Origin of the sequence: Methylosarcina fibrata AML-C10 (assembly GCF_000372865.1) — a bacterium.
Classification (GTDB): Bacteria; Pseudomonadota; Gammaproteobacteria; order Methylococcales; family Methylomonadaceae; genus Methylosarcina; species Methylosarcina fibrata.
Map to the genome: position 1 here is coordinate 379061 of NZ_KB889965.1, position 55322 is coordinate 434382.

The 55322-nt window shown below is 55.1% G+C and carries 61 protein-coding genes, 1 tRNA gene and 1 other RNA gene (2 of these 63 running past the window's edge); 23 read left to right on the forward strand and 40 right to left on the reverse strand.

The genetic code is table 11. The features are described from left to right. A protein-coding gene (gene nhaD, locus A3OW_RS0101875) for a sodium:proton antiporter NhaD (protein WP_083918116.1) crosses the window boundary here: on the forward strand, positions 1-972 show its 3' portion. 702 nt of this gene lie to the left of the window's left edge; 972 of the gene's 1674 nt are visible here — the last part of the coding sequence; its start codon lies off the left edge, out of view; its stop codon occupies positions 970-972. Between the two features lie 132 nt (positions 973-1104). On the opposite strand, the gene A3OW_RS0101880 is transcribed toward nhaD, so the two are convergent. From A3OW_RS0101880 to A3OW_RS0101890, 3 genes are all read right to left on the reverse strand, one after another. Continuing rightward, positions 1105-1317, reverse strand: a complete 213-nt coding sequence (locus tag A3OW_RS0101880; RefSeq protein ID WP_020561737.1) for a Sec-independent protein translocase subunit TatA — start codon at positions 1315-1317, stop codon at positions 1105-1107. 101 nt (positions 1318-1418) lie between these two features. Then, the gene (locus A3OW_RS0101885; protein ID WP_020561738.1) at positions 1419-2477 is read right to left on the reverse strand and encodes an AI-2E family transporter; all 1059 of its coding nucleotides are present in this window, start codon (positions 2475-2477) and stop codon (positions 1419-1421) included. A 104-nt stretch (positions 2478-2581) separates the two neighbouring features. Then, a complete protein-coding gene (locus A3OW_RS0101890; RefSeq protein WP_033411518.1) occupies positions 2582-3928 on the reverse strand; it encodes a hemolysin family protein in 1347 nt (448 codons plus the stop codon). 910 nt (positions 3929-4838) lie between these two features. Between A3OW_RS0101890 and A3OW_RS0101900 the strand changes: the two genes are divergently transcribed. Together A3OW_RS0101900 and A3OW_RS0101905 are read left to right on the forward strand one after the other, a co-directional pair. After that, entirely contained in the window at positions 4839-5780 is a 942-nt protein-coding gene (locus A3OW_RS0101900) for an FAD:protein FMN transferase (RefSeq protein WP_232422311.1), read from the forward strand. Positions 5781-5805: 25 nt separating this feature from the next. Beyond that, the gene (locus tag A3OW_RS0101905; protein ID WP_020561742.1) at positions 5806-8466 is read left to right on the forward strand and encodes an MMPL family transporter; all 2661 of its coding nucleotides are present in this window, start codon (positions 5806-5808) and stop codon (positions 8464-8466) included. A 16-nt stretch (positions 8467-8482) separates the two neighbouring features. On the opposite strand, the gene A3OW_RS0101910 is transcribed toward A3OW_RS0101905, so the two are convergent. Continuing rightward, on the reverse strand, positions 8483-8932 hold the full coding sequence (locus A3OW_RS0101910; protein ID WP_020561743.1) for an ATP-dependent zinc protease family protein: 450 nt from the start codon (positions 8930-8932) through the stop codon (positions 8483-8485). Positions 8933-9007: 75 nt separating this feature from the next. Between A3OW_RS0101910 and A3OW_RS0101915 the strand changes: the two genes are divergently transcribed. Together A3OW_RS0101915 and corA are read left to right on the forward strand one after the other, a co-directional pair. Continuing rightward, complete coding sequence (locus A3OW_RS0101915; protein ID WP_020561744.1) at positions 9008-9646, forward strand: NAAT family transporter; 639 nt, start codon at positions 9008-9010, stop codon at positions 9644-9646. Between the two features lie 16 nt (positions 9647-9662). Then, positions 9663-10727 (forward strand): magnesium/cobalt transporter CorA, encoded by a 1065-nt coding sequence (corA, locus tag A3OW_RS0101920; protein WP_020561745.1) that lies wholly within the window; start codon positions 9663-9665, stop codon positions 10725-10727. 24 nt (positions 10728-10751) lie between these two features. Here corA and A3OW_RS0101925 read toward each other — a convergent pair whose 3' ends face one another. Genes A3OW_RS0101925 through A3OW_RS0101935 form a run of 3 tightly spaced genes read right to left on the reverse strand, consistent with a single transcriptional unit; the run spans position 10752 to position 12860 of the window. Then, a complete protein-coding gene (locus A3OW_RS0101925; RefSeq protein ID WP_020561746.1) occupies positions 10752-11072 on the reverse strand; it encodes an RnfH family protein in 321 nt (106 codons plus the stop codon). Then, positions 11065-11496, reverse strand: a complete 432-nt coding sequence (locus A3OW_RS0101930; RefSeq protein WP_020561747.1) for a type II toxin-antitoxin system RatA family toxin — start codon at positions 11494-11496, stop codon at positions 11065-11067. Before A3OW_RS0101930 ends, A3OW_RS0101925 begins: the two co-directional genes overlap by 8 nt. Positions 11497-11498: 2 nt before the next feature. Beyond that, the gene (locus A3OW_RS0101935; protein ID WP_020561748.1) at positions 11499-12860 is read right to left on the reverse strand and encodes a sodium-dependent transporter; all 1362 of its coding nucleotides are present in this window, start codon (positions 12858-12860) and stop codon (positions 11499-11501) included. A 103-nt stretch (positions 12861-12963) separates the two neighbouring features. On the opposite strand from A3OW_RS0101935, the gene smpB reads away from it, so the two are divergent. From smpB to A3OW_RS0101975, 8 genes are all read left to right on the forward strand, one after another. Beyond that, complete coding sequence (gene smpB, locus A3OW_RS0101940) at positions 12964-13449, forward strand: SsrA-binding protein SmpB (RefSeq protein WP_020561749.1); 486 nt, start codon at positions 12964-12966, stop codon at positions 13447-13449. A gap of 125 nt (positions 13450-13574) precedes the next feature. Further along, positions 13575-13931: a HopJ type III effector protein gene (locus A3OW_RS0101945; protein ID WP_020561750.1), complete on the forward strand. Its 357-nt coding sequence runs from the start codon at positions 13575-13577 to the stop codon at positions 13929-13931. Positions 13932-14024: 93 nt separating this feature from the next. Beyond that, entirely contained in the window at positions 14025-15095 is a 1071-nt protein-coding gene (locus A3OW_RS0101950; protein ID WP_033411519.1) for a hypothetical protein, read from the forward strand. 97 nt (positions 15096-15192) lie between these two features. After that, positions 15193-16788, forward strand: coding sequence for a thrombospondin type 3 repeat-containing protein (locus A3OW_RS26175; protein ID WP_157385765.1), 1596 nt, complete (start codon positions 15193-15195; stop codon positions 16786-16788). A 53-nt stretch (positions 16789-16841) separates the two neighbouring features. After that, positions 16842-17051, forward strand: a complete 210-nt coding sequence (locus tag A3OW_RS0101960) for a hypothetical protein (protein WP_157385766.1) — start codon at positions 16842-16844, stop codon at positions 17049-17051. Positions 17052-17238: 187 nt separating this feature from the next. Continuing rightward, a complete protein-coding gene (gene pabB / locus A3OW_RS0101965) occupies positions 17239-18615 on the forward strand; it encodes an aminodeoxychorismate synthase component I (RefSeq protein ID WP_020561754.1) in 1377 nt (458 codons plus the stop codon). 14 nt (positions 18616-18629) lie between these two features. Further along, complete coding sequence (locus A3OW_RS0101970) at positions 18630-19184, forward strand: amino acid kinase family protein (protein ID WP_020561755.1); 555 nt, start codon at positions 18630-18632, stop codon at positions 19182-19184. Next, positions 19185-19877 (forward strand): DUF2959 domain-containing protein, encoded by a 693-nt coding sequence (locus A3OW_RS0101975; RefSeq protein ID WP_020561756.1) that lies wholly within the window; start codon positions 19185-19187, stop codon positions 19875-19877. Between the two features lie 16 nt (positions 19878-19893). On the opposite strand, the gene A3OW_RS0101980 is transcribed toward A3OW_RS0101975, so the two are convergent. Further along, a complete protein-coding gene (locus A3OW_RS0101980) occupies positions 19894-20337 on the reverse strand; it encodes a hypothetical protein (RefSeq protein ID WP_026223264.1) in 444 nt (147 codons plus the stop codon). Positions 20338-20464: 127 nt separating this feature from the next. Between A3OW_RS0101980 and A3OW_RS0101985 the strand changes: the two genes are divergently transcribed. The 4 genes from A3OW_RS0101985 (at position 20465) to A3OW_RS23800 (ending at position 26057) form a co-directional block, all read left to right on the forward strand. Then, positions 20465-22204, forward strand: a complete 1740-nt coding sequence (locus tag A3OW_RS0101985) for a GTPase domain-containing protein (protein ID WP_026223265.1) — start codon at positions 20465-20467, stop codon at positions 22202-22204. Then, complete coding sequence (locus A3OW_RS0101990) at positions 22185-23810, forward strand: GTPase (RefSeq protein WP_020561759.1); 1626 nt, start codon at positions 22185-22187, stop codon at positions 23808-23810. The genes A3OW_RS0101985 and A3OW_RS0101990 overlap by 20 nt, the downstream gene beginning before the upstream one ends. 66 nt (positions 23811-23876) lie before the next feature. Continuing rightward, on the forward strand, positions 23877-24248 hold the full coding sequence (locus A3OW_RS0101995; protein ID WP_020561760.1) for a cupin domain-containing protein: 372 nt from the start codon (positions 23877-23879) through the stop codon (positions 24246-24248). A gap of 288 nt (positions 24249-24536) precedes the next feature. Then, a complete protein-coding gene (locus A3OW_RS23800; RefSeq protein ID WP_020561761.1) occupies positions 24537-26057 on the forward strand; it encodes a tetratricopeptide repeat protein in 1521 nt (506 codons plus the stop codon). A gap of 153 nt (positions 26058-26210) precedes the next feature. Here A3OW_RS23800 and A3OW_RS0102005 read toward each other — a convergent pair whose 3' ends face one another. From A3OW_RS0102005 to A3OW_RS28150, 4 genes are all read right to left on the reverse strand, one after another. Beyond that, a complete protein-coding gene (locus tag A3OW_RS0102005) occupies positions 26211-26510 on the reverse strand; it encodes an NGG1p interacting factor NIF3 (RefSeq protein WP_232422312.1) in 300 nt (99 codons plus the stop codon). 107 nt (positions 26511-26617) lie between these two features. Further along, positions 26618-27037 (reverse strand): hypothetical protein, encoded by a 420-nt coding sequence (locus A3OW_RS0102010; RefSeq protein WP_020561763.1) that lies wholly within the window; start codon positions 27035-27037, stop codon positions 26618-26620. A 167-nt stretch (positions 27038-27204) separates the two neighbouring features. Then, complete coding sequence (locus A3OW_RS0102015) at positions 27205-27888, reverse strand: hypothetical protein (RefSeq protein ID WP_020561764.1); 684 nt, start codon at positions 27886-27888, stop codon at positions 27205-27207. A gap of 337 nt (positions 27889-28225) precedes the next feature. Continuing rightward, positions 28226-28561 (reverse strand): hypothetical protein, encoded by a 336-nt coding sequence (locus A3OW_RS28150; protein WP_020561765.1) that lies wholly within the window; start codon positions 28559-28561, stop codon positions 28226-28228. A gap of 75 nt (positions 28562-28636) precedes the next feature. Between A3OW_RS28150 and A3OW_RS28155 the strand changes: the two genes are divergently transcribed. Continuing rightward, positions 28637-28774, forward strand: coding sequence for a hypothetical protein (locus tag A3OW_RS28155; RefSeq protein WP_020561766.1), 138 nt, complete (start codon positions 28637-28639; stop codon positions 28772-28774). A 6-nt stretch (positions 28775-28780) separates the two neighbouring features. Here the strand turns inward: A3OW_RS28155 and A3OW_RS0102030 are convergent, their stop codons facing one another. The 10 genes from A3OW_RS0102030 to A3OW_RS0102080 all read right to left on the reverse strand — a co-directional run bounded on the left by A3OW_RS0102030 (position 28781) and on the right by A3OW_RS0102080 (position 39194). Continuing rightward, positions 28781-29104 carry a hypothetical protein gene (locus A3OW_RS0102030; protein ID WP_198291276.1) on the reverse strand — a complete coding sequence of 108 codons (324 nt, stop codon included), beginning with the start codon at positions 29102-29104 and terminating at the stop codon, positions 28781-28783. A gap of 253 nt (positions 29105-29357) precedes the next feature. Then, positions 29358-30761 (reverse strand): AAA family ATPase, encoded by a 1404-nt coding sequence (locus A3OW_RS0102040; protein WP_020561769.1) that lies wholly within the window; start codon positions 30759-30761, stop codon positions 29358-29360. 94 nt (positions 30762-30855) lie between these two features. Further along, on the reverse strand, positions 30856-31623 hold the full coding sequence (locus A3OW_RS0102045; protein WP_020561770.1) for a M48 family metallopeptidase: 768 nt from the start codon (positions 31621-31623) through the stop codon (positions 30856-30858). Then, positions 31624-34677: a type I restriction endonuclease subunit R gene (locus A3OW_RS0102050; protein ID WP_020561771.1), complete on the reverse strand. Its 3054-nt coding sequence runs from the start codon at positions 34675-34677 to the stop codon at positions 31624-31626. It abuts the gene before it with no gap. Between the two features lie 15 nt (positions 34678-34692). Beyond that, positions 34693-35115: a putative toxin-antitoxin system toxin component, PIN family gene (locus A3OW_RS0102055; protein ID WP_020561772.1), complete on the reverse strand. Its 423-nt coding sequence runs from the start codon at positions 35113-35115 to the stop codon at positions 34693-34695. Continuing rightward, entirely contained in the window at positions 35115-35354 is a 240-nt protein-coding gene (locus A3OW_RS0102060; protein WP_020561773.1) for a hypothetical protein, read from the reverse strand. Before A3OW_RS0102060 ends, A3OW_RS0102055 begins: the two co-directional genes overlap by 1 nt. A 9-nt stretch (positions 35355-35363) precedes the next feature. Next, positions 35364-35576 carry a hypothetical protein gene (locus A3OW_RS0102065; RefSeq protein ID WP_020561774.1) on the reverse strand — a complete coding sequence of 71 codons (213 nt, stop codon included), beginning with the start codon at positions 35574-35576 and terminating at the stop codon, positions 35364-35366. A 2-nt stretch (positions 35577-35578) separates the two neighbouring features. After that, positions 35579-36799, reverse strand: coding sequence for a restriction endonuclease subunit S (locus tag A3OW_RS26180; protein WP_157385767.1), 1221 nt, complete (start codon positions 36797-36799; stop codon positions 35579-35581). Positions 36800-36831: 32 nt separating this feature from the next. Further along, complete coding sequence (locus A3OW_RS0102075; protein ID WP_020561776.1) at positions 36832-38964, reverse strand: type I restriction-modification system subunit M; 2133 nt, start codon at positions 38962-38964, stop codon at positions 36832-36834. 14 nt (positions 38965-38978) lie between these two features. Next, on the reverse strand, positions 38979-39194 hold the full coding sequence (locus A3OW_RS0102080) for a helix-turn-helix domain-containing protein (protein WP_020561777.1): 216 nt from the start codon (positions 39192-39194) through the stop codon (positions 38979-38981). A 481-nt stretch (positions 39195-39675) separates the two neighbouring features. Here A3OW_RS0102080 and A3OW_RS0102085 point away from each other — a divergent pair, with 481 nt between their 5' ends. Beyond that, positions 39676-40041 (forward strand): hypothetical protein, encoded by a 366-nt coding sequence (locus A3OW_RS0102085; protein ID WP_020561778.1) that lies wholly within the window; start codon positions 39676-39678, stop codon positions 40039-40041. A 695-nt stretch (positions 40042-40736) separates the two neighbouring features. Here A3OW_RS0102085 and A3OW_RS0102095 read toward each other — a convergent pair. Continuing rightward, positions 40737-41087 (reverse strand): hypothetical protein, encoded by a 351-nt coding sequence (locus tag A3OW_RS0102095; protein WP_020561780.1) that lies wholly within the window; start codon positions 41085-41087, stop codon positions 40737-40739. Further along, positions 41084-41362, reverse strand: coding sequence for a hypothetical protein (locus A3OW_RS0102100; RefSeq protein ID WP_157385768.1), 279 nt, complete (start codon positions 41360-41362; stop codon positions 41084-41086). The genes A3OW_RS0102095 and A3OW_RS0102100 overlap by 4 nt, the downstream gene beginning before the upstream one ends. 785 nt (positions 41363-42147) lie before the next feature. Here A3OW_RS0102100 and A3OW_RS26790 point away from each other — a divergent pair. Next, positions 42148-43261, forward strand: a protein-coding gene (locus tag A3OW_RS26790; RefSeq protein ID WP_085984322.1) for an IS630 family transposase whose coding sequence is annotated in 2 segments (ribosomal slippage) — positions 42148-42575 and positions 42574-43261 — 1116 coding nt in all. Because the reading frame shifts where the segments join, the coding sequence is not laid out codon by codon here. Between the two features lie 122 nt (positions 43262-43383). Here A3OW_RS26790 and A3OW_RS0102115 read toward each other — a convergent pair. The 12 genes from A3OW_RS0102115 to ssrA form a co-directional block, all read right to left on the reverse strand. Then, positions 43384-43563 carry a hypothetical protein gene (locus tag A3OW_RS0102115; RefSeq protein WP_020561782.1) on the reverse strand — a complete coding sequence of 60 codons (180 nt, stop codon included), beginning with the start codon at positions 43561-43563 and terminating at the stop codon, positions 43384-43386. Next, on the reverse strand, positions 43560-43859 hold the full coding sequence (locus A3OW_RS0102120) for a vWA domain-containing protein (protein WP_020561783.1): 300 nt from the start codon (positions 43857-43859) through the stop codon (positions 43560-43562). Before A3OW_RS0102120 ends, A3OW_RS0102115 begins: the two co-directional genes overlap by 4 nt. A 25-nt stretch (positions 43860-43884) precedes the next feature. Next, on the reverse strand, positions 43885-44118 hold the full coding sequence (locus A3OW_RS27565; protein ID WP_157385769.1) for a hypothetical protein: 234 nt from the start codon (positions 44116-44118) through the stop codon (positions 43885-43887). Beyond that, positions 44115-44513 (reverse strand): DUF5681 domain-containing protein, encoded by a 399-nt coding sequence (locus tag A3OW_RS0102125; RefSeq protein WP_020561784.1) that lies wholly within the window; start codon positions 44511-44513, stop codon positions 44115-44117. Before A3OW_RS0102125 ends, A3OW_RS27565 begins: the two co-directional genes overlap by 4 nt. 60 nt (positions 44514-44573) lie before the next feature. Continuing rightward, entirely contained in the window at positions 44574-44966 is a 393-nt protein-coding gene (locus tag A3OW_RS0102130; RefSeq protein ID WP_020561785.1) for a single-stranded DNA-binding protein, read from the reverse strand. Then, complete coding sequence (locus A3OW_RS23815) at positions 44959-45378, reverse strand: hypothetical protein (protein ID WP_020561786.1); 420 nt, start codon at positions 45376-45378, stop codon at positions 44959-44961. Before A3OW_RS23815 ends, A3OW_RS0102130 begins: the two co-directional genes overlap by 8 nt. Continuing rightward, complete coding sequence (locus A3OW_RS0102140) at positions 45371-46837, reverse strand: DUF3987 domain-containing protein (RefSeq protein WP_020561787.1); 1467 nt, start codon at positions 46835-46837, stop codon at positions 45371-45373. The genes A3OW_RS23815 and A3OW_RS0102140 overlap by 8 nt, the downstream gene beginning before the upstream one ends. After that, the gene (locus tag A3OW_RS0102145) at positions 46834-47253 is read right to left on the reverse strand and encodes a CHC2 zinc finger domain-containing protein (protein ID WP_020561788.1); all 420 of its coding nucleotides are present in this window, start codon (positions 47251-47253) and stop codon (positions 46834-46836) included. Before A3OW_RS0102145 ends, A3OW_RS0102140 begins: the two co-directional genes overlap by 4 nt. A 115-nt stretch (positions 47254-47368) precedes the next feature. Beyond that, a complete protein-coding gene (locus A3OW_RS26795) occupies positions 47369-47590 on the reverse strand; it encodes a helix-turn-helix transcriptional regulator (RefSeq protein ID WP_083918117.1) in 222 nt (73 codons plus the stop codon). Positions 47591-47683: 93 nt separating this feature from the next. Further along, positions 47684-48265, reverse strand: a complete 582-nt coding sequence (locus A3OW_RS0102155) for a hypothetical protein (protein ID WP_157385770.1) — start codon at positions 48263-48265, stop codon at positions 47684-47686. A gap of 109 nt (positions 48266-48374) precedes the next feature. Next, entirely contained in the window at positions 48375-49592 is a 1218-nt protein-coding gene (locus A3OW_RS0102160) for a tyrosine-type recombinase/integrase (protein ID WP_033411520.1), read from the reverse strand. A 163-nt stretch (positions 49593-49755) separates the two neighbouring features. Next, positions 49756-50147: a transfer-messenger RNA gene (ssrA, locus tag A3OW_RS26800) on the reverse strand. A 225-nt stretch (positions 50148-50372) separates the two neighbouring features. Between ssrA and A3OW_RS0102165 the strand changes: the two genes are divergently transcribed. After that, positions 50373-50449: transfer RNA gene (locus A3OW_RS0102165), tRNA-Asp, on the forward strand. A gap of 232 nt (positions 50450-50681) precedes the next feature. Here A3OW_RS0102165 and A3OW_RS0102170 read toward each other — a convergent pair. Then, on the reverse strand, positions 50682-51188 hold the full coding sequence (locus tag A3OW_RS0102170; protein ID WP_033411918.1) for an NUDIX hydrolase: 507 nt from the start codon (positions 51186-51188) through the stop codon (positions 50682-50684). A gap of 143 nt (positions 51189-51331) precedes the next feature. Further along, positions 51332-51916 (reverse strand): beta-class carbonic anhydrase, encoded by a 585-nt coding sequence (locus tag A3OW_RS0102175; RefSeq protein WP_020561793.1) that lies wholly within the window; start codon positions 51914-51916, stop codon positions 51332-51334. A gap of 194 nt (positions 51917-52110) precedes the next feature. On the opposite strand from A3OW_RS0102175, the gene A3OW_RS23820 reads away from it, so the two are divergent. Both A3OW_RS23820 and A3OW_RS0102185 read left to right on the forward strand, forming a co-directional pair. Beyond that, the gene (locus tag A3OW_RS23820) at positions 52111-53061 is read left to right on the forward strand and encodes a LysR family transcriptional regulator (RefSeq protein ID WP_051091782.1); all 951 of its coding nucleotides are present in this window, start codon (positions 52111-52113) and stop codon (positions 53059-53061) included. Further along, entirely contained in the window at positions 53048-53659 is a 612-nt protein-coding gene (locus A3OW_RS0102185) for a TetR/AcrR family transcriptional regulator (protein WP_020561796.1), read from the forward strand. Before A3OW_RS23820 ends, A3OW_RS0102185 begins: the two co-directional genes overlap by 14 nt. Positions 53660-53709: 50 nt before the next feature. On the opposite strand, the gene A3OW_RS23825 is transcribed toward A3OW_RS0102185, so the two are convergent. Beyond that, positions 53710-55026 (reverse strand): S8 family peptidase, encoded by a 1317-nt coding sequence (locus tag A3OW_RS23825; protein WP_020561797.1) that lies wholly within the window; start codon positions 55024-55026, stop codon positions 53710-53712. Further along, a protein-coding gene (locus A3OW_RS0102195) for a S8 family serine peptidase (protein WP_020561798.1) crosses the window boundary here: on the reverse strand, positions 55023-55322 show its end. Its footprint extends 438 nt past the window's final position; 300 of the gene's 738 nt are visible here — the last part of the coding sequence; the start codon falls outside the window, past its right edge; it ends in the stop codon at positions 55023-55025. The genes A3OW_RS23825 and A3OW_RS0102195 overlap by 4 nt, the downstream gene beginning before the upstream one ends.

Consider the following 55322-nt stretch of genomic DNA (forward strand, 5'->3'; position numbering starts at 1 on the left):
AACGCGGGCGGCTCGTTCAGCCCGTTCGGAGACATCACGACGCTGCTGGTCTGGCAAAAGGGCGTGGTTCCGTTCGGGGATTTCTTTTCGCTGCTGATTCCGGCGCTGGTGAATTTTGCCGTGCCGGCCGCGGTCATGTATTTCTGGATACCCAGGGCCTGTCCGCTGCCGGTCGAGGAATCCCAGCCGATGAAGCGGGGAGGGATCGTCATCATTTTTCTGTTCATCCTGACGATCGTCACGTCGGCCTGTTTCGAGAATTTTCTGCACTTGCCGCCGACGGCCGGCATGATGATGGGCCTGGCTTATCTCAAGTTTTTCAGCTATTACCTGCAGAAGACTCCGACTCCGATCCGCCACGAGGGCGAACCGGAAACCGAGGAAGAAAGAATTCAGCGGGAAAAGGATCTGAACTATGCGATCAGCACGCTGACGGTGGTCAAGGAAGGTTATATCGATTATTTCGGTCCGATGAAAATCATGAATAAATTGGATGCACTGGAGAAGGAACGGGAAGAGTCCCTGGATCAGCCGTTCGATGTATTCCACAAGATTGCCAATCTGGAATGGGACACTTTGCTGTTTTTTTACGGGGTCATGCTGGGCGTCGGCGGATTGAGCTTTATCGGCTATCTGGGGCTGGCTTCGGAATTTCTTTACACCGATATGAACCCGACGATCGCCAATACCCTGGTCGGCATTATTTCGGCCTTCATCGACAACGGAACCATCATGCTGGCCGTATTGACGATGGCTCCGGACATCTCCCAGGGGCAATGGCTGCTGGTGACTTTAACCGCCGGCGTCGGCGGCAGCATGCTGGCGGTGGGATCGGCCGCCGGCGTCGGTTTGATGGGGCAAACCAAGGGCATGTACAGCTTTACCAGCCATTTGAAATGGACGCCGGCCATCGTACTGGGCTATTTTGCCAGTATTGCGGTGCACTTTCTGATCAACGGCCGCTATTTTTAGCGGTTTCGGAATCAAGAGAAGACCCACTGTCGACAGAAAATTCGAGTTTGCCGCGGCATCCCCGGCAGCCGTTCCGGAAAAACATCCGGGAATTAGGAGATCCCGAATCACGGCATGAGGGTGGGCGCGGCGTTATTTTTTCCGGATCTGCTCGGAAGGCTGCTCTTCCGTTGCCGAATCGTCCTCTTTTTGATCGGACGATTCGTTTTCGCCTTCCTTGAGGGCCAGGCGGAAATTTTTGATCGCATCGCCCAGATCCGAGCCGACGTTGCGCAATCGTTTGGTTCCGAACAAGACCAGGATGATGGCTAACACAATTAGCAGTTTAGTGACGCTGATACCCATTTTTTTTCCAGATAGTGATCCAAGAAGAACGTATTTTACTGCTTTACGACCGGCGGCGCGCTAATTTTGCATCCCGGACTGCCGGAGCTTGAAAGACGCTTTCACTCGTACCGCTGCTGTTTTAGCCAGCATTGCCATACCGAGAGCAAGACCGCAAGAATAACCGGTCCGATGAACAAGCCGATGGCGCCGAAAGCGATCAGCCCGCCCAGCACGCCGAACATCACGACCAGAAAGGGCACATTGCTGGTGCCGCTGATGACGATCGGGCGAATCAGGTTGTCTATGGTGCTGACCACCAGAAAACCCCAGAGCATCAGCCCTACGCCGGGCCAATAGTGTCCTTTGAAAATCAGGCCGAAAGACAAGGGGATCCAGACCACGGTCGCCCCCATCGGCACCAGGGCCAGCAAGGCGGTAACGGAAGCAAACAGCATCGGTGCCTTGACGCCGGCCACGGCATAGCCCAGACCGGCCAGGATGCCTTGGGCCAATGCGGCCAGCACCAGCCCGTAAACCACCGCGCGAATGGTGTCCACTGCAGCGCTCAAATAAACATGCTGGTATTTGCCGAGAAACCGGACCAGTCCCTCGTGCATTTGAGAGACGGCCGTTTCGCCGTCCCTGAAGCAAAAAAACAACGTGACCAGAACCAGGGTCAATTTCAGCGCGTAATGGCCGACGCCGCCTAGAAACTTGGCAAATTCGCCCAGCCCCTGCCGTGACCATTCGATCAGATGCCGGGCAATGTTCTCCTTATCGTTGCTGAAACGGTCCAGGTTTTGTTGCAGATAGTCGCCCAGCCAGGGCAGGCTGCGGATGACCTCGGGAAGTTGAAGGTGATTGCCGGCCAGGCTGTCGGCCAGACTCTGATAAGTGACTCTCAGCTCTTCCTGCAGCAAATCGGCAAGGCCGTACAGAATGGACAATATGATGACCGCGATTATTCCGGTCATCAGGGCGGCGCTGAGGGTTTCCCTGTTTTTGAGCTTGTTTTTCAGCCAGCGGTAAACCGGCCACATCACGTAGGCTATGATCAGCGACCAAGTGATCGTGACTAAAAACTCTTGCAGCACCAGATAGGCCAGAATCGAAAAGCCGACCAGCAGAATTCCGGGTATCAGGTAGCGAGTGGGTTTTTCATTCAACAAATCGTTCATGACCGGCTCCTGGCGATCGGTAATTCCTGAAGACACTGTCTAATTCGTATTCTACTCCCGCCGACAGAAAACGCGACAAATTAACGGGTTCATGCCGAAGGCCGTCACGGATGTTCCTGATCGGTAATTTCATTCGGATGAATCTGGACCGTCACGATGCGCGATTGATTCATTTTTTTGACGACCACGTTGAAATGCTTGAACTCGACGGTCTGGCCTTCCGCCGGAATGTCGCGAAGCTTGGCCAGAATGAGCCCGCCTACGGATACTTCGTCTTCCAGTTCCAGTTCTTCGTTTTCGATGTCGATTCCCAGAATCCGTTCCAGGGAAAAGATCGGCAGACTGGCCTTCCCCAACAGGGATCCATCGTCGAGGCGGGTCCATTCGTTGCTGTTTTTACGGAATTCGTCGCGGATTTCTCCCACCATCGCGCTGAGCAGATTATCCATCGTGAGAAAGCCCAAAGGTTTCGACCCTTTTCTGCCGATGATGGCGAAATGCGAGGATCCGGCGCGGAATTTCCGGAACAATTCCAGCGCGGGCGTCCTTGGCGATACGAAATGGATGGGGCGGAGAAACGGCTGCAAATCGTCGATCACTTTGCCTTCCTGCTGCGCGAAGAACAGGTCTTTCAAATGAATGACGCCGAGCACGTCGATGCCGTTGGCGTCGAAATAGGGATAGCGGCTGAAGCGCTTCGAGTAGACGGTGCTGAGATTCTCCTGCAGGGACTTGTTCCGGTAAAGGGCGGAAATTTCGTGAATCGGACGCATCAAATCGGCTACCTGCAACTCGCTGAAATCGAGGGTATTGGCCAGAATGTTCCATTCTTCCCGAGTAAACTGCCCGCCCTGGCGATGGCTCCGCAAGATCAACTTGAGTTCGTCGGCCGTGTAATGAGTGTCGTGGCTTTGCCGGGTTTCCAGGCCGAATACGCGCAATGTCAGGTTGGCGCTGGCGTTCAGCAGCCAGATCGCCGGATACATCAGCCAATAAAAGCCGTACAGCGGTACGGCGCTGAACAAGCCGACTTTTTCCGGGCTGCGTATGGCCATCGATTTGGGTGCCAGTTCGCCGACCACGATGTGCAGAAACGAAATAAAGGAAAATGCGAAAACAAAGGAAATCCCGTGAATCAGGTTCGGCGAAATCAATCCGGGCTTTACCAGATTGATGCGTTCGAACAAAGGCGCCAGCAGATCTGCGAACGCGGGTTCGCCGATCCAGCCCAGGCCTAACGAAGCCAGTGTAATGCCCAGTTGGCAGGCCGACAGGTAGGCGTCGAGCCTGTCGTGCACTTTGGCCAATATGCGGCCTCGCCAGCCCTGGGTTTTTGCGATGGCGCGGATACGCGTCTGCCGCAATTTGACCAGTCCGAATTCCGCAGCGACGAAAAATCCGTTGAGCGCCACCAGCAGCAGGGCCATAACGGCAAAGAAAATAGTAGTCATAGAATATGAGAGTCGTGCCGAAAAAACGAACTCAAAAGCGCCGTGTTTTCAAACGACAAGGCTTTTGACTGCGATCATTCTTCCGGAGGCAAATTTATTTATACGGGATTTGAAGAATGAAAAGAATTATCGGGAAATTACCGGAGAACAGCGGTTTAAAGAGACGTATTCTCATATTTTTTTAAATATCCTCGGATTAATTAGGATTATAATAGCGCCTGCGGTGAATTGGAACCTCCTCAAGAAAAGTCGTACCGCAGCAATCGCCTCGTTAACTATCGAATCGGCCGAACAGGACCTGATATAACCCATGCCCTTATACACAATTCTGTCATTCCGGCAGGGATTGCCGGAATCCACGACTGCACGGGCAGAGATTTGCTCCTCGACAACCGCTCCTTGCGTTGTCCTGCATCCATGCAGTCGTGCAATCTCTGCATTCACCACAGCCCTGTGGTTTATGCAGGAGGTAGGCAGAAAACCGCTCCGTGCGTTTTCTGCATTCGCCACATCCCTACGGCTTGGCAACGCAGGAGCAGTTGCCGAGGCTCCAGGGAGGTATTGAGCTTGCCATCCATGGCTCTGGATGCGGCAACTGCTCCATGCGTTGCTCTACCTCCTGCATCCATGCAGTCGACCCGCTTCCCGGCGAGTATGACGACATTTGTGTATAAGGGGATGGATATACCGTCTCCTTTCGGCCCGATGCCATATTAACGTTCACAAGTCGGTTTTTTTAAACCTGAAACGAAATTAATCCAGGGAATCAACTCCAACCGTTCACATGGAATCGCTAAATTTATTTAATCGTCCCGCCGCCGGGCACCATGGTTTAAAAATTGGAAAAATTCCGGGCCTTTTGTTGTGGCTCGCACTATCGACGGGCTGCACGGAGCACCCGATACACAAATTGCAAGGTTTCGCCCAGGGCACCAGCTACCATATCAGTTTCTGGTCCGAGGCGCCGATCAACAAGGAAGAAATCAAAGCCGCCGTCGACAGCGAATTCGGCAGGCTCGACCTGCTTTTGTCGAATTACCGTCCGGACTCGACGATCGAGCAGTTCAACCAGGTCAAAAATACCGAAAGCCGGGAAGTCGGCAGCGAAATCGTATCGCTGGTCAGAACCGCGGCGGCCGTTCACAAGGCCAGCGGCGGCTGCTATGACTTGACGATCAAGCCGTTGTTCGATTTATGGAAATTCAATACCGACAAACCGCAGATTCCGGATCAGGCCGCCGTTCGGCAAACGTTGAATCTGATCGGCATGGATGAATTGGAGGTGGTCGACGACACGCATCTGCGGAAAAAACAACCGGGCCTGCAAGTGGATCTGTCTTCGATCGCCCAGGGCTATAGCGTAGAAAGCATTGCTCGAATCCTGGAACAGAAGGGCATCCGGCATTATCTGGTCGAAATCGGCGGCGAATTGAAAACGCGCGGCCACAAGCCCGACAGCCGGCCCTGGCGCATCGCCGTGGAAAAACCCCTGCCCGGAGAGCAGATGCTGCAGAAAGTCATGACCATGCCCACGGAAACGCCGCTCGCGATCATGACTTCGGGAACCTACCGGCATTATTTCGATGACTCGGGCAAACGTTACAGCCATATCCTGGATGCCCGCACCGGGTATCCGGTGACCCACGATCTGGTTTCGGTGACCGTGGCTCATGCGGACCCCATCCAGGCCGACGCCTGGTCGACCGCGCTGTTGTGCCTCGGCCGGGAGGAAGGCCTTCGTACTGCGAATGCGCAGGCTATTCCGGCGTTGTTCATCGAGCACAAGAACAATCAACTGGTTGAATCGCGCAGCGATCCTCTGAATGCCCTGACCGTTCTCACCATCGAATAATTGCCTGTCACCACGGAATACCCTCATGTCGTTAAAATTCAATTTGCGTAGTTTTCTGGTTCGTAGTGGAAAATGGGCTCTTTATCATCCGATGACCGTGTTGCTGACGGTCTGTTTGCTGGCGGCGCTGACGATCGAATACACGGCCAACAATCTGAGCATCAATACCGATACGGCCGAATTGATAGCGCCCGATGCGCCTTTTCAACAGAATCGAAGAAAATTTGAAAAAGCTTTTTCGAAAGACATGCATACGTTGTTGCTGGTCGTGGAATCGTCGGCTCCGGAGCTGACCCGGTCGGCAACGAAAAGATTGGGGCGGTTGTTGAACGCCGATCAAACCCATTTCGACTCCGTTTACATTCCCAATGAAAACCAGTTTTTCCACAAGAACGGGCTGCTTTATCTCGACGTCGAAGACCTGCAGAAATTATCCGCCAATCTGTCGCAGGCGCAGCCGTTCATCGGCAGGATTTCGCAGGAACCGAATCTGACGGGCTTCTTCTCGATTCTTCAGGATGCGCTGGATTCCGCCAACAAGGACCAGACCGTACCGATCGATTTAACCTCGCTGATCAATAAAGTCACCCATGCGCTGCATAAGCGCATCAATGGAGAGAACAGCCTGCTCTCGTGGGAGGCTCTGATCAACGAGCAAAAACCGACTTCTGCGTCGGCGACCAAAGGTTTCATTTACGTCCTGCCGAAGTTCGACTATTCGTCGATCCGTCCGGCCGAAGAGGCCATCAACGCCATCCGCAAAGCGGCCGCCGAAATTCAGGAGCCCGATCTGCCGGCCGTCAAAGTCTGGATTACCGGCGAAGTCGGCCTGGAAGACGACGAGTTGTCCGGAATGAGCACCGGCACCTTCAACGCCAGCATTTTTTCGGTGGTCCTGGTGTGCGCGATCCTGCTGACCGCCTACCGGTCGGTCATGTTCACCGTGGCGACCTTGATTACCCTGGCTCTGGGCATGATCTTCTGCGCCGCCTTCGCCGCGGTTTCGGTCAAGGAACTGAATCTGATCTCGGTCGCCTTCGCGGTCTCGAACATCGGCCTCGGCGTCGAATATGCGATCCATTTCTGCCTGAGGTACCGGGACAACCTGACCCACCACATTGTCCGGGAGCGGGCCATCCGCAGCACGCTGATCAGTACCAGTCCCTCGTTGCTGCTGTGCGCCGGCACCACGGCGATCGGCCTGTACGCCTTTATTCCGACCGATTACAGGGGCGTTTCCGAACTCGGTTTACTGGCCGGAACCAGCTTGTTTATCTGTCTTTTCATCACGCTGACGGTGCTGCCGGTCCTGCTGAAGCTCGTTCCGGTCTCGGGAAAGAGAGAACCGGTTGCCGTCCATTCGGTGTTGACGACCCTTTCCGAAAAACTGGCCGGGTTGACCCTGCATTACGCCCGGCCGATCACGATTGCGACTTTTATTCTGGCGGTCGTTTCGCTGCTCATGGTATTTAAAGTCAAAACGGACTTCAACCCGATCAATCTGCGCGATCCCAATACCGAATCGGTGATCGCCTTCAAGAATTTGATGAAGGACAAAGACACTTCGCCGATGACGCTGACGGTCATGGCCGATAACGAACAAAAGGCGAGGGAAATTCAGCAGAAGCTGGAAAAAGTCGATACGGTCGACAAGACCGTCAGTCTTTTCGATTTTCTACCCGGCGAGCAGGAGACCAAGCTGGCCATGATTGAAGAAATGGCTCTGATGCTGGGCACTCAGGTCGACCGCTTTCCCAATCTGAAGCCGGATCCGGATCCGGTGCCGGCCATCAAAAGTTTGATCCAGACGATCGACGGCGTTCTTCCCAACAAAACCGACAACAAGGAAATAGCGGCGCTGAATGCGTTCAAAAAGGAGCTGAAAGACATTCTGATCGAGCTGGACGCGAGGCAGGAGCCCAGCCGCCGGGAATTCATCGAGGACATCCAGACGACCCTGCTGGGCACGCTGCCGAAGGTGATGAACGAACTGTATGCGAGTTTCGACGCCCATGAAGTGAGCCTGGACGATCTGCCCGAGGATATCAAGGTGCGATGGCTGAGCAAGGAAGGCCTGTATCGCATTCAGGTCATTCCCAAATACGATTTGAACGATTTGGGAAACCTGCAACGGTTTATTACCGACGTTCAGGCGGTCGCGCCGGAAACCACCGATTTGCCGGTAATGTACTGGGAGTCGATGAAGGAAGTCATCACGGCGTTCCAGGAAGCGATCGCCATTGCGCTGGTCATCATCGCGCTGCTGCTGTTCGCCATCAGAAGAAATATCACGGACACGCTGTTGGTGATGACGCCGCTGATTCTGGCGGGCCTGTTCACGATGGCCAGCACCGTCCTCACCGGGACGGCGATCAATTTCGCCAACATTATCGCCTTGCCCCTGTTGCTCGGACTGGGCGTCGACAACGGCATCCACATGGTCGAAAAGCTGCGCCATTCGGTATCGGAAGAACAGAACATCTACCGCTCCAGCACGGCAAGAGCGATGTTCTACGGCGCCCTGACCACGGCGTCCAGCTTTTCCGGTCTGGCCTTTTCGCCGCATCAGGGCATAGCCAGCATGGGACTGGTCATAACGATCGGCATCTTCTGGATCATGACCTGCACGTTCATCATACTGCCGGCTTTGAGCAAGATCGTGATCAAACACGAGAGAGCGGCCTAGGCAGGCTCGGACCGGTTCACATCCCGGGCTTGCCCTGCAGGTACGAAGCGCCGGGATCGATAATGTAACGGTTGTCGATCGTCGTCCGGCCCAGCAGCATGCGAAACAGCATGGTGTCGCGGTTGGTCAGGGTGACCTCGGTCCGGATTAGGCTCTGTCCGAGGAGGATGTCGGTTTCGATGACGTAGCGGCGTTGTTTGTGTCCGCCCGAATCGGTGACGATGCGCCGGTCCTTGACCGGCGCATGGCATTCGATGGAAATGTTGCGGTGCTTTTGCTTCGGGTGGATCGCAAACATGATCCAGCGCTGGCCGCCGATGAAATAAGGATCGATGGTATAGGCATGAAGCGCCGAGGAGCGGGCGCCGGTATCGATTTTGGCCTTGACCAGCCGGATGCCGAGTTCGGGCAGCGATACCCATTCGCGCCAGCCCAGCACCGCTTTTTGTGTAGATAATTCTGCCATCCGGGTAAAATTGAGCGAAAAAATTTCCGATGTTGATTCTGCTTCCAGCTTGAGGCACGCGCAGCCAGATGCATTATGCTTGAATACACCGATTATATAAAAATCTTTATTGCGCTGCTGGCCGTGGTCGACCCTCTGGGCGTGGCTCCGATTATTGCGGCCCTGACCACCCGCGTCGGCGACGCCGAGCTCAAAAAAATCGCGTTGACGGTTGCCTTTACGGTCTCGACGATTCTGCTGCTGGCGCTTTTCATCGGAGAAAACATGCTGATATTTTTCGGTATCAGCATTCATTCGTTCATGGTCAGCGGCGGAATCTTGCTGATGCTGATGTCCATTTCGATGCTGCAGGCCAGGACCAGCGAAACCGTGCACAATAAAGTCGAGGCAAAGGAAGGCGAAGCCAAGGAATCGATCGCGGTGGTGCCGTTGTCGATGCCGCTGCTGGCGGGCCCCGGCGCCATCAGCACGGTCATCCTTTACGGCCAGAGCGGTTCCGGTTACAGGCACTTTGTGTTCATGACCGTGGACATCGTTCTGGTGGTCGCCATCTTGTGGGTAGTGATCAGTTGCATTCCCTGGCTGGCCCGGCACCTCAGCCGGACCGGCATCAATATTTTCACCCGCTTGATGGGGCTGATTTTGTCGGCTTTGGCGGTCGAATTCATTGCCACCGGTATCAAAGGCTTGTTTCCGGCTCTGGCGGTCCATTAATTTGCCCGGCAATCGTATGGTCGATTCTCTCAGTTTTTCTTCCGAAAAAATCGGTTTGCCTCCCGGTTCCCTGGTTCACGTCGGTGAGGTGCACGATCATGAGCACCGCATTTTGATGATGAATTTCAACAAATCCCGGCTGGAAAAAAAGACCGTCAAAGCGATCGACGAGATTTTGCCGCATCTGACGCCCGACACGGTGACCTGGGTGATCGTCGACGGTTTAAAGGACGTCTCCGTGGTCGACGCCATCGGCCGGCATTTCGGCATTCACGGGCTGGTGCTCGAAGACATTCTGAATACCCATCAACGTCCGAAATTCGAAGAATTCGACGATTATTTGTACATCGTGCTCAAAGGCATCGCTCTCGGCAACCACGGTTTGAACGTCATCTACGAGCAAATCAGCTTGCTGGTATTGGAAAATATCGTCTTTACTTTCAAGGAAAAGCCCGATCAGGTGCTGGATCCCATCATTTCCCGCCTCGGCAACGGCAAAAGTCACCTTAGAGGTATGGGCACGGATTATCTGGCTTATATCATTATGGACGCCGTGGTCGACGAGTATTTCGTTCTGCAGGACAGTTTCGATGAAACCATCGAAGCGATCGAGGACGAACTGCTGGTCAATCCGACCGCGCAAACGCTGGCGACCATTCAGAAAATCAAGCGGGAGCTGATCATTTTACGGCGCTCGGTGTCGCCGCTGAGGGAGTTGCTGGCTTCGATTCAGAGGAGCGATTCGCCTCTGCTCGACGAGCGTACCAAGCGCTATTTTACCGACGTCTACGATCATGCCATACGGATCATCGAAGCCATCGAATCCTACCGGGATCTGATCGCCGGCATGCTCGACATTTATCTGTCGAGCATCAGCAATAAAATGAACGAAACGATGAAAGTGTTGACGGTGTTTGCCTCGATCTTCATTCCGCTGACTTTCATTGCGGGCGTCTACGGCATGAATTTCGACTACATGCCCGAACTGAAGTGGAAATGGAGTTATCCCGTCTTGTGGAGCGTTTTTATTCTGATCTCGGTCCTGCTGCTCCAGTTTTTCAAGAAAAAGAAATGGCTGTAGCAAGCTGGGAGACTTGCTTTTGCATCATTTTTTCATTGCCCGGAGCCGTCTTGCGTCTTTCGGATCGTGCGGCAGCGGCCGGTAAATTTCCACCCGGTCGTGCGGCTTCAGAGGGTGGTCGAGTTCGCAGACGGAACCGAAAATGCCCACCTTGTTCACCGCCAAATCGATTTCGGAAAACAGCGCCAGAATGCCCGACGCCTCGATGGCTTGCCCGACGGTCGAACCTTCGGGCAATTTGAGTCCGAGCAGCACTTGTGCTTCCGGCCGGGCATAGACGATTTCGACGGCGATGTCTTCGGTCTGGCCGGTGTCGGAACCGCTTTTACCATGGCCGTCAGGCATAGACGTCCTTGGCCCGCTGGGTGAACGAGGCCACCATCGTATTGCATATCTGGTTGAAGACGGTTCCGAACGCCAGGTTGGCCAGCCGGCCCGACATTTCGAATTCCAGATCCAGAGTGATCTTGCTGGCGTCCTCGCGCAATGGAATGAAATTCCACGTGCCGGAGAGAGAGGAGAACGGGCCGTTCAACAGGGACAGGGTGATCCGGCTGCCCTGGACCAGGGTATTCCGGGTGGCGAAGGACTTGTTGAAGCCGCCTTTCGAGATCATCAATTCGGCTTCGACCGTATCGTCTTCGCGCCTGAGAATGCGGCTGGCCGAGCACCAGGGCAAAAATTCGGGGTAGGACTCGACGTCGTTCACCAGATCGAACATTTGCTGCGCGGAGAACTTGACCAGGGCGCTCTTTCGGACCGCGGTCATGGTCAGATTACTCCGACGGCGTTCAGGAACACCAGAAAGACTGCGATGGGAGCGACATAGCTGACCAGGAATTTCCAGACGGCATAGGCCCGGGCGGTGGGCAGATTCAGTTCCTGCTCGCTGTCTTGCCGGTGCATGATCCATCCGGAGAAAACGGCGATGCAGAAGCCGCCGATCGGCAGCATCAGATTGGCCGTCAAATAATCCAGCAATTCGAAGAAGGTCCGGCCGAAAATCCTGAAGTCGGCCCAGACGTTGAACGAAAACACCGTGCCCAAACCCAGCGCCCAGGCCGCGAGGCCCGCCAGCGTACACGCTTTTTCCCGGCTGAATCCCTTGTTTTCGACGAGCCAGGCCACGGCCGGTTCGATCAGGGCAATGGAGGAAGTCAACGCAGCGATCGCCAGCACCAAAAAGAACAGGATCCCGAACAGCCAGCCGCCGGTCATGCTGCCGAAAGCGATGGGCAAGGTCTTGAAGATCAATCCCGGCCCCGAGTCGGGGTGCAGGCCATGGGTAAAAACGATGGGAAAAATGATCAGTCCGGCCAGCAGGGCGACCAGGGTATCGGCCGCGGCAATGATGTAGGAGGCTTTGACAATCGACACGTCGCTCGACAAATAGGAACCGTACACCATGACCGAACCCATGCCCAGGCTCAGGGTAAAAAACGCCTGTCCCATCGCGGTCAGGATCGAATCGGCGGTCAATTTGCTGAAGTCGGGATGAATCAAAAACCTGAGGCCCTGGAAATAGCCGCTGGTGGACATCGCGTAAGCCAGCAATAAAATCATCAGAATGAACAAACCGGGCATCAGCAAACGGACCGAATGCTCCAGTCCGTCGTGGACGCCCCGGACCACGATCAACATGGTCGCCGCCATGAACAGCGAATGCCAGAAAATCAATTGCAGCGGGCTTTCGATGAAGCCGTCGAAGATGGCTTTGACCGCAGTGGCGTCGGCGTCGAAAAAACTGCCGGTGAACGCCTTGAGAATGTATGCCGAAGACCAGCCGGCAATGACGCTGTAATAGGACAGGATGAGCAGGCCCGCAGTAACGCCCATCCAGCCCAGATACTGCCACCGACTGTCCGCGCCGGCCTCTTCGGCCAGGATCCGCATGGTGTCGACGGGATCCTGGCGGGTGCGGCGGCCCAGCATGGTTTCGGACATCATGATCGGGACGCCGATCAGGGCCACGCACAGCAAATAAACGAAAACGAAGGCGCCGCCGCCGTTTTCTCCGGTGATGTACGGAAATTTCCAGATATTGCCCAGGCCGACCGCAGAGCCGGTGGCAGCCAGGATAAAAGCGAAACGCGACGACCATTCCCCGTGAATTGTCTTTTTTGTAACCGTCATGGGTGTTCCTATCGTTATTATTAAAAGACCACTTGATTGATAATATCGGGTAAAATATCAAATTTATCGTTTTACGTCAGTTGAAAAATCACGTTCCCTCATCATGGTCGACAAAAAATCCAAGAAAAACAAGAATCAGCAATCCGCGACCATTGCCGTCAACCGCCAGGCCACTCATGAATATTATATCGAGGAGCGCTATGAGGCCGGGATGGTGCTGGAGGGATGGGAAGTCAAAAGCCTGAGGGAAGGGCGGGTTCAGCTCAAGGAAAGCTACGTCACCTTCAAACGCGGCGAAGCCTGGCTGTCGGGCGCGCATATTTCGGCGCTGCTGTCGGCCTCCACCCACGTCAATCCGATCGCCGTCCGGCCCCGGAAACTGCTGCTGAACCGGCACGAGCTGAACAAGCTGATCGGTTCCGTGGAAAGAAAAGGCTACACCCTGATTCCTTTGTCGATGTACTGGAAAAAAGGCCGGGCCAAGCTCGAAATCGGCCTGGCCAAAGGAAAACAGTTGCACGACAAGCGGGCTTCTTCAAAAGAACGCGACTGGCAGCGCGAAAAGGCCCGGATCATGAAAAAAGGCTAGAATGGCCCGCGCGCATTCATCCGTGCCGTCGGGACGCTTGGCGCGGCTGGTTTGTCGGTACAACCCGAGCCGAACGCCGTGCCGGCCGGACGTCGCCGTTTTTTTCATCCAATCCTTGCAACGTTATGAGTTCTCTGCACGCTTTTCTGAACAAGATCAAACACAACGAGACCGTCAGTTTCGACGAAACGATCGCCGTCATTGCCGAACATTATCACTATACCCCCACTGAATTCAGCAACGGCCTCGGGGAGCAGCGGCTGGTGAATCCGGCCGGAGTCAACGAAGGCTCCTGCAAGCTGTTTGCCTTCGCCCGGTTGCATCGTCTCGATCCGCTGCACACGTTAAACCTGTTCGGCGATTATTACCGCATCGACGTCCTGAACGATCCGGAAGGAACCGGTCACCAGAACATACGCCATTTCATGAAGTTCGGATGGGAAGGCATTCGGTTCAGCGGCGAGCCGCTGGCGGAAAAATAAACCGGCTTGCAATTGCCCTGAGACTGAATTCTAATATGCCCGTGCCGATGGGCTGCCATTGGCCAATAGTCTTGGCTGAATGAGTGAGCGCTTATGCAAACTGCCCGGTACGGCTCCATGGAAATCACCGAAGAAGACCGCCGCTATGCCGGCTCCCGTTATTCCGAAGTCCGGCGGGCGATTTTCGCCAATCCTTACCAGAAGCTCTGGGGAGCGGAAGGCATGCCGCCGATGCCGCGGTATAAAGTCGATTTGGCCGGCGTCCTCGCCGGACTCTTGCCGTTCGGCAAATCCTGGCAATTGCTTCGGGCCTCCGAAAGAACGATCGATTCTTCTGCCGATCTGCGCTGGGGCAGCGGCGGCCAGGGCTTTCGCCGGCTGTTGCATCCCAACGGCATTTGTCTGACGGGCCTGTGGGAAATTACCGAAGACACTCCTTATTCCGGATATTTCAAAAAAGGCAGCAAGGCGTTGATTATAGGCCGTTATTCGACCTGTTGCACGGAATCGCGGCGGGGTCGGACACGCTCTTTGGCGCTGGCCGGCAAACTGTATCCGACGACCGACGTGAATCATGCCGAGCCGCTTTCTACCGCCCACTTTTTTACCCAGCAGGATCTGGGCGGCGAGTTCAGTGATTTCGTCAACGATGCGGAACTGCGCAATGCGCCGGATACCCGCTCGTGGCGGCGGGGACTGGGGTTGCCGGTGCTTCTGCTCGAAGGGCTGGCTTTTCTCCGCGCGGATCGACAGCCGACGCAGCGCCAGTTGTACCCGATAGCGGAGCTGGGCAAAGAACCCGGCGAGGCGACCCGAACCCCCGAGTTCATGCGGCTGAGGGTGGCTTCCGGCCAACCCCGCATCGACGGCGAATCGCTGGATTTCCGCGATGAAATCATGGCGCAGATTTACGACCAAGGCGACCCCATTCCGAAAAGATCGCTCGAATTCATCATCGAAGTTTCCGATACCGGTAAAACCACGGGAACGCCCCTGTTTGAAAGGCGCCTGATCGACCGCTGGCGGACTCTCGGCAAAATTACCTTCACTGAAGCCGTCGCTTCGTATAACGGCGATTTCGTGCTGCATTTCAATCATCCGACCTGGCGGCAGGACCGCAACAACCCGGCGACGGCTACCCGGATTGCCGGCAGAAAGGTTTAAAAAAACGGAGCCGCTGGAACCGGTTCCGGGCGTTGAAGAATCAGGGTGACATCACCTTTAATAACAATGATGGGGCGTTTAACTTTGGAGCATGACCATGAACAAACGAATAACAGTCCGACTTTTTCTCTTGCTGATTTTAGGCTGTACGGCAAGCGCCGAAGCCGTCACGCGCGTGTATGTAGCCAATAATAAAGCGCCGGGTACGGTCAGCGTCATCGACGAAGCGACCAATACCATCATAAAGAAACTGACCGTGGGGAATTACCCGAACCGGCTCGCGGCCGCGCCCGACGGTTCGGAAGTGTATGTTTCCAACAAGGAATCGGACACGGTTTCGATCATCGATACCGAAACGAATACGATAACCGCTACCGTCGCTGTCGGCGATGCCCCGGAATTCATGGCGGTCACGCCCAACGGCAATTATCTCTTCGTGGCCAATAGCGCTGGAAGTTCTCTGTCGGTGATTAATTTGTCCACCCATACGGTAAGCAACACGATCACGGTAGGTGCTTTTCCCAAATTTATGGATTTTACACCGGACGGCCAGAGGCTCTATCTTTCCAATCTGGATTCGGGCACCGTATCGATCATCAACGTCGGCACGTTCCAGGTGATTAAAACGCTCTCGGTGGGCGGCAATCCGACCCGGGTTTCCGCACATCCGGACGGCAGCAAGGTGTATGTCGCCATTCGCGGAACAAGCCAGGTTTCGGTGATCCAGACCTCGACCAATACCGTCGTGAAAAGCATCGCGGTAGGCACGGGTCCGACCGGCATGGACATTTCTCCGGACGGCGCCAGGATTTTTACCGCCAATCAGTCCGGCGGAACGGTTTCCGTAATCAATACCGCGACCGATACGCTGACTGGAACCGTGACCGTCGGAGGCTGGCCGTGGGTCGTGGACTCCTCACCTGACGGCAGCATTGCGATCACGCCCGCGTCGCTGGACGACCGGGCAGTGGTCGTCGATGCCGCCCTGGTAAAAGTCGATTCATCCATACCTATCGGCGATGCGCCCTATTGGGGCGCCTTCAACGCATCCGGAAGCCGGTATTATGTGACCAATCCCAAGGATGGAACGGTTTCGGTGATTGACCCGGCGCTGCGCCAAGTCGTCAAGACCTTTGCTACCGATACGAATGCCTGGGTGGTTCTGCCCGTCGAGGTCGGTGGAGCGCCTGCCGAAGATACCGACGGCGACGGGGTCGACGACAATCTCGACAACTGTCCTTCCGTGGCCAATCCGGATCAGGCCGACAGCGATAACGACGGCATCGGCGATGCCTGCGATACGCCGGAGGGCGACAGCGACGGCGACGGGGTGAGCGACGACGTGGACAATTGTCCGTCGGTGGCCAATCCGGATCAGGCCGACGACGATAACGACGGTATCGGCGATGCCTGCGAAACGCCGGTGCTCAGCACGGTTTCGCCTACCACCGCGAGACGCAACCGCACCAGCACGCTGAATCTGAGCGGACAAAACTTCCTGGACGGCATGACGGCTTCGATTTCTCCTTCATCCGGCATTACGGTCCAGTCGTTTACGGTCAACAGCGCGACCAGTGCCGCGTTGGTAATCAACGTTTCCGCTTCGGCCAGTTTGAGTTCCAGAGCCATTGTGCTGACCAATCCCAATGGTCTTACCGTGACCAAGACAGGCGCATTTAGAGTGGTGCGCTGATTGAGCGGCAAAACGAGTCTGCCGTTTGATTCATTTCCATGACGGGTCCTTCGATGCAGCCGGCCGACCCGGCGCTCGATCTTTCGAAGGCTTGTTCGGACTTCATCGGCCGAACAAGCCTCTCCCTGGCGTCCCGGCACGATGGGACAACCGAGCGGGTTCTTTATTTGAAGTTTTCCATATTAGAAATTTTTGGTAAAGCTTTTTGCTTACTCGGCGGAGATTCCCTTGCGTTGCCGTTGAAGAGCAAGAGCGGCAAGTGACAAGCCGTCGAGCATTTACTCAAACAATGGTACAATAACCCGAACTCGACCCATTCCTTGTTGTTATCCTTCCACAAAAACTATTGGCACCAATAAAGTTTCCGACCGGCTTTTTCCATACGGCGCTGGATAGAAAGCCGGCTATCGCAGGTATTGCATTTTCTGCCCCTCGACCAGACACCGATTAATGTCGCCACTGAATCAATTCATGTCTCCGCTGCCTTATTTTGCCGATAGCGCGGACCTTTTCTCGGCCATTGCCGGAATGCCCTGGTCGGTTTTTCTGGACAGCGGTTACCCCTACAGTCAGCAGGGGCGTTACGACATCATTGCGGCCGATCCGGTGTGCATCCTGGTCACTCACGGCGATGAGACCGTCATCACCCGCGGCGGGAAATCCGTTATCTCGAAGGACGACCCTTTCGATCTCGTGAAGCAGCAATTGCTTCCGGCTCATTGCCAGGGAGATACCTTGCCGTTCAAAGGCGGGGCGATCGGCTATTTCTCCTACGATCTGGTTCGGCGCCTGGAGCATCTGTCGGAGATTGCCGTGGATGCGGAACATATTCCCGAAATGGCCGTAGGCATCTACGACTGGGCGGTAGTCGTCGATCATCACTGCCGGAAAAGCTATCTGGTCGGGCAGAATTGCGATATGCAAAAATGGCTGAAGCTGATCGAACAGTTCAGCGTCCTGCCGGTCGAGGAGCGGCGCGGGCCGTTCAGGATCGTCGGCGACATCCGTTCCAATATGGACAAAGCGTTTTATACGCGCGCGTTCGACCGGATCAAGCAGTATTTAAAGGAAGGGGATTGTTATCAGGTCAACTTTTCGCAGCGCTTCGTTGCCGATTGCGAAGGGGATCCGTGGACCGCTTATAAAGCCTTGCGGGAACTCAACGCGGCTCCATTCAGTTGTTATCTCAACCTGCCCGAAGTGCAGATCTTGAGCACCTCGCCCGAGCGATTTCTCAAGCTGACCGACGGCCTGGTGGAAACCAAGCCGATCAAAGGCACGCGTCCACGGAAGCGCGATCAAGCGGAAGACCGGCAGCAGATCGAAATACTGGAGCACAGCCCGAAGGATCGGGCGGAGAATCTGATGATCGTCGATCTTTTGCGCAACGACATCAGCAAGACTTGTAAAAAAGGCTCGGTGAAGGTGCCCAGAATATTTGCCGTCGAAACTTATGCGACGGTGCATCATCTGGTCAGCACGATTACCGGCTGGCTGGCGGACGACCGGCACGCCCTGGACTTGCTGAAGCACTGTTTTCCCGGCGGCTCGATCACCGGCGCGCCCAAGATTCGGGCGATGGAAGTGATCGAAGAGCTGGAGCCCAACCGTCGAGGCATTTACTGCGGCTCGATCGGTTATATCGGCTTCGACGGCAATATGGACAGCAATATCGCCATCCGGACGCTGGTGCATTCGGGAGGCACGATCCGTTTTTGGGCCGGAGGCGGCATCGTCAACGATTCGGAAGTGGACGACGAATATCAGGAATGCTTCGACAAGGCGGCCGCCATGCTGGATTTATTGCAACGATTCAGAGTCGGATAAACGGGGTTCGCCTTATGGTCGTCATCAAGCTGGGCGGCAGCCTGACCCAAAGCGGCGGGCTCAGGGAGTGCCTGGACCGGATCGAGCGGCGATATCGGGGCAGGGCGGCGGTCATCGTGCCGGGCGGTGGAGCTTTTGCCGATCAGGTCCGCCTTGCCCAGAGCGTCTGGCGGTTCGACGACGGCGTCGCTCACCGGATGGCCTTGTTGGCCATGCAGCAGACGGCCTGGCTGTTGCACGGACTGAAGCCGCAATTTGCCGTCGTCGGCTCGGCTTCGGCCTTGCGCGAGCGGATCGGCCGGAACCGTACGGTCATCTGGTCGCCCGATGCCGCCGAGCTGGAACGGGCGGGCGTCCGGTCCGGCTGGGACGTCACTTCGGACAGCCTGGCGGCGTGGCTGGCGAATACGCTGTCGGCGGGCGAATTGATTTTGGTAAAATCGGCTATCCTTGATCAGGGACAGGATCTGGCCGAACTGGCCCGGCGAGAAGTGATCGATCGGGCTTTTTGCAGTTTCGTCTCCGGGTCGACCTATAAAATAAGTATTGTAAACAAATCAGATTTCTAAATGGCTGAGCAAAAAAAATCCTCCTCGAACGATATGACTTCACAAGCATTCAAATTCATCGGCAATTTTTTATCGAAGAAAATCAAGTCGGCTTACTACAATGCGCGCGAATCGATAGGAGAGTCGAAGCGCTCCATCGTGGTTTATCAGGTAGAGCAGACTTGTCTCAGTCTCCAGGAAACCCGGGATGAATTTCAGGACGCCCTCGAGCGCTTCAAGACGCTGGTGAACGTTCAGGAATCGTCTTTGGAACATCGTTATCACCAACTGAACCGACAGTATCAGTTTTGCCGCGCCAAATCCGATTCGGTGAGCGATCGAATCAAGTCGATCGAAGAAGTCAGCCATGCCTTGTTTACCGAATGGGAAAAGGAACTGAACGAATACAGCAATCGTGCCTTGCGCAACAGCAGCAAGCAGCAATTGAAAATCGCACGGCAGAACTACAGCCGCTTGATCAAGGCGCTGCACGCGGCCGAAGCGAAAATTCAGCCGGTGCTGGCGGCCTTCAAGGATCAGGTGTTGTTCCTGAAGCACAATCTCAATGCGCATGCCATCGCGGCGCTGCAGAACGAATTCATTGTGATTGCCGTCGACATTTCCCAGTTGATCCGGGCGATGGAATTGACCATTGCCGAAGCCAGCCAATTCGTGTCGGTGTTGGTCGAGCCGAAATCGCTGCCCAGTCTCTGAAATAGAAAATCAGGAATTATTGCAGCTTGTACAGGATATCGTTGGCCTTGTCTTTGGCTGTATCGCGAGAACTCTCGTCTTGCGTGCCCTGCTTGGCGTTTTGTTCGGATCTTTCCTGGCTGTATTTGGAAATCATGTCTTCCCAACTGGTATATTTCTCGTAACCGGGATAACCCGAATTTTTCCGTTCCTGATAAATTTCCTGGCCCAGCGCGATGATCTCGGTAGGAGTTTTGCCGTCGACCGCATCCAGAAATTCTTCATCGCTCTTTTTCGCATCGCGAATCGTCCAGAACGAAACTTCGAATTCGATACGGGGTTCCTGAGCCATACGCTCCTTCAGCATTTTTACGGATTTGAGAGCGGTCCGCATGTTATGGCCATTGATTTGTTGACCTTTGTTGCAGGCAATAAGCGTGGTGCAGAATAGGATAATTAGAAGCGTACGAAGCGTCTTCATGATGATAACCTCGATAGGGGGAATCTGTCCCTTGTGATGTGAACGGGACATATTGTTGTTATTATATTAATGCCAGACCATCAAACTAAGTAAAATGGTCGGCTATTATAAACCCAAGCCAACTTTTATGCTGGAATTTATCCAATTATTAAATCAGCGTTATCGGACCGTATTGCAGCAGCCCGGCAGCGAGTCCGTCAAAGCCGTCTATCAGCAACGGGTGGATCAATTAATTCTGGCGGAAGCCTTTATGCGGAAGGGGCAGGTGATCGACAGCGTTCCGGCGCTGCCGCTTCAGATTGCCGTGGTTGGTCCCACCCAGTCCGGCAAAAGCACGCTGGTCAACGTTCTGCTGCAAACCGACGTCGCCGGAGTCAGCCCGCTGGCCGGCTATACGGTGCATCCTCAGGGATTCTGCCATGAAGTCTCCCTGGCCCAATGCAGCGGCCTTCAGCGCTATTTCGGACGTTTTCAGCAACTGCATCCGTCGCAACTGTCGACGGAGCGGCATGACTGTTATTCGTTGACGGAAACCCGGGCGGTCTCGGAGCTTCTGCCTCCGTGCGTGATCTGGGACACTCCGGATTTCGATTCGATCGATTCGTCCACCTACCGTGAAGGCGTCATCCGGACGGTGGCGCTGGCTGACGTCGTCATCCTGGTGGTCAGCAAGGAAAAATACGCCGACCAGTCGGTCTGGGACATGATGTCGGCGCTGGAGCCGTTAAGACAGCCTTTATTGATTTGCCTGAACAAGCTCAGCGAAGGCTCCGAAAACTTGATCGTCCATTCCTTGAAGGAAAAATGGCGATGGGTGCGGCAGGACGATTTTCCGGAGGTTGTACCGCTCCATTATCGGAAACAGTCCGGCATGCCGCTGTGGCCCGAGACCGACAAGGCTCGGATCATCGAGCTGGCCGCCGGCGTCAACGGCAAAAAGCATGCGCGTTATGAACAGGAGCTGCTGCAGGCGCATTGGCAATCCTGGCTCGAACCCGTGATCGAGGAACATCAGGCGCTGGCCCTGTGGAACGACCTGGTGGAGCATTCCGTCAAACAGGCGCTGGCATATTATCAGCGGGATTTTCTGAATCATCCGCATCATTACGAAACCTTTCAGTGCGCTCTCGCAGAGCTTTTGACCCTGCTCGAAATTCCGGGTTTGGCAGGGATTCTGGCCGGCACGCGCAAGATTCTGACCTGGCCGGTCAAACAATTGATGAAACTGGGCCGAAAGCGCGTCGATATCAGCGACGGTAGCTATGAAGTGGCGTTCCTGAATCAGATCGCCGAACACGCCCTGATCCAGATGGCCGACCGGATGATGGACAGGGCGGAAGAAAACAAACAAAGAGCGTGGTGGAAAGAATTGATCTCGGCGCTGCGCAACCGCAGGCCGGACATCCTGAAAGGGTTCGACCTGGCGTCCCGGCAGTATCATGCGGCTTTTCAGCAGGAGGTCGAAGGCGCCGCCCGCCGCTTGTACGTCAAGTTGCAGGAACAGCCGGTTCTGCTGAACAGCCTCAGGGCGACCCGGGTAACGACCGACGCGGCGGCCATCGCGCTGGCCTTGCATACCGGCGGCATCGGCATTCACGATCTGGTCATTGCGCCGTCGATGCTGACGATCACCTCCCTGCTGGCCGAAAGCGCCATCGGCGGCTACATGCACCGGGTCGAAGCCGACCTGAAACAGCGCCAGCTCAACCAGGTAAAGGAAACGCTGTTTGTCGCCGCGCTGCGCGACAAAATAATGGATCTGCCCCGGCAGTTGTCCGACCTCACTCATTTCAACATTACTCCCGAACAACTGCGGGCTGCGGAAGACTACCTCAAAGAAAAACGACATGGATTACGATTACTCTGATTTGGTGGAAAAAAGCAGACGCTGGATCGATCAGGCCACGGCCGCAGGATGGATTCCGGCGGAAAATGCCCGGACATTGGCTCATCTGGAGGAAGAAACGCCGCGCGCGTTGTTCGATCCGGGCCAGTCCCGGCCTTTGGTCGTGGCGTTCATGGGCGGCACGGGCGTCGGCAAGAGTTCTTTGCTGAACCGGCTGGCGGGAACCGCGATTGCCCGCACGGGGATCGAGCGGCCGACTTCCAGGGAAGTCACTTTATATCATCATCAGTCGGTGGAGATTCGTCATCTGCCGGAAAATTTGCCGATCGCCAGCATCAAAATAGCGCAGCACAAGGATGACGCCAAAAAAAACATCATCTGGATCGACATGCCGGATTTCGACAGCATCGAGCAGAGCAACAAGCATCTGGTCCTGCAATGGCTGCCTCACATCGACGTGCTGATTTACGTGGTCAGTCCCGAACGCTACAAGGACGCCAAGGCGTGGCGGCTGCTTCTGGCCGAGGGCGGCCGCCACGCCTGGTTGTTCGTCCTGAATCAATGGGACCGGGGACGGCTGGAGCAATACGAAGATTTCAAAAGGCAGCTCGGCCAGGCCGGGTTCGCCGAACCGATCATCTTCAGAACGGTCTGCGGCGAGGTTCCGGAAAAGGATGAGTTCGACGCCCTGGCCTCGACCATCGCCTCGCTGGCCAACGAGCACGTCGTGGCTCAGCTCGAACAAAGAGGCTTCCAGGTGCGCAAAGCCGAGTTGAAGCAGACGCTTGAACGGTACCGGGATCTCCTGGGCGCCAAAGCGCTTTTGAAGCGGAGCGAGGCCGCCTGGCAGGAACAATGGCAAAAAACCTCAAGGTTGCTGCAGGAAGGTTTTGCCTGGCCGCTTCAGCAACTGGCCAACCATTACGCCGAACATGCCGCCGATTTGATCGCCAACCCGGTGACCGGAAAGTATCCGGCAAAGCCGGCGGAAGGGGTCTGGGACGATTGGGCTCAGTCGCGCTTCGACGATGCTCTGGACGAGTTTGTCGGGATTGCCGACCAGCTCGGGATACCGGCGGCCCCGGTCAAACAGCAATTGGCCGAAGTTCGGCAGAAAGCGCCCAAGATCGTTCGGACGCAGACCGAACTGGCCGCCCGCAAGGCCCTGGCCAATCCCGGCAATGCGCTGCAGCGGGCCTTGCTGAAATGCGTCCGCGTGGCCGAAATCGTTCTGCCTCTGGCCGCCATTGCCTGGGTTTCTTACAAGGTCTTCACCGTTTATTACTACAGCGGCCGGATCGATGCCGACTATCTGGGCGTCGATTTTGCGATTCACAGCAGTTTGCTGATCGGCATTTCCTGGCTGGCGCCCTGGTTCATTCTGAGGAAAGTCAAGCCGTCGCTTAGGACCAGCGCGTTGAAAGGACTGAATAAAGGGTTGGCCACGGGTCTCGGCATGATCGATTCCGAAGTCGCCGTCGCTCTGGAACGGATTCGGCTCGATCATGACCGGCACCATCAGCAGGTTGCGCAGCTCATCGATCAGTGCGGAACGGTTGCCGTCGACTCGTCGAGCCGCATCGACAGCAAGAGCCCGCTGAAACGAATGTTGATCGACCATTCTTGAGGCGCTTTGAAAACAGGCGCTTTCAATGAAGACGCCATTCCGCTGCGTTCACCGAAGGAGATTTCAATGGAAACGATCCATCGATTCAAACCGGAATCGGAATTCTACACGGAGGAAAGGTGTTACATCGTCGAACTGGCCAATACGCCGTTCGACGAAGCCTGTTCGATAGCCCGCGCCCGCGTCGAACCCGGCGTCACCACCTGCCTGCATGCCGTGCTGGACACGGTCGAGCGCTACGTGATTCTGCAGGGCGAAGGCGAAGTGGCCATCGGCGACAACCCCGCCGCCCCGGTCGGCCCGCTCGACGTCGTGCGGATTCCGCGTAATGTTCCGCAACGTATCCGGAACGTGGGGCAGATCGATCTGATCTTCCTGGCCGTCTGCACGCCGCGTTTCAGGCAGGAAGCTTATGTCGATCTGAAAAGTGTCCCGTGACCGATCGTTTTGAAGAGTAGAAGCCGGTCATACAATTTGCATGTAGGGCATTTGTACCAATGATAAAGGTTTGCTCAATTTTTTACTTAAAGCGGACCGGGGCAGGAAAAGCTGACACATAAACTTTTCAAACCGCACTTCGGTTAGGTGTAATGTCAGTCTTTGAAGGAAATTACCCAAGCTTCTCGGTACGCCCCGAGTATTTTTTTGGATTTTTTCATAGAATACTATTTACCCCGTCCTCGAAATGTTGCCAATCATCATATTTAAACATTTGAAGAGTCTTTAATGAGCGTCTGGAATTTTTTAATCAATGAGGATAACCGAAATATACTGATATTTTTAGGAACGGCTCTGGCTGTTGTGATTAGCGCTGTCTGGACGGTTTATACCCATTTTACTGACAAAGATAAAGATTCAAGTACACCTTCCCAGTCCATTACGGCACACGATCACGGGATTGCTGTAGGCAAGATAACAGCTACCGGCAAAGGAAACGCTACCGTTAACTTTTATCATTCCTCGGATGAAAAAGCCCTCGATGCGCTTACGAAGCAACTCGAGCTCATGCGTCTGGACAACCAAGACAAACAAGACCAAATCAAAGCATTGACTGAAACAGTGAATGCCCTTGCGAAAAGGCAAAATGAGCCTGATGTGAAAGATGCACTGACACAACTCGGCGAAGGACGAACCGAAGCCGCCAAGGCGATATTCCAGCAGGTCATCGATTCGAGAGCTTCGGAAGCTGCGGCGGCAGCTCGGCACCTGGGAGCTCTGGCTTTTTTAGATAATACTCAGGAAGCCTTGCAATGGTATCGCCGTGCCGTGGAATTGGACCCAAAGAATGTAGAGGGATGGAATCTGTTAGGGCAATTATACCGGCGGACTGGACAGTTTGAAGAAGCGGAAAAGGCCTATCAGCGGATATTAGATATCGGTGAATCCGATAACAATAATGACGCAATTATTATAGGTAATACCAATCTGGGAAATGTGTATTTCGACCGTGGCGATATCCCCCAGGCCGAGGCTTTATACAGGAAAGCTCTATTAATCAGCACAACTTTAGATCGTAAGGAGGCTATGGCGCTTATTTATGGCAACTTAGGAACTATAGAGGTGAAACGCGGCAGTCTCGACCAAGGCGAAGCAATGTTTAAAAAGGCCTTGGCGATTCATGAAATCCTGAAGGACAAAGAGGGCATGGCTAGTGATTATGGCAACCTTGGAAATGTATATATAAGGCACATTGATGATCTCGATCGGGCCGAGGCCATGTTCAAAGAGGCCTTGTCGATTCATGAAGACTTGGGAATCAAGATAAATGTGGCCAAGGATTATGGCAACTTGGGAAATATATATATGAAACGAGGTGATCTCGACCAGGCCGAAGAAATGTTTGAAAAAGCCCTGGCGATTAATATAGCGTTGGAGCGCAAGGAGGGGATGGCCAACCAATATGGCAATCTAGGAAATGTATATAAGGACCGTATGAAGCCCGGTGATCTCGATCAGGCCGAAACAATGTACAAAAAAGCCTTAGGGATTCACAAATCCCTGGGGATCAAAGAAGGTATAGCCAGGGATTATGGCAATCTAGGGACTGTAGAAGTGAAACGTGGCAATGACCTCGGCCAGGCCGAGGCAATGTTTAAAAAGGCCCTGGAAATTGCCGAAGCCCTACAGCTTAAGGAAATCATGATCATCCAGTACGATAATTTAAGGTATGTGTATCAGGCCCGTGGTGATCTCAAGCAAGCCGAAGCAATGTTTAATAAGAAACTTGCCGTCTATAGAAAAGCTTAGCAACATTAAAAAAGCTTCGCATAATGCATTCTATGCAAGAAAGCCCTGCTGTGTTTTTCAAAATAGTCGTCCCCAATCTTGACGTAATAAAGTGCTTGCAAAAATGGGAGGAGTCCATATATGAACTCAGGTTTTAATAATAAATATAAATCGTTAAATATCTAAAGCCGTCAGTATCTTATAAATCTCATAAGCCGGCTGTTCGTAAGGGTGAGTGTTCAGCAGGGCTCGCACCGCATCCTGGATCACGGCATCCTCGCAGATCATTTCCACTTTGTATTCTTTCACTTTTTCCAGCCGATGCGGCTGGCCCAGATAGGGCCGGCTGTGTTCCAACGGCCGGAACTGGCCCTGGCCCGGCACTTGCCAGCAGCATTGATCGTAAGCTTGATAGCGTCCTGCGCCTGCGGCGAATAGGGCGTCTTTGACCGGTTCGAGGTGGGATTCCGGCACGTAAAAGCTCAGTTTATACATGACAGGAAAATGGGCCGGAGGTTTTTAGCGTTCTGTTCTTTGAAAGTGCACCCCGGCGGGTTGCACTTCGTGGGATTGCTGAAAATTTAACGCCGGTCTGGATCGAAATCGGAGCCGACATCAGGAGGATAGGCGCTGTAGGAATCGTAACCGGTAAAGGGCCTGTAGCCTCTATCGGGTTTATAGCCATCGTGATGAGGACGGCGATGATCAGGATCATGCCGGCCCCGAGGAGGATAGCCGACGTTCGGACTTAAATAAATAGTCGGGCCATATCCATTTCTATAAGAATAATTTGTGGCGTCCGGATTATTTCCATTCAGAGTGGCATCTTTATTTTTACCATTGGGTACTCGCGTGGTGATGACTTTGACTTCAGTTCCATCTTCGAGCTCGATGACGTTCATTTCTCCGTAACAAAATTTCGTGAAGGCGAACAAGAAAAATCCAATTACCACAGTTTTTCGGAACATTTTTATTTCCCTGTCGGTATTAAATAGAAACATGATCCACTCTGTACTTCAGTTGCAAAGCAGATTTACATTGATTCTATTTTAGACTTTTTTCCGATCCTGATGAACGTTCTCCTGTTAAAGTCGGGCGGATAAAATAAAATTTATCCGCCGTACTGCCGTTTTTTGGAAAAGGGGCCGTGTCCGGAGAATTAAATCGGTCACGCCATCGTCAGAAACGACGAAATGACGTTGAAATAAACATCCAGCAAGGCCGACAAAGTATTGTAGTAGGTGGCCTGTAACGTCGCCAAAGGCTGCGACGTCAATAAATCGAACAGATCCGTCAACGCATGGTAAGTGTTGATCAGAACGACTTTCGAGTCCTCGGTAAACGAGGTAAGGTAAGACGTTACCGGAGCCAGCGCGGCCGCCGTAAACTGTTCGGGATTGTCCAGAAAAAGCCTTACCGTTTGCCCGGCCTGTGCGGAAGCCGCCGCGGCGTGGCGAATCACGGGCTCTAATGCGGTAAAAGTCGTCTGTTCCGGATGCTCCCAGAAGTTTCGAACATGCTGAAGGGCATGGGCTTTGCCGGTGGACCACTTGGCCAGCATGTCCTGGTAAACCGGCAGCACATGAGTTTGAGTTTCGTTCAATAAAGCGGTGCCGCTGTTTTTGGCTTGTTCATACCAGGCGGTCAAGGTCGGCAGCGGCTGATCGTAGACTTGCTTGGCGGAGGAAGCCACCGCGCTGTGGGCCTCAATCAGGTTATTTTGAATGTCCCGATACAATTCATTCACTTGAAAACGGACTTGACCGAATAACTTCGCGGTCGGCGAAAACAGCTTGTTCTCCAGATCAAGCTGTTGAATCGATAAAAAATCCTGTTCGTCAATAATAAGCATAATTTCCTCAATGAATAAGCGTTAAAGTGGTCAATCTTTACGATAAAGCGATTCTAGCTTGACCTTGAAAAATTAAAAATGCGGCAGTTTGTCGCGCGGCATTATGTCGCGGCAGGTTGTTTAACTTGTTTATAAGAGAACCGGAATTCGGTAAATATAAAGAACGCTTCCCGAAGAAACAATTCCTGCGGGTGCCGGCACTCTCCATGTTTTTCATCTGGCGGTTTCTTCTGGAGATGGAGCCGTAAACCTAAAATATCAGCTCGTCTTATTTGATGTTTGAGCTGTTACCCAGAATAAGGCTCTCCATGGCTCGTGCTGTTCATTCAGCCCCTGATCACTCTTCGGCAAATCCATACTCCGCCACGAGATCATCCATGTCATCGCCCCAGCCCCAGTTGTGCCCTTCGCTCCGGACGCGCTCGAGCCGCACGACAAAGGAAGCCTGCTGGTCTGGCTTAAGCGCAACAATCGCCTTCAGTGCCTGCTCGAACATGCGCACCAGGGCGTTGAAGTAACCCTCGTCATCCATGCCACAGTAGCCAAGCAGGTTCATGCAGGATTCGCAATAGAACACCGCCAGCTCCGCCAGTCCATCCGGACGCCCGATAGCTTTTTTATAATCGGAGATCGCCTTCTTGGCCTTGGCGACCGAAATATCCTGATTGCGCATCACATCCGGACAAACCCAGCGGTCGATGGTGGCCTTGTATGGTTCGAGAACATCCTCGCCCAGGGCGAACCGGGCATGGAGAAAGGCCTGATTATTCTTGCTGGCGGTGTAAAGATCCTGAATCAGGCCGAGCAGCGCCGGTCGGTCGAGGTCGGCAAGCTGGCGTTTGAGATCGCTCCAGGTTGGTTTTTTTCTTGCACGATTTTCTCATAGGTCCCGTTATTTATCCTTGATGGCCCGAAAGGCCGAGTCATCGGCTAGATGCAGATAAATGCGTCCTTTCAGCTCATCATTTTCGATGATGGCCCAACCCCGGCCGCAGACCGGATCGTTTTCATCCTGTCCGGACCAGGAGAACTCAAAACGTGACGCAACGCCGTATGGTTCCATGCGTCCATCGATATCCCCGGAGACCAGCCCAAACTGAAACTGTCCGGTTCCATCCGAGCCGATCTGGATGTATCCCGGCACCTCCATGTTGACGTAATCCTGGTCCCACATTTCCATCTCGGCTATGCGCCATTTTCCAGCAAACGGTTTCATTTGTTTCATATGATGCCTTTTAAAAAATCTCGTTCTGTCGCCGCCAAGATCCCCCAGGATGTCACAGTCCTTGTCATAGCTTTGTCACAGCTCGTTGTCACAAACCGTGTCGCAGCTTTGTCGCAAGCTTCCCCGGGTCGGTCGCATGTTAACATGGATGGGCAGGTGTACTGCATCAAGGTGGCGAGATTGGCCGTCTTCGGCACGTTGGTATCGACCAGACATTTTTTCGGCAGGCTCATTCAGATGGTTCCTACTTTTCGGTTTTTTGCATGCGCTTCTTCATGGCGGCCTTGGCCTGCTCGGTGATGTCGCCCATTTCATCGCCGAAGAAGTTCTCCGGCCAGTTCCGGATGTTGCCGAAGATATCGATTTGCAACGGCTCCAGGGTCGCGGGCGTCTTGGCGATATTGGCGAAATAGGCCGATACTTTTTCTTGCGGGAGTGCATCTTCGGCGATACGGCGCTGCAGGCGGCGCAGAAAATGCTCCGAATGGGTTTCGATAATCAATTGAACATCCCTGTCTGATCCGTTTTCCCGGGAGTTGACGACATCGATCATCACGTCGGCCAGCGCCGATTGCGCGCTCGGATGCAGGTGGATCTCAGGCTGCTCCATGAGGATGATCGACCCTGCCGGGGCGTAGAAACACTGCACCAGAACCGGAAGTACCTGGGATATGCCAAAACCGACGTCCGGAAGATCGACCCAGTCCCTTGATCCCTTGGTGCGAACCTTGACCTCGTACTCCTGCCGTTGCTCCGATATCGGGTTGACCTTGAATTCCTCGATCAGTCCCATTTCCTTGAGCTTGAGGGCAATGATCTCCTCGAATGGCTTGGCTGGAGATGCTCGTTTTGCCCCCGGCTTGAATAGGCTGATTTTCCGGTTCCGCGCCGCGAGAATCGCCGCGACGGTATTTTCCCCCGCATAGCCGACACTTTCAGGCTCCATGCCGGTCCATGAATACAGACGCTCGGTCTTGGTGCGCAGCGGTCCAAGATAACAGAGTGATCGGTAGAGCTTTTCATGGCGCAGGTTCAACGCCTGGACGAAATCCGCGTTCTGGTGATAGGCAACCACCTCATCAGGGAAGCCGTAAAACCGGACCGGTGCGCCGGGATACCAAACCCGCCCCTGCTTGCGTTTCAGCGTGTAATTGGTCGCATCAACCTTGTACTCAGACTTGGCGTCCGATTTACGCTCCATGCCGATGGATAGCCTGGATTCCTCTTCTTCCAGAAGCTCATATTTCAGTTGATCAAGCACCAGTGTGTGCTGGTCCTTATCCCCCAGGCCGACCTCGGCATGAAAGGCAAGGTTGTCGCCGGAAAAGACCTGGCCGGATACCGGATCTTTGAACTTCAGCATTTCCGGCAATGACCACCGATAGTCGAAGACGATTTTGTTTTCCGGATCGCGGTGAAAGACCATCTCCTGGTAGGAACCGAGCTGAACCGCCGAGTTCTTGCCGCCCGGATAGAAAACCGCCTTTCTGTCCGGCGACTCAACGGTCTGCTTTAGCATCATCAGAAACTGGCCGATGCTGGACTTGCCCGAGCTGTTGGCGCCAAAGAACAGGGAGATCGGAGCCATGCGAATGCTGCCGGTATCCTTCCAGCCCTTGAAGTTTTGTATTCGTAATTGTTTCAGCATAATTCCTCTCTCCAGTCATTGTTGCCATAACGTCGACGGTGTCCGGTACTTCTGCGGCTACCGGTAACGCCTTTGGGCAAAATTACGTTCTTCATCAAACACCCTCCCTGCCAGCCTGCACCGGGTGCGCCCACGCAGGCACCTGTTTCCACGCATCCCGCATCCGGCCGTGCAGCAGGTCGGTTTGCGGCTCGAACTGGCGCAGGTGGGTCCAGAAGCGGCTGGTATGGTTGCGCTCCAGGGTGTGACACAGCTCGTGCATCAAGACATAGCGGACCATTTGGGGCGGCAGAAACAGCAGCTTGGCGTTCAGGCTGATCACGCCGCCGGTCGAGCAGCTACCCCAGCGGGTGCGCTGGTTTTTGATAATGACCCGGCTGAAACGCATGCCGCTTTCGGCCGCCATGGATTCCAGCCACGGCATCAATGTTTCCTTGGCGCGCCTGGCCAGCCAGCGGCGCAGGGCGGCCTTGCAGCGTTCACCGTCCGTTACCGCGCCATAGACCAGGATGCGCCCCTGTCGGTCGGTGCGCGCCCCGACGGTTTGGCTCTTGGTGATTTGGTATTCCACCCTCCAGGTTTCCGCCAGTGCGGGCAGGTCAAACGACTCGGGCCGGGCGGCTGGCTTATCGACCAGCAGATGCCGGACCTCCTCGAACTGGCCGAGTTTCGCCGCGATCCAGTCCCTCTTGCCGGTCACCAATTCGATCACCTGCCGCTCGTCGAGCCCTTTGGGCGCGATCACCGTCAGTCCCTCCCGCGCCGTCATCTTCAGGCGCAAGCTGCGGGCCTTGGCGGAAGGGCGGATCTCGTAGTCGAGTTGCCGTCCGTCAGGCAGGTCGAGTCGGGCGTGTCGGTTCATTTACGCGTCCTTGCCCTCCGGATTGTAGTGCTTGCGCTTGAGCACCTGCACCAGTTGGCCGATGAACTCCATGGCGTCGCCCGCCAGCAGCCCCAGCGCGGAAAAGCGTTGCGCGAGCAGCAGGAGCAGGGCCTTGGAGAGTTCCGGGTCGATTGAACTTACATTCCACCAGCCGGGGAAGCAGTGCTGATCGGCCTCTTCCAGGATGGCGGCGGCCACCTCGGCGGCCTGGGTCTCAGTCAGGGCGACGTTGCGGGCCTTGATCTTCAGCGCGAGTTGCTGACCGATGGGGCGCTTGGCTTCATCCACGGCTGAGCGCACCGCCTCTGTGAGGGATTCCAGTTCCTCGATCAGCGCGATGCCCGCAAGCGTCCCGGCCCGCTTTTCGTCGATGATGCGTTGCAATTTTTCTGACAGCGGCCGGAAAGACTCGTCCTGATCCAGACGGATGCGTAGCTCGGCGGTGAGCATTGCCTCGATGTCCAACGCCTTGGCATCGTGCTTCTTGTCCTTGAGCTTGGTCAGGAAATGCTCGTCCAGTACGTAGGTAGGGAACGCTTTTTCCAGTTCTTCCACGTCGATGTGCCGGCGGATCAGTTCCTTGGTACGAGCGGCATCCTGTTCCGTCGCCTCCAGGGCCGCGTCGGGATAGAACTTCTTGCGGTAGAGCATGTAAAGTTTGGTCAACCAGGCGTAGGGGCGCACATAATCGCGCAACTGTTCGTCCGGTTGCAGCGCCTCGTAGAGCACGCGCAGGTTGCGGTAGCCGGTATCGAAGCTTTTTTCCGCGCCTTCCTCGTCGCGCAGGATCTTCATGGCGGCGATGAAGGTCTCGTGCGACCCGTCACGCGGCACCGTCTCTTCGGGGAAGAGCGCCCACAGGGTATCGAACTGTCGGCGGAAGTGCTCGCGGATGCGCTCGAAAGGAAAGGCGACGTCGCCCAGCTCCTCGGGACGGTAGTTGAGCGCCTCGTTCAGGTGGTCGAAGATGCCGTAGTAATCGAGCACCAGGCCATGCCCCTTCAGCTCGTTGTAGGGGCGGTTCACCCGGGCGATGGTCTGCAGCAGCGTGTGGTCGCGCAGACTCTTGTCCAGATACAGCGCCTGCAGGATGGGGGCGTCGAAGCCGGTCAGCAGCATGTCGCAGACCACCAGCAGCTCCACCTTGCGTAGCGCCTTGTCCTGGTGTTCCGGCTGTTCGGATTGGGAAGGGATCAGGAACTCGTTGAGCAGCTTCTTGCGCCCGGCCTCGCCGAGATAGAGCGCCTTCACCGCGTCCGGGTCGTCCTTGGGCGCTTCGGAGATCACCGCCATCACCGCCTCATCTCCCAGCCGCGCCCGCAGGGCCTCGGTGTACAACCGCACCGTCTCCTTGTCTTTAGAGACCAGCATTGCCTTGAAGCCGTTGGGGCGCACATGCTCATTGAAGTGGGCCACCGCGTCGTCGGCGATCTGTTCGATCCGTTTGGGCAATTTCAGCAGCACATCCAGGGTGGACGACTGGTTCACCAACTTGTTCTGCTCCGCCTCGGGCAGGTGACCGAATTCGCGCTTGAAGGCGAGATCGAGCTTGGCCCCGTAGAGCTGCCAATCGGTCTTGCGCGGCTGCCAGTGAATCGGCTTGACCACGCCGTCGCGCAGGGCGTCGGTGACGGTGTAGGGGCGGCCCATGTAGCGCTCGATGGTGCCGTCGTCCTTCACCTGACCCCAGGCCACCGGGGTGTTGTGGTCGTCCTTCTCGATGGGGGTGCCGGTAAAACCGAACAGCGAGGCCCCGTCTACTGCCGCGCGCATGTAGGTGCCCAGTTCCCGCTCCTGGGTGCGGTGCGCCTCGTCGGCCATGACGATGACGTTCCGGCGCTGTTTGGTGACGTGCTTGGGCATCCCATCGAACAGGTGCACGGTGGTGAGGATTACCCCGCGGTAGTCGCCCGAAAGCTTCGCCTCCAGGTCGCGCTTGCTGGCCGCCACTTGAACGTTTTCGGTGCCGGTAGCCATCAGCTCGCGGTCCATCTGGTCGCCGAGCTGCTCCCGGTCCACCAGCAGGATCACCGTGGGCTGGTTCAGCTTCGGGTCCTCCCACAGGCTGCGGGCGGCGTAGATCATGGTCAGCGTCTTGCCCGAGCCTTGCGTGTGCCAGATCAGCCCTCGACGTTTTTCCGGCGGCAGGGTCAGGTCGGTGGCGCGGCCGAGGATGTCCTTCACCGCCAGGTACTGCTGGTAGCGCACCACCACCTTGTCGGTCTTGCCGTCCTTGGTGACGAAGACGATGAAGTGGCGGATGAAGTCGAGCATGTTGGCCCGGTCGAACAGGCCGTAGAGCGAGACCTTCATCTCGTCGAACTCGTCGATGCCGTGCGGCCAGGGATCGCGCCATTGCAGCCAGAATTGCAGGCGCCGCCCCGGCACGCCGTACATCATGCGGGTCTCGTTCACGCCCACGCCGTAGGCGTTGGTGTAGAAGAGCTGGTCGATTTCTTCCGAATACATTCCGAGCTGCCTGGCCCCCTCGCGCCAATCGGGCTTGTTGCGGCTGGCGGTCTTGGCCTCGATCACCACCACCGGAATGCCGTTGATCAAAAGGACAATATCCGGCCGCCGGGGCGAGTTGCCCTCCACCGGAAACTGATTGGTCACCCACCACGCATTGGCGTCGGGATGGTCGAAGTCGATCAGCCGCACGTCCTGGGCGTTTTCGGCAGGATCAAATTTGTAATTGACGCCGCTGCGCAGCCAGGCCAGCCACTGCCGATTGTCGCGGCAGGCGCGCAGCTTGGTGATGATGGCGTCCACCCGGGCTTCATCGGTGAGGATGGTGTTGTTGAGCTGTTTGAGCTTCTCCCGCAAAAGCGGCAGCAATAGCACCTCGCGCTCGTCCGGGCGCAGCTCGGACAGCTCTTCCCGGGAGCGGTAGGTCCAGCCCAGCGCCGGGGCTTGCAGATGCTCGATGATCTCCCGCTCGACGGTCGTCTCCTCGTTGAACAGTCGTGTGACGGCATAGGGAGTGGGCGGCTTTTCGACGCAATGGGTGTCCGTAAAACCGGGTTCCGTCATGGCGCGTCTCCTTGTCTATGCGTTGCCCAGTGTTTGAGGCGCGACAGCCTCGGCGAATTGCCTCACGCTGACAATTCGTGTTTGCAGCAGCGCCTGCGCCTCGCCGAAATCGCCATCCCCGGTAATCAGGTAATCCGCCTTGCCCGAGGCAGCACAGATCAGAAATGGCGCATCGTTCCGGTCACGCGGAAAGTCAAGCACGACTGTCGGCTGAATGATGCGGGTATCCGCAGCGAGTAATTCCAGCCACCAGGTCACCGTTGCTCTGGGGAGCGCGAATTTGGGCCTCTGAATCACCGTGCTGTACTCGGCCATCACGGCCGGTGTGACCAGCCATTCTACATCCGGATTACCCAGGCACCAGAGCAGAACCCGTTCCGGCAGGCGATCACGGATCACCGCTGACACCAGGACATTGGTGTCGATTATCACCCGCATTATTGTCCGCTCCGCTGAGCCTCGATCTCGGCGGCGATTTCTTCGTCGGTGATACTCTTGGCCTGCGGCAAGCTCTGTACATGGCGCATCAAAGCCTGCCAGCTTTCGACCCGCTCCTTGGGTTGGTGAGTCTGATCCACCACCAGCACCTCTAGCAGCGAGCCCTCGGGAAAGGGCAGCCCCTCCAGCACTACTCGGCCAGAGGCGTCGATCTGTACGTATGTTTTGTATGTATTCATAACGGTCTCCTAAATTTGGCGTCTGATATTGCGCTGCTCCCTTGAAGGGGTATCGATCACATCCACATCGGCAATGTTGAAGCGGGGGCGGCTGCGGGCCGACGCTTCCAAGTCAGCTTCGTCCAGCGGCCAGAGTATGAATTCGACGCGACGGTGGCGCATCTCTTCGGGTACGGGGATGGCGTCGGGCGCGTCTTCGAATATTTGGCGGATGGGTTGCATGATTATTCTCCTTGTGGGTGTTCAGAAAGTATAACACCGGGCGGAACGCGGATTTTGCCGGTGAGCAGGTTTTGCAGCAGGGATTTTTTGACTTGTTGGAGGGCTATCAACTTGTTTTCAGCAGATATAACTGCCTCTTTCGCAGCGGAAACAGTTTCGACTATTTCGTTTTGCTTGGTAGTGCCAGGGAGCAAGACAGGCAGAGACATGATGTCTCTGCGTTTGATCTTCACCATGCTGCCACTGGTACCACTAGCTCTCGACTTCAACCAACGCCTTGCATTGGAGCTTTGCAGAAGCATTTCCGCAAATTCAGGGGAAACAAGATCACGATTAACGCGAATCCTCATCATCAAATCAGGGTAGTAAGCAATTTCGGGATTGCCGATATATCGGCCTGACCGGCCCACAAGCTCGGGGGTGTTTGACCGGCTCACCAGAATATCGTCTACAACTAGCTTAAAGGGTAATAAACCCTCGTCCTCGATCGGTGCAGGCTTTATCCCTTGCTGGTTGAAACCGTCATCAGTCAGCGCATCCAACCCCAAGACCCAAGCCCCAGTCGGGTCTTGAGGGCACGTAGGGGAATATCCATTTCTTATTTTTTCATTAACAAGAGACGCAAAGGTGGTTTTGTCCCAGCCTGCACCTTTGGGAGGCTGGAGCAGTTCCGCAGTCAATGACCGTTTCAACTCCCGCGTCGCCTCCAACTCGGCCTTGGCCTTGGCGATGGCATCGTCGGCCAGCTTCAGCGCGGCGGCAATGCGGCGTTGTTCGTTGGGGTCGGTTGGCGCGGCAACGATGACCTGCTTGAGTTGTCTTGCGGTTATTGCCTCAAATGTCGAACCCTGCCCCAGCCGTTGAAAAGACTCCTTCCACCGATGCAAGCCGTAATAGAGAAAATCAGGGTTCATTCCTTTGGCAACCAAAGCGGCAAGTCCACGCCCAATCGCATAAGCCTGATCCGCCCTGTTCAGTTCACCAACGGGAGCGCGTACGCTCATCAGGGTTGAATTTGTTGGGGCAATTTTGTTTGGTGCCGTACACCAGAATTTTGTTATCGGAATTTCGTCGCCAAATTCCGTACAGCCTTGGAGAAAAGGCATTCCAACGCCTTTATCGTTGTATGTCTCAGAAGGTGGCGATTGACCGGCGACAACATTAATATGGTCGGTAAGTCTGTTAATAGACCAACCATTGGGCAACTCATGAAACTCAGGCATATCTGCCCATCTTGGCCAGCTCTTAACACTCATTATTGCAGCCCTGCCAACAGTTCATCGAGCTGCGACAGGACAGCAGCAGATTCATCTCGTGAAATTCTCAAATTTCTCACCGCATCCGGCAACGGCACCACCACCTCCGGCTCAAAGGTATCCACGTAACGCGGCAGATTGAGGTTGAACTCGTTCTCCTCGATCTCGGCCTGGTCCACCAGGGCGAAATAGCGCCGCGCCTCAATGGGATCGTTGCAGATGCGGCGCAGGTCGCCGGCGGCCTCGTTCAGGTGGGCGATCTCGCGCTCGGCGGCGAGGCGGATCTCCTGCTCGCGGCTGTCGCGCTCTTCCTGCAGCTTGTTCAGCTCCTTGATCGCCTTGTTAAGCTGCTTCAGATGCGTCTTGATGGCGTCAACGAGCTGCTTGCGGGCAGCGGCGTACGCGGTCTTGTCGGTCCTCGTCCCCGGCCCCTCTCCCGGGGGGAGAGGGGCGTCGGTCTTGAGTGGGGCGAGGGGATGAAACCATTTATGTTCGGATGATACCGCCTCGTCCACGGCTTTCACCTTCAGATCCAGCGCGTCGAGTTCGGCCCGTTCGGCCATGAGCTTGGCCAGCGGCGCGAGCACCGGGCCGAAGGCGTCCTCGACGTCGGCCAGGCGCTGGTCGCGGTGCTCCTCCACCTCGCGGATCAGTTGCGCGGCGTGGCTGTCCACCAGGGCCTTGGCCTGCGCCAGGTCGCCGAAGGCACGCCAGGGCACCAGGATGCGCATCAGGTCCGAGGGGCGCAGCAGGTTCTGCGGGTTGGCTTTCTGGAAGTGGCGCGAGGCCCAGATCATCAGAGTCTTGCCCTTGCGCGCCTCCGGTTTGTTCTTGTTCAAGAGCAGCAGGCAGGCGGGCACGCCGTTGCCGTAAAAGAGCTTGGAAGGCAGCACCACGATGCATTCGATCAGGTCCGCCTCCACGAAGCCGCGCCGGATCACGTATTCGGCATCGGCCTTCTGGTTCTGGCCGTCCTCTTCCTCGGTCTGTTCCGGCTGGCCGCGAAACAGCACGCCCTGGGACATGACCACCATCCCCTTGCCGGACTCGCCGGTTTCCGGGTCGAGGTCCTTCAGCGATTTGGCGATCTGCTGCAGCCAGGCCCAGTCGCCGTTGGAGGCGGGCGGCATGCCGAAGGCGAGGCGGCCGAATTTGTCACCGCTTGCCACCGTGTCGTGGCCCCAGTCCTCCAGCGAGAAAGGGGGATTCATGATGATGCGGTCGAACTGCTTGAGGCGGTTGGCGGAAGTCAGGTGGCGCGGGTCGCGCAAACTATCGCCCTGCTTGTGCTCCCACACCGGCACGCCGTGCAGGATCATGTTGATGCGCGAGATGTTGTAGGTGGCGACGTTGGACTCCTGGCCGTGCAGAAAAAGCCGGCGCACGTCGCCGCCGTGCTTCTTCACGTAGCGGATGCACTGGAGCAACAGGCCGCCGGAGCCGCTGGCCCAGTCGCAGATGCTCATGCCTGCTTTCGGCTCCAGCATCTCGGACATCAGAAAGCCCACCTCGGCCGGGGTGTAGAACTCGCCGCTGGATTTACCCGCCTTGCTGGCGAAGTTGCGGATCAGGTACTCGTAGGCGTTGCCGAACAGATCGTCGGAAACGTGGGCGCGGTCGAAGGTCTGGCTGCCGAAATGGTTGATCAGGTTGACCAGCTTGTCGCGGGGCAGTTCGTCCTGCTTGTTGAAATCGATCTTGCCGGTGAGGATGCCGTCGAAATTGTTCTGCCGGTGAGCGTTGGCCCGCTCGATGGCGAGCATGGCGTCGTTCAGCGCCTGGCCGAGTTGGCCCTTGGCGGTGCGGGCGACCTTGGTCCAGTCCGCCGCCTCGGGGACGATGAAATGGTGGTTCTGCGGATCGCGGGCCAGTTGCAGCGCCTGCTCCTGGGGCACGCCCGCCTTGATCAGGGTTTCGGCCTGGGTGCGGACCTCCTCCTCGTAGCAGTCGTTGATGCGCTTGTAGAACAGCAGGGCGAACACATAACCGCGAAATTCGGAATGGTCGGCGTTGCCGCGCAGGATGTCGGCGGCCTTGTCGAGATAACTCTCCAGCTCGCTCTGGGTCATGCGCCGGGTGGGGCGCACCACGATGGGCGCTTCAAGCGTGGCGAGAAGTTCGGTCAGATTCATGAAGTCTTCATTCCTTATTGTTTGCCGCCGGGGCTGCTGTTGCCGGGTTCCGCCGCGCCGCCGGACTCGATCCAGGCGTCCACCTGGCTTTTCTTGAACTTCCAGAGGCGGCCCATGCGGTGCGCGGGCATGCCATGTCTGTCGATCCATTTGTACACGGTGTCGTTGCTGACCCCGAGGTATTTGCAGATCTCGGTTATCGACAACCAGCGGTCTTCCATCTCGTTCATGCTCAAAACTCCGCAGGCGTTTTGGTTTGCGGCCACGTCCCGCCAGAGGCGAAATGGGCGATCGCTGGACGCGCCTCTCCCAGGTTAAAAATCAAATATACAAAGGGTATTCGTGCGAAGTCAAACGATCTTTGCCGATTCAAGCCGAATATATGCGAATTCAATCGACGCCATGTGTCGCAAGTCAGCTTGGCCGATTGATCGGTGAGAGGTGCGGCCGAGATTTTTTACGGCCGGTCCCGACACAGTAAGTTAGGGAATAACCCACAATAAGGAGCGATCGATCACGAGCATCAACGACTTGTTTGACGGAATCCCTCTCCGCCAACGCTTCGGGGACAAGTCATGAAGAGTATCAACCAGTTTGCCGAAGGCTGCTCTCGCACGTCCTTTGCTTTGCGGCATTCAAACGCCCCTATTCATCTGATCGCCGTGTAGTGGCTGCCGGAAAAAATGTAAGAAACCGGACGAGACCCGGAGAATGAGGGTACGACCCGGAGGGAATAATAGCCACGAGGCCGGTACGTCAGGACGCGAAGCCGAGGGCGTAGCGCAATGCGGAGATTTTTCCATCGAAGGAGAAACGGTGTACGACGGATTTCCCGAGACGGGTGTGATTTGGGTGGTAATATCGACACGCGCCGCTTCTGCGCATCCCTACGCCCACGGCATACCGTACATCCTGTGCATAAAAGCGACGCAAATCGCTGACAATACGCAGAAAAAGAAAACCCGCCCAATAACCGGATGCGGTTATTGGGCGGGTTTTCTTTTTGAATTGGTGGAGGCGGCGACTACCGAAAAATCCGTTGAACGCCTTTATTTTCAATGTTTATCGTTTTTGTAATTTCAATGTTACCATCAAAGTTACCGTCAGTCGGTTAAGGCTACCCCCAAAAAGCGATTTCATCGCCGCCATCCATCTCACTCCCGCAATTCCTACCGGTTCCGGCATTCCCCCATGCAGTGGCCCGGTCGATTGTTTCCTATCTGGAGCATAATAAATTCCTTAGCATGATTTCGTGCCAACTCTATGAAAGACAAGTCAGACGTGCATTACAAGACGGCATGATATTTGCTATAGGTGTTGTTTCCTGAAAGTAGCATATCACTGCATTGCCCCGATCCGATCAGCGCCAGCATGGGCATGGTGTCCGGGCAGGTTAAAACGCCAGGCACAAAAAGCCCTGCTGATTTCGGTCTAGTCTCGTGCAGGAAAGTCGAAGCATCGGGGATTGCAACAAGGCGATGGTTCGATCATCCGGAGAGTAAAAACCTTTACCGTTCTGTTTTAACGGTTTTGAATCCTTCCGGCTTTTGGTTTATAGTGCCCTTATGCCCGCCATCGTTTCGGACGTTGAGGCCGTCGGCAGCGTGTTCCAAAACACGCTGAGCATCGGCAGTGGCGGGATACTTCCTCATCGATAGCGCTGCCAAATCCTTGCGTTTCACCACTGGCACCCCGCGGGGGGCCGGCAGGATAAAAACGCCAGGCATAAAAAAGCCCGGACTGGCCGGGCTTTGGGTTGCGGTAGTTTTTACCTATCGGCGGTGGGGATGCATAGGGGGAACTTCGGAAGTCGGTCGCCTTTCGGTCTCCCGGTAATGCGCTGCGTCGCCGGCAATTTCGATCAATGCGGCTATCGTATCGATCTGATAAGACAGACTCCATAACATCACAGCCGTGGCGCTCTCGGTCGGCAGTGCGCTTTTTTCGGTGCTGTTGAACATGACGGCCAGCGCGTCCAGACTTTCGGATATGTTTTCGGCTTCCATTTTCGCAAACTCGTTCAAGCCGTCGAACCATTTCAATTGATCAGGTGGCAGCGTGTCGACGGCATTATCCCATAATCTGCGCAAAGCGTTGGCGGTGGTAGAAACGTTTCTATTCATTGAGCATCTTCCTTGCCGGCCTTGCTTGCGTCAAAGTGCGCTCTGATAATGGCTTTCATATCGTCGATCATGAAGAGGACGGCATCGATGGTTTCCTGAATGTTTTCGTCACTCATTCTGCCGTCGCCTTCGAATTGGAAAAACAGCGAGTTTAATACCCCATGAGCATGGCAGGCGGTCAGGTTGAAGGCATCCTGAACGTAAAGAGCATCATGGGCTTGAGTCACATCGAAACGATGCGGGAATAGATTGTTCTCTGGCGTGGGTTTAGTCATTGCGGTAACTCCAAGTATTAGGATGAACCGCCGCCCATGTTTTCGACGGCATGGGGGACGGACTTAAATGGGGTCGAAAACCGCTACTTGGAACGGCCAGCGCCGAACGCTGCCCAAATAAGCCCGCCATAACAGGACACACGGCAAACCGCCGCGCTGAATGACGTGCATAAAAAAGCCGCAAGGGTTGCGGCGCTCATCGCCAAGTAAAAACGGGTTTCGACGCCCGGCCCTGATGGTTGCAGGGCATCGAAAGAGTACGGGAAGGCGGTCTATTGTGTCAAGCTCCCTGCTGTCTTAAACCTGCGGCTGTCCCTTCGAGCGGGACGTCTTGAAAAACTATAGAAATGGCGGAGCCCGATGGTATCTCCGGGTCCACATCTGAAGAATCAGACAGCATACGCCGGCCTGCATCGGGCTCGGAAGTGAGTCTAAAGCAAATGCTTCCTACATTCAATCCGTTCCATGCATTGCTTGAGATTTCGAGCCGCTGTCCGAAAGAAGAGCCGAATCGCCCCAAGTCCTACGGCAGGAGTTTGGAATCACCGCCGTAGATACTGCCCAAGGCGTGTTGGCACATGAGAGTCGGAGCGATTCGGCGAAAAACAGTTTAATCCCGTCGGCATCTTCTGTAAATGAAAGAGACTGCCTGAACCGGAGTATTTTGTATTAAACTGATCTTGCTGGCGGCAAGGCTAGTAGTCAGTCAATTTAAATCAAAAGGATATATTGGGCTTGTAAGTCACTCTATAGTGGCATTGATGGTTACTGATTGAGGTCAAGCAATGCCAGCTCTTAAATACAAAGTCAATCTGACTGAAGACGAAAAGCGTGGCTTGGAAGCCATGATCAACAAAGGAAAAGCCGCGGCACGCCATCTGACACGCGCGCGAATTTTATTAAAAGCGGCAGCGGGTATTCAGGATAAAGACATTATCCAAGCTTTGGGTGTCTCGGAATCAATGGTGTTGACGACGCGCCAACGGTGTGTGGAAGAAGGCCCGGAAGCCGCCCTGAAAGAACGCCCCCGTCCAGGACGTGCCCCAAAACTGACGGAGAAGCAGGCCGCCCATATTATCGCCTTGGCTTGTAGTGAGGCGCCGACAGGGCATGATCACTGGACCTTGCGGTTGTTGGCGGACAAAGTGGTGGAATTAGCGTATGCCGACCGTTGCAGCTATGAAACCATCCGTCAGCTTTTAAAAAAACACTCTCAAACCCTGGCAGAAGCAAGAGTGGTGCATTCCCGAGGTGAGTGCTGAATTTGTCGCGGCGATGGAAGACGTGCTGGACCTTTATGAAGAACCCTACGATCCGTTGCGCCCGGTTGTGTGTTTCGACGAAAGTCCGAAGCAACTCATTGCGGAAGTCCGCCAACCTCTCCCGCCTGAGCCCGGTCAACCGGCCCGCTATGACACCGGCTATGAACGGAAAGGCGTCTGCGATTTGATGATGATCTGCGAACCTAAACGCGGTTTTCGGCAGGTGGACATCACCGCGCGGCGGACCAAAATCGAATTCGCGCACAGCATGAAGCATATCGCTGAACTTTATCCGGACGCGGCGGTGATCCGGGTGGTGCTGGACAATCTGAATACCCATAAAATGGCGTCTTTGTATGAAGCCTTTCCAGCAGAGCAAGCCCGTGAATTGGCGCGACGGCTGGAGTTCCACTACACGCCCAAGCATGGCAGTTGGCTAAACATCGCTGAGATCGAACTGGCCGTCTTGTCGAACATGTGTTTATCACAGCGGATACCGGACACAGAGAGCCTCCGGCGTGAGGTCGAAGCCAATATCCTACCGCGCAACACCAAGGCGACGCCCGTCAATTGGCGATTTACGACGCAACAGGCACGACGTAAACTGGCTCGCCTGTATCCTTGTGTTTCTTCGTGACTGACTACTAGCGGTGTCATCCTTGTCAGCAATCCCGGCAGTGTCTGTCCTGGTGCCGGGGCCAGCCGCGTCTGCATAGAGTCTTCCCGCACGGTGGCAGTAAGTCCTCTGCCGCACGCGCTCTACGTCTCGGGATCGCTCACGCCCGTTTCAATCAATAACACGCGCCCGGTAGGGTTTCGTCCGGTTTCCTCCTGATACCGCTGCATGGCTTCCGCTTCGGTTTCGTCAGGACGGACGACGATGAGAGTCAACCCGTTATTGCCGCCTTCCAGTTTGTCCAATCTTGTCTTGATGCTCATGTTCTATACTCCATTGCGCTCAGTGCGGCTTTCGCCAGTGTCACCCATGCCGGGTTGTTGTTCTCGGCTATGATCCGTTCGCATTCGGTTTTCTGTTCGGCGGCCCGTGTCTGCTCGACCGCCTCCCGGATGCGCCGGACTTCTTCCGCCGGCACGCCGTCCGCCAGCAACTGCCGGTAATCGGCTTCTTCTTGACGGGCTGCTTCCTGTAGCCGTTGCAGTTCCAGGGCAGCATTGATCATCGCCCCGCCGCCGTGTTGGGCTTCCAGTTTTTGAATCCGCGTCTTGACGCTCATTGCTTGACCTCCAGCGACTCCCGCTCTATTCATAGCAACCTGAGCACACTCGCAACAAAGACCGCGTTACCCGGGCTTCCATTGAATCCGGCGGGTACTTGGCAAGATCGGCCTCCAGTTCTTCCCGTGTGTGTAAAGGCTCTGGTTTTGAGCCGTTCCGTGCTCGTCCTCGTGCAAGCGCTTCTTCCAATCGATCGGCAATACTGCCGCTGCTCCTTTTTTGGGTTTCCAGTTTAATCAGTCTGGTTTTGATGCTCATTGCTTCGCCTCCAGGGCTTCGATTCGCTTGGTCAGTTCATCCACTTCGATGATTTTCGATTGCGCCGCCAGCGCCGTTATGAGCTGGCTGCCGATGTCCGGCGGTATCTGCCCGGCCAGAGTCGCCCGAATAATTTCCCCGCCTTGTTCCGCCAGGGAACCATTGACCGGCAGACTGACCGGCAGCGCTTGCGGCTTCAACGGCGGGCATACCCGGTCGATCAAGACCTTGGCCGCGGCCACGTCTCCGGCCTTGGCCTGTTCGACCAGTTGCGCCAGAATCTCGGGCATGGCGTCGGCAATGGCCTTTCGTAGTTTCGTCGCCGGGGTCTTGTCTTTGGGTCGGCCGTTCGGATTTCCCGTTTGGCCAGGCTTGAATAAGTGGTCTTTGCTCACTGTTTACAATCTGTTTGTTTCAGACAATTATAAATCCTGAATTTACAAATTAACCGACATTCAATCCCTGAATGGAAGCGCGTCGTCATAATTAGGATAACCGCGGCTTGGTGGCGCCGGGTTGCTCTGCCTGCTCTCGCCGCCGCGCCGTTTCTTTACGTCGTACGCCGACAGCGCCGCCGAAACCGTGATGCTCAGACCGCGCTTGATTTCGCCGGTTGATTTATCCGCCCATTCGGACGGCTTCAGGCTCCCGGCCACGCTCAAGGCGTCCCCTTTTTGCAGCTTGGTCAGGCGGCCGGCCACATCGCCGAAGGCAATGCCCGAAACCAGAGTGTATTCGCCGTCGTTCGTGGGAACCGACAACAGGAAATTGCAGTAAGGCTTGCCGGATGAGCCGGTTTTCAATGCAGGATCGCGTAACAGCTTACCGGTAATGAGTGCGTCAATCATGGTTACTCCTTGAATTGTTAAAGTCTTCACATCGCCGGGGAAGGTCGTCGACCGGCCGGAACCGCTGCTTGATGCAGTAGCCCCGGCTGTTCAGGTTCAGGCACTCACGGCAATGGTGGCGGTCGTCCGGCAATGGCACTTCCTCGGCCCGCTTCAGGTAATACGCCAGGGCTTCCGGGTTGCCGGCGCAATAGTCGAGCACGTCGTCGATGATGGCCTGATTGGTTTCGCCGATGAAGTGCAGCCAGCGCACAATGGCGGTTTTCTCATGGCGGGTAGGCGAATTGGGCGAATCGGGCGAAAGCTCAGTAATGACGCGGGTTTGAGCTGGGCGAATTGGGGGCGAATTGGGGCGAATTTCGCCCCGTTTGGGCGAATCGCCTAAGATGTCGTCAAGGAGGCCGTCAAGCATTGGGCACTGCCTCCCATTCATTGTGAGCAATTCGGACATCTCCGTTCACCACGTCCACGGCTTTCTGAATCAGGCCGCACTCACGCAAGATCGATAATGCCGTATCGCGCCTATGCTTGTTGCGCAAGTATTTGGGTACCGCCGTTTTCAGAATGTCGGTCTCGCTGGCGCGTCGATTCGGCCGCTTTAGCAGCCAGGCATAGAGCTCCCGCGCCCATCGATCATAGGTTAAATCCTCTCGCTGCCCAAAGATGCCGCGCCAGGTGTCGAGCGAATATCCGGCCAGGGCAATTCCGTTTTTCATCCGCTCGGCGCTGATGGTGTTTTCATCTGCATAGGCGGCCAGTACGCCGGCATTTCGGCAGGCCAGCTCACACAATCGGACGGCAAACGGCTTGACGCAGTGCAATGGGTTTGCGGGGTCACGGGCCTGTTCCATCCGCTCGAAGGTTTCGACCAGAATCTGACGCGCCTCATCGCTCAGGCGGATGGTGCGGAACTCGCCGCATTCGCCGTCGTCGGTAATGACTTGTGCTCGAAGCATGGCCTTGCACCGGTCCCAGAAGGCTTTAACGTAGGGGTCATTCCAGAATTCGTAACGGCGATATTTTCGCGGCGACAAGGGCTCCGGCCAGCTCACCATGAACCTCGGCCAGAGTCCGATGCTGGATAAAGCCGGGTCAGTTAACGCCTCTTGTGCAACATCCGGTTGAATCATCCAATGGGCGCAAAAACGGCGGTTATAGAGCTGAATCCGCCCGCTCATGCCGCGCTGAATCGATACTGCTTCCCCATCCCATAGCTTGTTCAGATTCGCGGACGTGTTCGCCCGCTGTTCGGCGGCCATGCCCCAGCCGCAGAGCATAGTCGCGCCCTCGGCGGTGAAGATGCCCTGGCTCGGCCAGCCGGTCAGGAAGCCCTTGATGATGCCCTGAACCGTTGCATCGGAAGCGAGTAGATAGGGTTCCCGCTCGGTTGTCTGTTCCTTCAGGGGTTTGCCCGCTTGCTCGGCTTTTCGGGCTTGGATTGCGCCGTGCATTTCTTTTTCGTACTGCTTAATACCGCACAAAACGATGCTTTCGACGGTTGACTTGCCGTCGCCGGATTCGGCAATCGACAGGGCGTAAATCGAAAGCGGCTTATGGCCTGACAGGGTCTCCACTTCGCAGCTCCCTTGAGCGGCCAATGATGCCGCCGACAGGATGGACTGCCCCACGGTCGCCGGGTTGAGCTGGGCATTCAGGGTAATCACTTTGCACAAATCGGCCAGAGGGCCCAGCGCGTCAATCGGGTATTCAGGCGATTGGTAGGCGAATTCGCCCAGTTTTCGCCCCGATTCGCCCTTTTTTCGCCCGCCTGAAACCCGCGCCGTTGCTGGGTTTTCGCCCGATTCGCCCCTTTCGCCTATTGCTTGGGTTTGATCGAACAATTCTTCGATGCTACCAACGTTGTCGGTCATAACCTAACTCCCATCAGCTCGGCCGCATCGCGCAACCTTTCGGCGGCCAGCTCCACGCGGTCGATATCGTCATCTGTCAGTGGGCATTGATTTGAAATTTGCCTGGCCGCCAGGGCGACAATCCCGGCCTCTCTCGATAAACACTTCATTGTGTCGTAGGGATTGAATGCCGCCGCCATGCCGCTGCGTTTGGCATAGATTGGCTTTTCGGGGTAAAGGTCGCTGAACTCCAGGCCGACCGCGGCGAGCACATCGGCCGGAGCGCATCCGGCAAAGCAATGAAATAAAACACGACCGTCTTTCTCGGTTACGGTTAGGGATGGGGATTTATCAGCGTGGGCAGGACACCGCGCAATATAGCGGCCCTGGCCGGTTCGTTTGACGCCTGAAAGGCGCGTGGTTAATTTCTCGATCATTGGCTAGTCCTTTTAGCCGGGTGCATGTATCGCCGCCCATGTGATAGAATCACATCGTGATATGGCGTTGACGATCGCGCAAAAACCCGGCTGATGGGTGAGTCAGTCGGGTCTTTTATTGTCCGGTGGTCTCGATCAAGGCGCGTATATCCTCAACTCGCCATGCTGTTGTTCTCGGGCCCAGCTTTACAGGTTTGGGATATTTGCCGGTTTTGACGCCATTAAGAAAAGTCGTCCGCCCGATGGGCAGAACTCCGGGAATGCCGCGCTTACGGTCGCCGATGATTTGGGGAAGGCGAACGAAGCCGGTAGAAGGAAGGTTTACTATTGAGCCCATGCAAAAACCTCAGAAGGTTGTTATTGAATTGCATGGTACTTTATCGATAGGGAGAGTAGGGAAACGATGTAGGGGCCCTTGGGATTCTTGGGGTTAGGTCTTTCCCCTCTTGCTGTAACTGGCGTGATTCGCCATACGGAACAATTGCTTACTTGCTTTCCAGGCATTATCGAAACTCGATGCTCTATCGAATACTTCCGGGTAATCAGCCTCACAAATCATTTTCAAGGTGCCTTTCTCGCCGTCAGGTACTGCTAAGGGGCCAAAGCCTTTCAACTGGATGGCTTTCAGAATGGCGGCTTGCTGCTTCTCAAGCTTGGTTTCATTTCGTCCCTTACCGGCGGGGTTCGCGGCTTCGAGCTTCGGTCCCGTTGCTGATTCTGAACAGCAAGGGAAACGGTAATGATGCCCGTTTGTTTCTAGCCATTCGTTTAGGTCCTGTGCCGTTGTCCATATTCTTTTATCCGTTTCGCTGGGTAAAAGCCTCTCGCCTGATAATGGGTTATAAGCTGGTAGTTTGCAGCTAAGTGCTGCAAGCAATAACGCTTCATGTGTTTCACTAAAGAGAGTCCGCCCAAGGTCGCCAGAATAATAAGAAATTCCGCCAGGGAATAATTTAACGCGCTCAGCATCAATTGCTTTAGCTGCTTCATCAAGAAGAATAAAACGAGACATTACTATTTCCATCAAAGTAACAGCATCACAAAGGGATTAACCGGAAAGCGGGTGATGAGTCTGCCTTGTCGGCCCGTCGGCCTATCCGGTTAAAATCGGTTATTCCGTCTCAGCCGGTTCGCTTAAAAGGAAGCACATCCGCGCCATTCTTCAATCCGTCCAGGTAGTCGGCCCATGCTTGCATCATCTTATGGCGCTCAGGTAAATGGGCAGTCCGGTTGTAGGCTCTGCCGTTCGGGTCTCTAACAGCATGGGCTAGTTGATGCTCGATAAAGTCAACCCTGAAACAAAGCACCTCATCAAGAATGGTTCGTGCCAACGCCCTAAATCCGTGTACGCTGGCTTCGTTCTTGTCAAAACCCATGCGCCGCAAGGCCGCCAATAAAGCCACGTCGGACATTGGCCGGGAACAGTTCGGCGTTCTGGCGGATGGGAATACGTAGTGCCCATGCCCGGTAAGCGGGTGGAGCTTTTGCAGGATTTCGACCGCTTGCCTTGCCAATGGGACAATATGCGCCGTGTCGGTTTTGGTGACGGTGTAACGCCATTCCGCCGCTTCTAAGTCAAAGTCCTCCCATTCGGCTTGCCGCAGTTCGCCAGGGCGAACGAAAAACAAAGGCGCCAGCTTCAACGCGCATTGCACAGAAAACGTGCCTTGATAGGCGTCAATTGCCCTGAGTAACTCGGCTACCTGTTTCGGATCGGTGACGGCGGCAAAATGGCTGCCCTTGACCGGGGGCAATGCGCCTTTCAAGTCGGCGGATATATCGCGCTCGGCGCGCCCGGTCGCAATGGCGTAACGAAAAATCTGCCCGCAATTCTGCAAAGCCCGGTGTGCCGTCTCTACCGCGCCGCGCTCTTCAATGCGCCGCAAGGCCGCCAGCAATTTAGGCGCATCGATACCACGAACGGGAGTATTTCCCAACCAAGGGAAAATATCCCGCTCCAAGCGGCGAATAGTCCGGTTGCCGTGGTTCTCTGCCCAGCTTGCCGCATTTTTGGCGAACCATTCGCGCGCCACGACTTCAAAGGTTTCCGCGTCGGTGGTTTGTGCCGCTTTCATGGCTTTGCGGGTTTCGCCCGGATCAGCGCCGGCCGCCAGCAATTTACGCGCTTCGTCGCGTTTGGCCCGGGCGTCTTTCAGCGTGGTTTCGGGATAGACGCCCATTGATAGGGTTTTACGCTTACCGTCAAATCGGTAATCGAAGCGCCACCACTTACCGCCAGATGCGGTAATGAGCAGATATAAGCCCTTCTCATCAGGAAGCTTGTAAGGCTTGTCGTTTCGGGGCTTTGCGTTCTTTATCGCGGTATCAGATAGCGGCATGACGGTAACACCTTGTGATGGTAAGTGAGTTGCCGTCAATGTTACCGTCAGAAATGACGGTATGTCAATGCATCTTGTTGCACTTCATTGGACAATAAAAAACCCGCTAAGCCTTATAACTTGCGGGTTTCTGTACTTCGTTGAACGTCAAAAAACTTTGAAATGGTGGAGGCGGCGGGAATTGAACCCGCGTCCGGAAATACTCCGCCCCAAGGTCTACATGCTTGTCCCGCGCTTTTGATTTAACTGTTGACTACCCGTCGGGCCAAGAAGATCAACAGCGATTTCGATTGGATTTAGCGCTTCAGGCTCCGAACCAAGCCTTGACGCGATCTTATGTCGTATGATCCCTGAACGTTCCTTTCGCCCTTTCGGGTTTGAGAACTCTGCACGCATAAGCACACACAGTCAGAGAAGTGGTGCAGGTTTTAAGCTGCTAAGGCCACTGAGTAGTTTTCGTCGTTTGCGAATACTTTTTGTCAGTATTTTTACGAGGTCACTGTCCTCGGCATGCACTTAAGGTTTTGCTATCCCCGTCGAAGCCAGGTCGCCCCCTTAACTGTTTTATTATAACCTATAAGATTTCCCGACGTCAGAAAAGTTCATTGTTTTATCAAAAAATCAGTAGATTATAAAATCGATATATAAGACAAAGACTCGATATGGAAGTTCACTCTATATTTTATCCAGCTAGATCATTTAATCGGCAAGAGCAGGCCGGCTGTGGAAAAATAAACTTGACGGATTGTTTAAATCTTATAGAATACGCGCTCTTTTCGCGGAGCGGTAGTTCAGTTGGTTAGAATACCGGCCTGTCACGCCGGGGGTCGCGGGTTCGAGCCCCGTCCGCTCCGCCATTCTCGAAATGGTCGCGGGAATAATCTCTTCATCGTCTTCCATTGTTTTTCTCCGGACCATTTACGTCTTGCGTCACGGTCAGTTTACCGGGGCAGGGGCCAATTCATTCAGAAGGGTACCGCAGAGGCAAAAACCATTCGCTCTGCTTGCCATATGAAAATGCTTTAGGAATGGCCTGAATTTCTCTCGTTGATTGCTTTGAGCGGCGCCGATCTTCGCTGACGGCAAGACTCAGCGGTCCGTAGATTCCAGATGCCGCCAAAGCCTTTTGAATGTTTCGGTCAGGCTGGGGTCGTCGGCATCGACTCTGACCGAAATGTCGGCAGGAGAGAACCATCCGCCTTCATCGATTTCCTCGGGCGCCAGCACGAAAGGGCCGTTATGACGGATGCGGTAGACCTGGACGAATTCCATGCCGGTTTCCACGGTAGGCGTTAATTTGAACAAAGGTTCGAGATCGGGACCCGGGACAATGCCCAATTCTTCTTCTATTTCCCGAAGAGCGCTGCTTTCATAATCTTCGCCGGCATCGACATGACCGGCGGCCGAGGTATCCCATTGCCCGGCATTCAGATCCTTTTTCATTGAACGTTTCTGTAGGAACAACCGCCCTTTTTCGTCGAAGACCAGGATATGCACGGCGCGATGCCTCAGTCCTTCGGCATGAACGACATGCCGGAAGCGGACGTCGAGGACGCAATCGTTCTCATCGACGACGAAAAGCAGTTCGTTATTCATTAATGGAAACGCGAAGCGACACTCACAGTTGAAAGTGCCGATTGTAATCGGAGGCGCAATCAGAGTAAACGTCTGTTTGCCGCCTTCGTCTCGGGCGGAGAATATGCTCATCCCGTCGGGAGATGAGCATTGTTCGCAGGATTTCAGCGGGCCTGGCCGGCTTCGGTCGCCGCCGGCACTTCGATCAGTCTGCCGGATTTGCAGTCGTAGATATAGCCGTACACGGGTATGTTCGACGGCACCAGCGGATGATTTCTGATACGGACGACGTCTTCGAGCACGCTTTGTTCCTGATTTTTAATCGTCAGCCAGGAGATATGCCTGGCTTCGTGGGAGCCCGAGCCTGCACCGGTATCGTGCCATTGACCTTTGTCGTCCAGGGACGCCGTCGTCAAGCTGCTGGCCAACAAATCGCGCATGATTTCATCGGTGAACAGCTCCATGCCGCAATTGGTGTGATGAATGACGAACCATTCGCGGGTGCCCAGCAATTTATAGGAAATGACCAGGGAGCGGATGGCGTCGTCGCTTGCGCGTCCGCCCGCATTTCGGATGACGTGCGCATCGCCTTCGGACAAACCTGCGTATTTGGCGGGGTCCAACCGGGCGTCCATGCATGTTAAGATAGCGAAATGACGCGCCGGCGGTAAGGCCAGATCGCCTTTATCGCCGAAATTGTTTACATAATCCCGGTTTGCGGCCAATACTTCATTTAGAATTTTGCTCATAACGATCTCTTATTATTATATTGGTTGATATGAAAATTTTTATATTGTTTGTTACAAAAAAGCCGCTTGGTCATGTCTTCGCATAAACCAAACGGCATAAACTATCTCCGCGGATAAATGTACTCTAGTAAACCAGAAATTTAAATACCGATAAAAATTTATAAAATATAAACCCTTTTTTTATAATTAAAAAAATGGATAAGTTAAATAACATGCAGGTATTTTGCCGGATCGTCGAGCTTGGCACGTTTGCCGCGGTGGCGCGGGAAATGAATCTATCGGCAATGATGATCAGCAAATACATGGCCCAGTTGGAAGAATCGCTGGGTGTGGCCTTATTGAACAGGACCACCCGTCAGATCAGTTTAACGGAAGCCGGAGAAATTTATTATTCCCGCAGCAAGCAGTTGCTCGATGATTTTTCCGAACTCGACGAGTACACTTCGCAACTGGGGAGGAACGTGAAAGGCACGTTGAAGATCAGCGCGCCGATCGATTTCGGCGGGCTTTACATGGTGCCCGCGATCGAAGCTTATCAGCGGGAGTTTCCGGAGGTCAAAATCGCCATGACCCTGCATAACAGCCACGTCAATCTGAGCGAAGGCAATTTCGATTTGTCCATATTGGTGACCGACACGCTCGATTTAGGCGTCGTCGCCAGAAAAATCTCCGAGACTCGCTTGTGTACTTATGCCTCGCCCGCGTATCTCGCCCAGTACGGCGAACCCCGGCATATCGACGAGTTAAGCCAGCATCGCTGCCTGCATTACCGCGATACGCCGCACAAGGATTACTGGATTTTCAGAAACGGCAGCGAAGAAACCAAAATAAAAATCCAGTGGCATTTCGCCTCCAACAACGGCCGGGCGCTGGCCGAGGCGGCGTCCCTGGGCATGGGCATAACCCAGGCGCCTGAAATTTCCGTGGCGAATTATCTAACGCAGGGCAAGCTGGTCGAAATTTTGTCCGAATTCCGCATTCCTTCTCTCGCAATTTATGCAACATACCTGCAAAGGCGTTTTTTGCCGGCAAAATTGACTACTTTTGTCGAATTTCTGATCAAATTCTTTTCCGAAACTCATCAGCCGGAGCAAAGACAATTGTTGCCGGAAATTCATTCCGGCGGATCCCATGGCCAGACGTAGCGAACACAGTCTCGAAGAAATCAAGGAAATGGTGCTCAATGCCGCCGAGTCGATTGTTATTGAGGGCGGCGGCCCGGCGCTCACCATGCGCAAGATCGCCATGGACATAGGTTATACCGTGGGCAGTATTTACATGGTGTTCGACAACATGTCCGATTTGATACTGCACATCAATGCGCGAACCCTGGACGGCATCGCGGCGGAACTGGAAAAGGCGCCCGAAAGCGAAGCCGGCGCATGGCTCGACCAGGTAGCCAAGCTCTATTTACGTTATGCAACGGTTAATTTCAACCGATGGAGTCTGATATTCGAACATCGTTTGCCTAAAAATGCCCCGGTGCCGGATTGGTATCAGGCGAAAGTCGAACGGGTGTTCAGAAAATTCGAGGTCCAGTTCGCCAGACTGGTTCCCGGCCGGAGTGAGACCGAGAATAAGCAGGCGGCTCGCGCCTTGTGGGGCGGCATCCACGGCATCAGCATGCTGTCGTTGTCCGGCAAGCTGGATATTGTCGGCGTGGAAGACGTCGAAAAAAGCATCGAGCTGTTGGTCGGAAATTTCATTTCCGGCTGGATGCGCACCCGGCCGGCTGCATCGTGAGAGGACGGAAGCGGCTCGGCGCGAACGTCAAAAAAGACTTTCAGGGCGGGTTAAAAATCGCCCCAGGCAAAACTCAGACTTTCCCCGGTACAGTTTTCCGATTTGCACAAGGCCAGGACCGCATCGTTGGCGTTGACGGCTGAAAACATTCCCAGTTTTTCCGGCGCTGCGGATCGATGCAGAATCGATTTGATCTCATCCACCCCGAGATCGGGCTTCAGTTCCAGCATTAATGCGACGATGCCCGACATTTCGGCCGCTGCCATCGAACTGCCGGAAATAAAATCGTAGGTGCCGTGCGGCAGCGTAGTGAGGATTTTATCGCCGGGAGCGGTTACAGGCCGTTTTTCGGCGGAATCTTCGTCTTGGGCCTGTCCTGTGGCTTGCACCGGGATCGCCTGCGCCATCGACGCGGGAAAGTTTTCGTTTGCTTCGTTGTGCCCGGTGTCGGCCGCTACGACGATAATGCCTTTTTCAACCGCTTTGTTCAGCAAAATTTCCAGCAGCGTGTCCTGAGGGCCGGTCAGGCTCATGTTGAGCACGTTGACGCCGGCTTTGATGGCGGTATTGACGGCCAGCGCCAGGGTATAGCTGTTGCAGACCGACGCGAGCGAATCCGGGCGGTCCGGCCAGCAGGCTTTCAAAGCGACGAGCTTGGCGTCGGGCGCCACGCCGACGATGCCGGTTCCATTGTTTTTTTTGGCCACCATGATGCCGGCGACGGCGGTTCCATGCTTATCGCTGGTAAAACTCGGCGAAATTTCCGCGGCAAAATTCTCGTTCCGGGCAATTTGACCGGTCAAGTCGGGGTGGGCGGAGTCGACGCCGGTATCGATCATGCCGATGACCACACTCCGGCCTGTGGCTTTGGCATGCACTTCGTCAATCTTCATCTGTTTGATGTTGGATTGCAGCTTGAAATAAGGATCGTTCTCCTCATGAGACCGGGTTTTAAACAGATGCATTTTCTGGACGACGCTGATCCGTTTGTCTTCCCCCATTTGCCGGATCTTCTCGGGTACCGAATCGGGTTCTGGAACCCGGTAGACCACACAATGGACGCCGACGGCGGTCATCGGCCATTCGGCGAGCTTTTGCAGATGGTAATCTTCGGCGATCCGGTCGGATATGCGTTTGCTCCAGGTCGAGCTTGAATAACTGCCCCTTCGCCGGTAAGAAGAAGCCGACGTGATAATCGACGGCCGGTCGATGGATTGGTCTTCAAAGCCGACCAATAATAAATGATCCGCATCGGCCGGTTTGAAAAGACTGGCTAATTCCGGAGGCTCGGCTTCGGGCTCGCCGCCTTCGGAGGGGAGTGAAATCGTCAACAACATCAGTGAGATCAGAAGCCAGTGCCGTATCATTCGGAATTTCCTCCGCCGGGTTTCGATGAGGATAACAAGGCATACGCGGGTTCGGCAAACAGGACGCCGGAATTCTTCCGCAACGCCGCCAGCGCATCGAGAACGGCCCCGGCTTCGGTGGCTGCCGTCAGCCGGATCAAATAGACGCCTTCCGCCGAAGGGCCGTCGGCAATCCGGCCGTGAATGCCGTCGAGAATTTGGCCGATCTGCTGCCGCCCGAATCCCTGAGCAAAAATGACTTTGATTTCATTGGCGTTGAACGAAGTGGTTTCGCTGCTGGACAAAGTCCGGAAGTC

Bases quoted from the DNA above. Each gene is read 5' to 3' on its own strand.
- A3OW_RS0102050 (WP_020561771.1), bottom strand. From the start codon at position 34,677: ATGACGGAACCCGGTTTTACGGACACCCATTGCGTCGAAAAGCCGCCC.
- A3OW_RS26180 (WP_157385767.1), bottom strand. From the start codon at position 36,799: ATGCCTGAGTTTCATGAGTTGCCCAATGGTTGGTCTATTAACAGACTT.
- pabB (WP_020561754.1), top strand. From the start codon at position 17,239: ATGTCGCCACTGAATCAATTCATGTCTCCGCTGCCTTATTTTGCCGAT.
- A3OW_RS0102015 (WP_020561764.1), bottom strand. From the start codon at position 27,888: ATGCTTATTATTGACGAACAGGATTTTTTATCGATTCAACAGCTTGAT.
- A3OW_RS0102080 (WP_020561777.1), bottom strand. From the start codon at position 39,194: ATGAACGAGATGGAAGACCGCTGGTTGTCGATAACCGAGATCTGCAAA.
- A3OW_RS0102095 (WP_020561780.1), bottom strand. From the start codon at position 41,087: ATGAATAGAAACGTTTCTACCACCGCCAACGCTTTGCGCAGATTATGG.
- A3OW_RS0101945 (WP_020561750.1), top strand. From the start codon at position 13,575: ATGAGTTCTCTGCACGCTTTTCTGAACAAGATCAAACACAACGAGACC.
- A3OW_RS28150 (WP_020561765.1), bottom strand. From the start codon at position 28,561: ATGCGCAATCAGGATATTTCGGTCGCCAAGGCCAAGAAGGCGATCTCC.
- A3OW_RS0102100 (WP_157385768.1), bottom strand. From the start codon at position 41,362: ATGACTAAACCCACGCCAGAGAACAATCTATTCCCGCATCGTTTCGAT.
- A3OW_RS0102065 (WP_020561774.1), bottom strand. From the start codon at position 35,576: ATGCAACCCATCCGCCAAATATTCGAAGACGCGCCCGACGCCATCCCC.
- A3OW_RS0102075 (WP_020561776.1), bottom strand. From the start codon at position 38,964: ATGAATCTGACCGAACTTCTCGCCACGCTTGAAGCGCCCATCGTGGTG.
- A3OW_RS23800 (WP_020561761.1), top strand. From the start codon at position 24,537: ATGAGCGTCTGGAATTTTTTAATCAATGAGGATAACCGAAATATACTG.
- A3OW_RS26795 (WP_083918117.1), bottom strand. From the start codon at position 47,590: ATGGGCTCAATAGTAAACCTTCCTTCTACCGGCTTCGTTCGCCTTCCC.
- A3OW_RS0102060 (WP_020561773.1), bottom strand. From the start codon at position 35,354: ATGAATACATACAAAACATACGTACAGATCGACGCCTCTGGCCGAGTA.
- A3OW_RS0102115 (WP_020561782.1), bottom strand. From the start codon at position 43,563: ATGAGCATCAAGACAAGATTGGACAAACTGGAAGGCGGCAATAACGGG.
- A3OW_RS0102085 (WP_020561778.1), top strand. From the start codon at position 39,676: ATGAGGGTACGACCCGGAGGGAATAATAGCCACGAGGCCGGTACGTCA.
- A3OW_RS0101970 (WP_020561755.1), top strand. From the start codon at position 18,630: ATGGTCGTCATCAAGCTGGGCGGCAGCCTGACCCAAAGCGGCGGGCTC.
- A3OW_RS28155 (WP_020561766.1), top strand. From the start codon at position 28,637: ATGGAGAAAGGCCTGATTATTCTTGCTGGCGGTGTAAAGATCCTGAAT.
- A3OW_RS0102155 (WP_157385770.1), bottom strand. From the start codon at position 48,265: ATGTCTCGTTTTATTCTTCTTGATGAAGCAGCTAAAGCAATTGATGCT.
- corA (WP_020561745.1), top strand. From the start codon at position 9,663: ATGGTCGATTCTCTCAGTTTTTCTTCCGAAAAAATCGGTTTGCCTCCC.
- smpB (WP_020561749.1), top strand. From the start codon at position 12,964: ATGGTCGACAAAAAATCCAAGAAAAACAAGAATCAGCAATCCGCGACC.
- A3OW_RS23825 (WP_020561797.1), bottom strand. From the start codon at position 55,026: ATGATACGGCACTGGCTTCTGATCTCACTGATGTTGTTGACGATTTCA.
- A3OW_RS0101995 (WP_020561760.1), top strand. From the start codon at position 23,877: ATGGAAACGATCCATCGATTCAAACCGGAATCGGAATTCTACACGGAG.
- A3OW_RS0101980 (WP_026223264.1), bottom strand. From the start codon at position 20,337: ATGAAGACGCTTCGTACGCTTCTAATTATCCTATTCTGCACCACGCTT.
- A3OW_RS0101915 (WP_020561744.1), top strand. From the start codon at position 9,008: ATGCTTGAATACACCGATTATATAAAAATCTTTATTGCGCTGCTGGCC.
- A3OW_RS0102120 (WP_020561783.1), bottom strand. From the start codon at position 43,859: ATGAGCGTCAAGACGCGGATTCAAAAACTGGAAGCCCAACACGGCGGC.
- A3OW_RS0102160 (WP_033411520.1), bottom strand. From the start codon at position 49,592: ATGCCGCTATCTGATACCGCGATAAAGAACGCAAAGCCCCGAAACGAC.
- A3OW_RS0102130 (WP_020561785.1), bottom strand. From the start codon at position 44,966: ATGATTGACGCACTCATTACCGGTAAGCTGTTACGCGATCCTGCATTG.
- A3OW_RS0101985 (WP_026223265.1), top strand. From the start codon at position 20,465: ATGCTGGAATTTATCCAATTATTAAATCAGCGTTATCGGACCGTATTG.
- A3OW_RS0101885 (WP_020561738.1), bottom strand. From the start codon at position 2,477: ATGAACGATTTGTTGAATGAAAAACCCACTCGCTACCTGATACCCGGA.
- A3OW_RS0101960 (WP_157385766.1), top strand. From the start codon at position 16,842: ATGCAGCCGGCCGACCCGGCGCTCGATCTTTCGAAGGCTTGTTCGGAC.
- A3OW_RS0101930 (WP_020561747.1), bottom strand. From the start codon at position 11,496: ATGACCGCGGTCCGAAAGAGCGCCCTGGTCAAGTTCTCCGCGCAGCAA.
- A3OW_RS0102030 (WP_198291276.1), bottom strand. From the start codon at position 29,104: ATGAAACCGTTTGCTGGAAAATGGCGCATAGCCGAGATGGAAATGTGG.
- A3OW_RS0101935 (WP_020561748.1), bottom strand. From the start codon at position 12,860: ATGACGGTTACAAAAAAGACAATTCACGGGGAATGGTCGTCGCGTTTC.
- A3OW_RS0102040 (WP_020561769.1), bottom strand. From the start codon at position 30,761: ATGCTGAAACAATTACGAATACAAAACTTCAAGGGCTGGAAGGATACC.
- A3OW_RS0101880 (WP_020561737.1), bottom strand. From the start codon at position 1,317: ATGGGTATCAGCGTCACTAAACTGCTAATTGTGTTAGCCATCATCCTG.
- A3OW_RS0102170 (WP_033411918.1), bottom strand. From the start codon at position 51,188: ATGAATAACGAACTGCTTTTCGTCGTCGATGAGAACGATTGCGTCCTC.
- A3OW_RS0102145 (WP_020561788.1), bottom strand. From the start codon at position 47,253: ATGATCGAGAAATTAACCACGCGCCTTTCAGGCGTCAAACGAACCGGC.
- A3OW_RS0102010 (WP_020561763.1), bottom strand. From the start codon at position 27,037: ATGTTTCTATTTAATACCGACAGGGAAATAAAAATGTTCCGAAAAACT.
- A3OW_RS0101975 (WP_020561756.1), top strand. From the start codon at position 19,185: ATGGCTGAGCAAAAAAAATCCTCCTCGAACGATATGACTTCACAAGCA.
- A3OW_RS0102055 (WP_020561772.1), bottom strand. From the start codon at position 35,115: ATGCGGGTGATAATCGACACCAATGTCCTGGTGTCAGCGGTGATCCGT.
- A3OW_RS0101905 (WP_020561742.1), top strand. From the start codon at position 5,806: ATGTCGTTAAAATTCAATTTGCGTAGTTTTCTGGTTCGTAGTGGAAAA.
- A3OW_RS0102045 (WP_020561770.1), bottom strand. From the start codon at position 31,623: ATGAACCGACACGCCCGACTCGACCTGCCTGACGGACGGCAACTCGAC.
- A3OW_RS0101990 (WP_020561759.1), top strand. From the start codon at position 22,185: ATGGATTACGATTACTCTGATTTGGTGGAAAAAAGCAGACGCTGGATC.
- A3OW_RS0102175 (WP_020561793.1), bottom strand. From the start codon at position 51,916: ATGAGCAAAATTCTAAATGAAGTATTGGCCGCAAACCGGGATTATGTA.
- A3OW_RS0101910 (WP_020561743.1), bottom strand. From the start codon at position 8,932: ATGGCAGAATTATCTACACAAAAAGCGGTGCTGGGCTGGCGCGAATGG.
- A3OW_RS27565 (WP_157385769.1), bottom strand. From the start codon at position 44,118: ATGAGCATCAAAACCAGACTGATTAAACTGGAAACCCAAAAAAGGAGC.
- A3OW_RS0101890 (WP_033411518.1), bottom strand. From the start codon at position 3,928: ATGACTACTATTTTCTTTGCCGTTATGGCCCTGCTGCTGGTGGCGCTC.
- A3OW_RS23820 (WP_051091782.1), top strand. From the start codon at position 52,111: ATGGATAAGTTAAATAACATGCAGGTATTTTGCCGGATCGTCGAGCTT.
- A3OW_RS0101925 (WP_020561746.1), bottom strand. From the start codon at position 11,072: ATGCCTGACGGCCATGGTAAAAGCGGTTCCGACACCGGCCAGACCGAA.
- A3OW_RS23815 (WP_020561786.1), bottom strand. From the start codon at position 45,378: ATGCTTGACGGCCTCCTTGACGACATCTTAGGCGATTCGCCCAAACGG.
- A3OW_RS0102140 (WP_020561787.1), bottom strand. From the start codon at position 46,837: ATGACCGACAACGTTGGTAGCATCGAAGAATTGTTCGATCAAACCCAA.
- A3OW_RS0101950 (WP_033411519.1), top strand. From the start codon at position 14,025: ATGCAAACTGCCCGGTACGGCTCCATGGAAATCACCGAAGAAGACCGC.
- A3OW_RS0102185 (WP_020561796.1), top strand. From the start codon at position 53,048: ATGGCCAGACGTAGCGAACACAGTCTCGAAGAAATCAAGGAAATGGTG.
- A3OW_RS26175 (WP_157385765.1), top strand. From the start codon at position 15,193: ATGAACAAACGAATAACAGTCCGACTTTTTCTCTTGCTGATTTTAGGC.